Source organism: Phenylobacterium sp., from assembly GCF_035309685.1.
Taxonomy (GTDB): Bacteria; Pseudomonadota; Alphaproteobacteria; order Caulobacterales; family Caulobacteraceae; genus Phenylobacterium.
The window spans coordinates 56,452-103,093 of the sequence record NZ_DATGEX010000044.1; the positions used below are offsets into that span (position 1 = coordinate 56,452).

47 protein-coding genes (1 of these 47 cut by a window edge) are annotated in these 46,642 nt (G+C 69.4%); 31 read left to right on the plus strand and 16 right to left on the minus strand.

Translation table 11 applies throughout. From position 1 onward, the window contains the following. The 5 genes in view from trpC to VKQ35_RS14455 are tightly spaced (at most 28 nt apart) and all read right to left on the minus strand, a layout consistent with a single transcriptional unit that may run on beyond the window. Window positions 1-511: the 5' portion of an indole-3-glycerol phosphate synthase TrpC gene (gene trpC / locus VKQ35_RS14435; RefSeq protein ID WP_324362783.1), read on the minus strand. 281 nt of this gene lie to the left of the window's left edge; only the first 511 of its 792 coding nucleotides appear in the window; the start codon lies at window positions 509-511; the stop codon falls past the left edge of the window. Further along, window positions 508-1,521, minus strand: coding sequence for an anthranilate phosphoribosyltransferase (gene trpD, locus VKQ35_RS14440; RefSeq protein WP_324362784.1), 1,014 nt, complete (start codon window positions 1,519-1,521; stop codon window positions 508-510). The genes trpC and trpD overlap by 4 nt, the downstream gene beginning before the upstream one ends. 10 nt (window positions 1,522-1,531) lie before the next feature. Beyond that, complete coding sequence (locus VKQ35_RS14445; RefSeq protein WP_324362786.1) at window positions 1,532-2,122, minus strand: aminodeoxychorismate/anthranilate synthase component II; 591 nt, start codon at window positions 2,120-2,122, stop codon at window positions 1,532-1,534. A gap of 28 nt (window positions 2,123-2,150) precedes the next feature. Continuing rightward, the gene (locus VKQ35_RS14450) at window positions 2,151-2,936 is read right to left on the minus strand and encodes a 3-hydroxybutyrate dehydrogenase (protein ID WP_324362788.1); all 786 of its coding nucleotides are present in this window, start codon (window positions 2,934-2,936) and stop codon (window positions 2,151-2,153) included. A gap of 3 nt (window positions 2,937-2,939) precedes the next feature. After that, the gene (locus VKQ35_RS14455; protein ID WP_324362790.1) at window positions 2,940-4,082 is read right to left on the minus strand and encodes a patatin-like phospholipase family protein; all 1,143 of its coding nucleotides are present in this window, start codon (window positions 4,080-4,082) and stop codon (window positions 2,940-2,942) included. A gap of 109 nt (window positions 4,083-4,191) precedes the next feature. On the opposite strand from VKQ35_RS14455, the gene VKQ35_RS14460 reads away from it, so the two are divergent. Then, the gene (locus VKQ35_RS14460) at window positions 4,192-4,395 is read left to right on the plus strand and encodes a hypothetical protein (RefSeq protein WP_324362792.1); all 204 of its coding nucleotides are present in this window, start codon (window positions 4,192-4,194) and stop codon (window positions 4,393-4,395) included. Between the two features lie 10 nt (window positions 4,396-4,405). On the opposite strand, the gene trpE is transcribed toward VKQ35_RS14460, so the two are convergent. Together trpE and VKQ35_RS14470 are read right to left on the minus strand one after the other, a co-directional pair. Beyond that, entirely contained in the window at window positions 4,406-5,938 is a 1,533-nt protein-coding gene (trpE, locus tag VKQ35_RS14465) for an anthranilate synthase component I (RefSeq protein WP_324362794.1), read from the minus strand. Beyond that, window positions 5,935-7,893, minus strand: coding sequence for a peptidylprolyl isomerase (locus VKQ35_RS14470; RefSeq protein ID WP_324362796.1), 1,959 nt, complete (start codon window positions 7,891-7,893; stop codon window positions 5,935-5,937). The genes trpE and VKQ35_RS14470 overlap by 4 nt, the downstream gene beginning before the upstream one ends. Window positions 7,894-8,028: 135 nt before the next feature. On the opposite strand from VKQ35_RS14470, the gene tpiA reads away from it, so the two are divergent. Further along, window positions 8,029-8,772: a triose-phosphate isomerase gene (gene tpiA, locus VKQ35_RS14475; protein WP_324362798.1), complete on the plus strand. Its 744-nt coding sequence runs from the start codon at window positions 8,029-8,031 to the stop codon at window positions 8,770-8,772. On the opposite strand, the gene VKQ35_RS14480 is transcribed toward tpiA, so the two are convergent. Further along, window positions 8,769-9,308, minus strand: a complete 540-nt coding sequence (locus VKQ35_RS14480; protein WP_324362800.1) for a GNAT family N-acetyltransferase — start codon at window positions 9,306-9,308, stop codon at window positions 8,769-8,771. The genes tpiA and VKQ35_RS14480 overlap by 4 nt on opposite strands. A 149-nt stretch (window positions 9,309-9,457) precedes the next feature. Here VKQ35_RS14480 and secG point away from each other — a divergent pair, with 149 nt between their 5' ends. Together secG and VKQ35_RS14490 are read left to right on the plus strand one after the other, a co-directional pair. Next, entirely contained in the window at window positions 9,458-9,895 is a 438-nt protein-coding gene (gene secG, locus VKQ35_RS14485; RefSeq protein WP_324362802.1) for a preprotein translocase subunit SecG, read from the plus strand. Between the two features lie 77 nt (window positions 9,896-9,972). Then, a complete protein-coding gene (locus VKQ35_RS14490) occupies window positions 9,973-11,613 on the plus strand; it encodes a CTP synthase (protein WP_324362804.1) in 1,641 nt (546 codons plus the stop codon). On the opposite strand, the gene VKQ35_RS14495 is transcribed toward VKQ35_RS14490, so the two are convergent. Next, entirely contained in the window at window positions 11,614-12,447 is an 834-nt protein-coding gene (locus VKQ35_RS14495) for a helix-turn-helix domain-containing protein (protein ID WP_324362806.1), read from the minus strand. A gap of 58 nt (window positions 12,448-12,505) precedes the next feature. Here VKQ35_RS14495 and VKQ35_RS14500 point away from each other — a divergent pair, with 58 nt between their 5' ends. Both VKQ35_RS14500 and VKQ35_RS14505 read left to right on the plus strand, forming a co-directional pair. After that, entirely contained in the window at window positions 12,506-12,946 is a 441-nt protein-coding gene (locus VKQ35_RS14500) for a DUF2214 family protein (protein ID WP_324362808.1), read from the plus strand. Window positions 12,947-12,956: 10 nt separating this feature from the next. Continuing rightward, a complete protein-coding gene (locus tag VKQ35_RS14505) occupies window positions 12,957-13,313 on the plus strand; it encodes an MmcQ/YjbR family DNA-binding protein (RefSeq protein WP_324362810.1) in 357 nt (118 codons plus the stop codon). Here VKQ35_RS14505 and VKQ35_RS14510 read toward each other — a convergent pair. After that, window positions 13,310-13,720: an MAPEG family protein gene (locus VKQ35_RS14510; protein ID WP_324362812.1), complete on the minus strand. Its 411-nt coding sequence runs from the start codon at window positions 13,718-13,720 to the stop codon at window positions 13,310-13,312. The two genes, VKQ35_RS14505 and VKQ35_RS14510, sit on opposite strands and share 4 nt — an antisense overlap. Window positions 13,721-13,876: 156 nt before the next feature. Here VKQ35_RS14510 and rpmF point away from each other — a divergent pair, with 156 nt between their 5' ends. Then, window positions 13,877-14,059, plus strand: a complete 183-nt coding sequence (rpmF, locus tag VKQ35_RS14515) for a 50S ribosomal protein L32 (RefSeq protein ID WP_111515250.1) — start codon at window positions 13,877-13,879, stop codon at window positions 14,057-14,059. Window positions 14,060-14,149: 90 nt separating this feature from the next. After that, on the plus strand, window positions 14,150-14,659 hold the full coding sequence (locus VKQ35_RS14520) for a hypothetical protein (protein ID WP_324362816.1): 510 nt from the start codon (window positions 14,150-14,152) through the stop codon (window positions 14,657-14,659). Window positions 14,660-14,661: 2 nt separating this feature from the next. Here VKQ35_RS14520 and VKQ35_RS14525 read toward each other — a convergent pair whose 3' ends face one another. Continuing rightward, on the minus strand, window positions 14,662-15,432 hold the full coding sequence (locus VKQ35_RS14525) for an enoyl-CoA hydratase (RefSeq protein ID WP_324362817.1): 771 nt from the start codon (window positions 15,430-15,432) through the stop codon (window positions 14,662-14,664). A 135-nt stretch (window positions 15,433-15,567) separates the two neighbouring features. On the opposite strand from VKQ35_RS14525, the gene VKQ35_RS14530 reads away from it, so the two are divergent. From VKQ35_RS14530 to VKQ35_RS14590, 13 genes are all read left to right on the plus strand, one after another. Further along, window positions 15,568-16,197, plus strand: a complete 630-nt coding sequence (locus VKQ35_RS14530; RefSeq protein ID WP_324362819.1) for a lysozyme — start codon at window positions 15,568-15,570, stop codon at window positions 16,195-16,197. 68 nt (window positions 16,198-16,265) lie between these two features. Then, window positions 16,266-17,546 (plus strand): phosphopyruvate hydratase, encoded by a 1,281-nt coding sequence (eno, locus tag VKQ35_RS14535; protein WP_324362821.1) that lies wholly within the window; start codon window positions 16,266-16,268, stop codon window positions 17,544-17,546. Between the two features lie 45 nt (window positions 17,547-17,591). Further along, entirely contained in the window at window positions 17,592-18,821 is a 1,230-nt protein-coding gene (locus VKQ35_RS14540) for an MFS transporter (protein ID WP_324362823.1), read from the plus strand. Window positions 18,822-18,864: 43 nt separating this feature from the next. Next, complete coding sequence (locus tag VKQ35_RS14545) at window positions 18,865-19,161, plus strand: FtsB family cell division protein (RefSeq protein WP_324362825.1); 297 nt, start codon at window positions 18,865-18,867, stop codon at window positions 19,159-19,161. A 51-nt stretch (window positions 19,162-19,212) separates the two neighbouring features. Next, complete coding sequence (pdhA, locus tag VKQ35_RS14550; protein ID WP_324362827.1) at window positions 19,213-20,277, plus strand: pyruvate dehydrogenase (acetyl-transferring) E1 component subunit alpha; 1,065 nt, start codon at window positions 19,213-19,215, stop codon at window positions 20,275-20,277. Continuing rightward, window positions 20,274-21,674: a pyruvate dehydrogenase complex E1 component subunit beta gene (locus tag VKQ35_RS14555; protein ID WP_324362829.1), complete on the plus strand. Its 1,401-nt coding sequence runs from the start codon at window positions 20,274-20,276 to the stop codon at window positions 21,672-21,674. Before pdhA ends, VKQ35_RS14555 begins: the two co-directional genes overlap by 4 nt. Then, a complete protein-coding gene (locus tag VKQ35_RS14560) occupies window positions 21,671-22,108 on the plus strand; it encodes a GFA family protein (protein ID WP_324362831.1) in 438 nt (145 codons plus the stop codon). The genes VKQ35_RS14555 and VKQ35_RS14560 overlap by 4 nt, the downstream gene beginning before the upstream one ends. A 38-nt stretch (window positions 22,109-22,146) precedes the next feature. Continuing rightward, complete coding sequence (locus VKQ35_RS14565) at window positions 22,147-22,539, plus strand: aldehyde-activating protein (protein ID WP_324362833.1); 393 nt, start codon at window positions 22,147-22,149, stop codon at window positions 22,537-22,539. A gap of 3 nt (window positions 22,540-22,542) precedes the next feature. Further along, a complete protein-coding gene (locus VKQ35_RS14570; protein ID WP_324362835.1) occupies window positions 22,543-23,901 on the plus strand; it encodes a pyruvate dehydrogenase complex dihydrolipoamide acetyltransferase in 1,359 nt (452 codons plus the stop codon). Between the two features lie 7 nt (window positions 23,902-23,908). Then, window positions 23,909-24,385 (plus strand): glutathione peroxidase, encoded by a 477-nt coding sequence (locus tag VKQ35_RS14575; protein WP_324362837.1) that lies wholly within the window; start codon window positions 23,909-23,911, stop codon window positions 24,383-24,385. Next, a complete protein-coding gene (gene lpdA / locus VKQ35_RS14580) occupies window positions 24,385-25,791 on the plus strand; it encodes a dihydrolipoyl dehydrogenase (RefSeq protein ID WP_324362839.1) in 1,407 nt (468 codons plus the stop codon). Before VKQ35_RS14575 ends, lpdA begins: the two co-directional genes overlap by 1 nt. A gap of 143 nt (window positions 25,792-25,934) precedes the next feature. Then, window positions 25,935-27,725, plus strand: coding sequence for an ABC transporter ATP-binding protein (locus VKQ35_RS14585; RefSeq protein WP_324362841.1), 1,791 nt, complete (start codon window positions 25,935-25,937; stop codon window positions 27,723-27,725). Continuing rightward, window positions 27,722-29,521: an ABC transporter ATP-binding protein gene (locus VKQ35_RS14590; protein WP_324362843.1), complete on the plus strand. Its 1,800-nt coding sequence runs from the start codon at window positions 27,722-27,724 to the stop codon at window positions 29,519-29,521. The genes VKQ35_RS14585 and VKQ35_RS14590 overlap by 4 nt, the downstream gene beginning before the upstream one ends. Window positions 29,522-29,531: 10 nt before the next feature. Here VKQ35_RS14590 and VKQ35_RS14595 read toward each other — a convergent pair whose 3' ends face one another. The 3 genes from VKQ35_RS14595 to VKQ35_RS14605 form a co-directional block, all read right to left on the minus strand. After that, window positions 29,532-31,043 carry a hypothetical protein gene (locus VKQ35_RS14595; RefSeq protein WP_324362846.1) on the minus strand — a complete coding sequence of 504 codons (1,512 nt, stop codon included), beginning with the start codon at window positions 31,041-31,043 and terminating at the stop codon, window positions 29,532-29,534. A gap of 78 nt (window positions 31,044-31,121) precedes the next feature. After that, the gene (locus VKQ35_RS14600) at window positions 31,122-32,678 is read right to left on the minus strand and encodes an AMP-binding protein (RefSeq protein ID WP_324362847.1); all 1,557 of its coding nucleotides are present in this window, start codon (window positions 32,676-32,678) and stop codon (window positions 31,122-31,124) included. A 96-nt stretch (window positions 32,679-32,774) separates the two neighbouring features. Continuing rightward, a complete protein-coding gene (locus VKQ35_RS14605; RefSeq protein WP_324362849.1) occupies window positions 32,775-33,221 on the minus strand; it encodes a lysozyme inhibitor LprI family protein in 447 nt (148 codons plus the stop codon). A gap of 120 nt (window positions 33,222-33,341) precedes the next feature. On the opposite strand from VKQ35_RS14605, the gene lipA reads away from it, so the two are divergent. The 3 genes from lipA (at window position 33,342) to VKQ35_RS14620 (ending at window position 35,343) form a co-directional block, all read left to right on the plus strand. Beyond that, window positions 33,342-34,319: a lipoyl synthase gene (gene lipA, locus VKQ35_RS14610; protein WP_324362851.1), complete on the plus strand. Its 978-nt coding sequence runs from the start codon at window positions 33,342-33,344 to the stop codon at window positions 34,317-34,319. Then, on the plus strand, window positions 34,316-34,762 hold the full coding sequence (locus tag VKQ35_RS14615) for a type II toxin-antitoxin system RatA family toxin (protein ID WP_324362872.1): 447 nt from the start codon (window positions 34,316-34,318) through the stop codon (window positions 34,760-34,762). Before lipA ends, VKQ35_RS14615 begins: the two co-directional genes overlap by 4 nt. A 128-nt stretch (window positions 34,763-34,890) precedes the next feature. Further along, window positions 34,891-35,343: a hypothetical protein gene (locus VKQ35_RS14620; RefSeq protein WP_324362853.1), complete on the plus strand. Its 453-nt coding sequence runs from the start codon at window positions 34,891-34,893 to the stop codon at window positions 35,341-35,343. 1 nt (window position 35,344) lies between these two features. On the opposite strand, the gene VKQ35_RS14625 is transcribed toward VKQ35_RS14620, so the two are convergent. Further along, a complete protein-coding gene (locus tag VKQ35_RS14625; RefSeq protein WP_324362855.1) occupies window positions 35,345-35,836 on the minus strand; it encodes a CinA family protein in 492 nt (163 codons plus the stop codon). 98 nt (window positions 35,837-35,934) lie between these two features. Here VKQ35_RS14625 and VKQ35_RS14630 point away from each other — a divergent pair, with 98 nt between their 5' ends. After that, window positions 35,935-38,250: a fused MFS/spermidine synthase gene (locus VKQ35_RS14630; RefSeq protein WP_324362857.1), complete on the plus strand. Its 2,316-nt coding sequence runs from the start codon at window positions 35,935-35,937 to the stop codon at window positions 38,248-38,250. Between the two features lie 95 nt (window positions 38,251-38,345). Next, entirely contained in the window at window positions 38,346-38,894 is a 549-nt protein-coding gene (locus VKQ35_RS14635) for an ATP-binding protein (protein ID WP_324362859.1), read from the plus strand. Window positions 38,895-38,937: 43 nt separating this feature from the next. Here VKQ35_RS14635 and VKQ35_RS14640 read toward each other — a convergent pair whose 3' ends face one another. After that, a complete protein-coding gene (locus VKQ35_RS14640; protein WP_324362861.1) occupies window positions 38,938-40,083 on the minus strand; it encodes a bifunctional 2-C-methyl-D-erythritol 4-phosphate cytidylyltransferase/2-C-methyl-D-erythritol 2,4-cyclodiphosphate synthase in 1,146 nt (381 codons plus the stop codon). A gap of 100 nt (window positions 40,084-40,183) precedes the next feature. On the opposite strand from VKQ35_RS14640, the gene dusB reads away from it, so the two are divergent. From dusB to VKQ35_RS14665, 5 genes are all read left to right on the plus strand, one after another. After that, window positions 40,184-41,191 carry a tRNA dihydrouridine synthase DusB gene (dusB, locus tag VKQ35_RS14645; protein ID WP_324362863.1) on the plus strand — a complete coding sequence of 336 codons (1,008 nt, stop codon included), beginning with the start codon at window positions 40,184-40,186 and terminating at the stop codon, window positions 41,189-41,191. Further along, window positions 41,188-42,309 carry a two-component system sensor histidine kinase NtrB gene (locus VKQ35_RS14650; RefSeq protein ID WP_324362865.1) on the plus strand — a complete coding sequence of 374 codons (1,122 nt, stop codon included), beginning with the start codon at window positions 41,188-41,190 and terminating at the stop codon, window positions 42,307-42,309. The genes dusB and VKQ35_RS14650 overlap by 4 nt, the downstream gene beginning before the upstream one ends. Beyond that, on the plus strand, window positions 42,306-43,727 hold the full coding sequence (gene ntrC / locus VKQ35_RS14655; RefSeq protein ID WP_324362866.1) for a nitrogen regulation protein NR(I): 1,422 nt from the start codon (window positions 42,306-42,308) through the stop codon (window positions 43,725-43,727). Before VKQ35_RS14650 ends, ntrC begins: the two co-directional genes overlap by 4 nt. 91 nt (window positions 43,728-43,818) lie before the next feature. Further along, window positions 43,819-46,050 carry a sensor histidine kinase NtrY-like gene (locus VKQ35_RS14660; protein WP_414692349.1) on the plus strand — a complete coding sequence of 744 codons (2,232 nt, stop codon included), beginning with the start codon at window positions 43,819-43,821 and terminating at the stop codon, window positions 46,048-46,050. 10 nt (window positions 46,051-46,060) lie between these two features. Beyond that, window positions 46,061-46,642, plus strand: a 582-nt coding sequence (locus tag VKQ35_RS14665; RefSeq protein ID WP_324362868.1) for a sigma-54-dependent transcriptional regulator, incomplete at its 3' end; no start/stop codon positions are given.

The following is a 46,642-nucleotide window of genomic DNA, read 5'->3' on the forward strand; positions in this document are numbered from 1 at the left end:
TCTCGACCAGCACGTCCATGCCGTGCGCGTGGGCGGCCTCCATCAGGTCCGAGGCCAGGGTGTCGTCGACCATCGCCAGAATCACCAGCACAGCGTCGGCGCCCAGCGCGCGGCTTTCCGGCACCTGCCAGGGATCGACCAGGAACTCCTTGCGCAGGCAGGGTAGTCCCACGGCCATCCGGGCCACGATCAGATGGTCGTCAGCGCCCTGGAAGCTCGGAGTGTCGGTGAGCACTGAAAGGCAGGTCGCGCCGCCGTTTTCATAGGCGTGAGCCAGGGCCGAAGGATCGAAGTCCGCCCGGATCAGGCCTTTCGAGGGCGAGGCCTTCTTGATCTCGGCGATCAGCGCCAAACGTCCCGGACTGTGGGCGCGTTCCAGGGCGGCGCGGAACCCGCGTGGCTCGGAGGCGTCGCGGGCGGCCGCCTCGATCTCGCGCAGCGGCCGCACGGCCTTGCGCTGCGCGACCTCCTCGCGCTTGTAGGCCGCGATCCGGTCGAGGATGTCGCTCATGCGCCGGCGAGGCTCTTGAGCTTGTCGAGCGTCGCCTTGGCCCGGCCGTCGTCGACGACCTGGGCGGCCAACTCGACGCCTTCGCGCAGCGTCTCGACGCGCTCGGCGACCAGGAAGGCCGCCGCCGCGTTCAGGGTGACGATGTCACGGTAGGGGCCCTTTTCGCCTTCCAGCAGGCGCGAGAGCGCCGCGGCGTTGTCCTTGGGGCTCCCACCGGTCAGATCGGCCAGGGCTGCGCGCGGCAGGCCCACAGCCTCCGGCGTCACGGCGAACAGCCGCACCTGGCCGTCGCGCAGTTCCGCCACGCTGGTCTCGCCGGTCGTGGTCATCTCGTCCATGCCGGTCCCGTGCACCACCCAGGCGCGCTCCGAGCCCAGGACCTTCAGCGCTTCGGCGAGCGGAGCGACCCAGCGCTCGGCGAAGACGCCGACCACCTGGCGCTGGGCGCCGGCCGGATTGGTCAGTGGGCCTAGCAGGTTGAAGATCGTCCGAAAGCCCAGCTCCGCGCGGATCGGCGAGACATGCCGCATGGAGCCGTGGTGCGCCGGCGCGAACATGAAGCAGATGCCGGCCTCGTCCAGCGCCTTCAGCTGGCGGTCGACGGGCATGGCGATATCGACCCCGAGCTCGGTGAGCACGTCGGCGGTCCCGGACTTGGACGACAGCGCGCGGTTGCCGTGTTTGGAGACCTTCAGGCCGCCGCCCGCCACGACGAATCCCACCGCGGTCGAGATATTCAGCGTGTGCAGCCCGTCGCCGCCGGTGCCGCAGACGTCGATGGTCGGGTAGGGCGGTTCGATCTGCACGGCGGCTTTGCGCATGGCGCGCGCGCAGGCCACGATCTCGCCCAGGGTCTCGCCGCGCATCCGCATGGCGGTCAGCGCCGCGCCCACCTGGCTCGGCGTCGGCTCACCGCGCAGGCAGGCGGCGAAGAACTCGCCGGCGTTGTCTTCGGAGAGCGTGCCGCCATCGGCCAGCAGGTTGAGCAAGGGCTTGAAAGCGTCGGACATGGGCGCGGGATCAGGCGTCCACGGCGCGCTTGACGCCGGCGATGTCGAGGAAGTTGGCCAGCAGCTCGTAGCCGCATTCCGTAGCGATGGATTCCGGATGGAACTGCACGCCGTGCACCGGGCGCGTGCGGTGCTGCACGCCCATGATCTCGCCGTCCTCGGTCCAGGCGGTGATCTCCAGCTCGGCCGGCAGCACCTCCTTCTCGACCGACAGGCTGTGATAGCGCGTCGCCGTGAAGGGGTTCTTCAGGCCGGCGAAGACGCCCTTGCCCTCGTGGCGGATCAGGCTGATCTTGCCGTGCATCAGCGCCTTGGCGTGCACCACCTCGCCGCCATAGGCCTGACCGATCGCCTGGTGCCCAAGGCAGACCCCGAAGATCGGCAGATCCGCCGGCGCCGCCTCCAACAGGGCCAGGCAGATGCCGGCGTCGTTCGGCGTCTTGGGGCCCGGCGACAGCAGCACGCCCTGCGGCTTCATCCCCAGCGCCTCGCGCACCGTGATCGCGTCGTTGCGCACGACATGAGTCTCCGCCCCCAGCTCGTTCAGGTAGTGGACGAGGTTGTAGGTGAAGCTGTCGTAGTTATCGATCACCAGGATCATGGCGGCCCCGCTCCTTGAGCCCATCGCCTTATTCCGCCGTCCAGCCGCCGTCCACCGACAGATTGGCGCCGGTGATCTGCTTGGCCGCGTCGCCGCAGAGGAAGACCACGATGGCGGCGACCTCGTCGACGGTGACGAACTGCTTGGTGGGCTGGCTGTCCAAGAGGACGTCGTTGATCACCTGATCGCGGGTCAGGCCGCGCGCCTTCATGGTGTCGGGGATCTGGTTCTCCACCAGCGGCGTCCAGACGTAGCCGGGACTGATGCAGTTCACGGTCACGCCGTGGGTGGCGAGCTCGAGGGCGGCGGTCTTGGTCAGGCCGGCGATGCCGTGTTTGGCCGCGACGTAGGCCGATTTGAAGGGCGAGGCGACCAGGCTGTGGGCCGAGGCCGTGGAGATGATCCGGCCCCAGCCGCGCTGCTTCATACCCGGGATCGCCGCGCGCATGCAGTGGAAGGCCGAGGTGAGGTTGATGGCGATGATCTGGTCCCACTTCTCGATTGGGAATTCCTCGATCGGCGAGACGAACTGGATGCCGGCGTTGTTCATCAGCACGTCGACCGAGCCGAAGGTGGTTTCGGCGAGCGCGATCATGGCGGCGATCTCGTCGGGCTTGGTCATGTCGGCGGGCGAGTGGAGGCACTTCACGCCGAACTCGGCCTCGATGGCGGCGCGCTCCTTTTCGATGTCCTCGGGCTTGCCGAAGCCGTTGATCAGGACGTTGGCGCCTTCCTTGGCGAGCGCGCGGGCGATGGCCAGGCCGATGCCGCTGGTGGAGCCGGTGATCACGGCGGTCTTGGATTGCAGGATCATGGCTTAGGCGTCCTCATCTCTGGGGTTGGTGCGGTCGGGGTTGGCGTCGAGGCCGGGGTCGATGCTGAGCGCGCCGCCCGGCCCTGGCTTCGGCGGATTGTGCGTCCGGCGGCGGATGCTGCGCTCGCCGTCGACCAGGCCTGAGGCCCAGTGATCGACCATGGACTGGCGTGAGAACTCGACGTCCTTGAAGCTGCCCTCGTAGGCGCGGTCGCGGTAGATCAGCTGCACCACGATCACCGAAGGTTCTTTCGCGAAGTCTTTGAGAAGACTGAGGTCAGGGTCTTCGGCCATGTCCTGCGGCAGGGTCTTCAGCAGGTCGGCCAGGCTGGTCTTCAGACGGTGGATCTTCAACTGCTGATCGGTGTTGAGACGGGTGCGGCTGGAGTAGCGGATGTCCTTCTCCCGCTCGGCGGCTTCCTGCAGGGTCTTGGGCATCGGGCCGCGGGCGTTGAACAGGTCCACCTGATAGATCACCAGGTCATCGGTCTGATCCTGATCCAGGACGTATTCCAGCGGGGTGTTGGAGACGAGGCCGCCGTCCCAGTACCACTCGCCGTCGATCTCCACCGGCGGCAGGCCGGGCGGCAGCGCGCCCGAGGCCATGATGTGCTCCGGTCCGATGGTCTGATGGGCGTTGTCGAAATAGACGAAGTTGCCGGTGCGGATGTTGACCGCGCCGACGCTGAGGCGGGTCTCGCGCGCATTGATGCGGTCGAAGTCCACCAGCTTCTCCAGCGTGGATTTGAGCGGACTGGAATCATAGAAGCTGAGCGCGTCGGGCCCACCGGCGGAGAGCAGCAGCGGCGAGATCGCGCGGGGGGTGAAGAAGCCCGGCACGCCCGTGGTCATCGCCCAGCCGATGCTGGCGTCGCCCAGGAGGCCGCGGAAGACGTCGGCGCCGTCGGGCGGCCCGAAGGACCAGCCGGAGGTCACCAGCTCCCAGAATTGCTGCAACCGCTCCAGGCGCTTGTCCGGGGGATTGCCGGCGATGATCGCGGCGTTGATGGCGCCGATCGAGATGCCGGCGATCCAGCTGGGCTCCGGGCCCGCGCGGTTCAGCGCCTCATAGACGCCGGCCTGATAGGCGCCCAACGCGCCGCCGCCTTGCAGGACGAGGACGCGACGGGGCTGTTCTACGGTCACGGGGGCGTCCAGCGGGAAGGGGAGCGGTCGAAATCATATTGCGCCGCACAATGACCGCCATGTGGCGCCGCCGATTGCGCCCGGCAAGGCTCGGCGCGATCCTCTAGCCATGTCCGCCACCGATTCTGCCCTGGACGCCGAACAAATGGCCCGCGCGCGGCGCCTGCTCGAGCGGCCTAGGCGGGCGGAGCGGATGTGGCCGGTGCTGGCCGCCGCGGGCTTCCTCGCGGTCGCCGCGTTGACCTTCGCCACCGCCATGATCATGGCCCCGCCGCTGCACACCGAGCACGCCGCCAAGGGCGCGATAGAGTAGGCGGCCGCGCCTAGACGAACCGCCAGCTCTCCTCGGCCGCCTGGCGCAGCGCGCGGGCCTTTTGCAGGGTCTCTTCGTATTCGGCGTTGGGGTCGCTGTCGGCCACCACGCCGCCGCCCGCCTGGACGTACATCATCCCGTCCTTGAAGAGCGCGGTCCGCAGCACGATGCAGGTGTCCACCGAGCCGTCGCAGCCGAAATAGCCCGCGGCGCCCGCGTAGCCCACGCCGCGCTTTTCGATCTCCAGCTCGTCGATGATCTCCATGGCCCTGACCTTGGGCGCGCCCGACAGCGTGCCGGCGGGGAGCGCCGCCATCACCACGTCCACGGGATCGAGCCCCTCCGGGGCGTCGCCCTCGACGTTGGAGACCAGGTGCATCACGTGGCTGTAGCGCTCGACGAAGAAGCTCGCGGTCACCCGCACCCGCGGCGACGCGCGGGTCTGCGGCGGGGCGTTGGCGCCGCGGTCCTTCAGCATGGCCACCCGGCCCACGTCGTTGCGCCCCAGGTCCAGCAGCATCAGGTGCTCGGCGCGCTCCTTGGGGTCGGCGATCAGCTCGGCTTCGAGCGCGGCGTCCTCGGCCGGCGTCGCCCCGCGCCGCCTCGTGCCGGCGAGCGGGCGGATGGTGATCTTGCCGTCGCGCAGCCGAACCAGAATCTCGGGCGACGAGCCGGCCAGCTGGAAGTCGCCGAAGTTCAGGTAGAACAGGAACGGCGAGGGATTGGTGCGCCGAAGCGAGCGGTAGAGCGCGAACGGGTCGCGGTGGAAGGGCGCCCGGAACCGGTGGCTCGGCACCACCTGGAAGACGTCGCCGGCCCGGACATAGTCCTTGGCTTTCTCGACGATCTCGCAATAGCGCTCGCGGCTGATCGGGGAGGTGAAGGCGTCGGGCTCTGGGACGCCATCGCCCTTCAGCGGCGGCGCGGGTTTCTTCAGATCGGCCTTGATCGCGGCGATGCGCGCCTGGGCCGCGTCGTAGGCGTCCTGGGCGGAGCTCGCATCCGGCCGCACCGGCGTCACCAGGATGATCTCCTGGGCGATGGCGTCGAAGATGGCGACGATCGAAGGCCGGGTCATCACGCCGTCGGGCAGGCCCAGCGGATCGGGATTGATGTCCGGCAGGCGCTCGACCAGCCGGATCATGTCGTAGCCCATGGCCCCGAACAGACCTGCCGAGGGTGGCGGCAGGTGCTCCGGCCGCTCGATCCGCGAGGCGGCGACCAGATCGCGCAGGCTGTCGAGCGCGCCGCCCGGCTGCGGCGTGAACTTACCCGCCGCGATGTCCGCGCCTTGCGCCACCTCCGCCTTGTCGCCCCGGCAGCGCCAGACGAGGTCGGGATTCAGGGTGATGATCGAATAGCGGGCGCGGAAGGCGCCGCCCTCGACGCTTTCGAACAGGAAGGCGTAGGGCCGTCCGTGACCGATCTTCAGATAGGCGGAGACCGGCGTCTCCAGATCATCGATCAGCCGGGTCCAGACAAGCTGCGGACGGCCCGCCCGGTATGCCTGCTCGAAAGCCGGATACGCAGGCTCGATGGTCATTTGGCCAGCGGCGCCTTGCCGGGCTTGCCCGTCGCCGTCTTGCCGCCCGCCGCCTGAGCCTTGGGATCGATCGGCTCCAGGCCGATGGCCTCGCGGGCGCGGTTGGAGTCGATGGTCACCTTGATCTTCTGGCGGGCGTAGACGTGGGCGCTTTCGCCGATCTCCCGCAGGTAGCCGCTGGTCATCTGCGGGCGCAGCTGCTCGACCATCTGAGCGAGTTGGGTCGGGTCGCCGCCGTGCACGGCCTCCAGCTTGCCGACCACGAAGCCCTGGGCGTCCTGGGCCGCGAAGACGTCGCCGGGGCGAGAGGTGAACAGCTTGCCCAGCACGTCCTGGCCCAGGGCCTGGTTCTGGCTGGCGTTGCGCCGGTCGATGCCGGGGACTTCCGAGACCTTGGAGCCGGCCGAAGCGGCGACGGCCGCCAGGGTCTCGCCCTTCTTGATCCGCGCCACGTAGCCGTCGGCCTTGGCCTGCAGGGCCTTGCCGAGCTCGCGCTGGGTCCAGGCCTTGGCCAGCATCGGGCGGATTTCCTCCAGCGGCGGCATGGCCGGCGGGGTGATCTTCTCGACGCGCACGGCGAAGAACTCGCCGTTGCCGGCGTCCTCGACCTCGCTCTCGCCGCCGGCCGGCAGCGACCAGGCGGTTTCCATCAGCTTCTGGGTCAGGCCCTGCACCGGCTGGCCGGTCAGGTCGCGGCCGCCCTGGCTCACCGGGCCGATGCTGGTGGTCGGGACCCCGGCCTTGGCGGCGGCGGCGGCCAGCGTGGCGCCGCCCTGGTGGGCGTCGTCATAGGCCTGGGTCAGGGCGTAGACCTTCTCCGAGGCCTGGTCCTTGCGGATTTCGGCTTCGATGGCCGGACGCACCTCTTCAAGGGTCACGGCGCGGCCGGGGGTGACCGACATCACCTTCACAACCGCGACGCCGAGGTCGCCCTTCACCGTCGCCACCTGGCCGGACGGCGTGGCGAAGGCGGCGGCGGCCACCTTCTTGTCCGGGATCGCCGACTGCGGCTTGTTGGCATAGGTGATCGCCTCGACGCCGGCGGCCTTGGCCACGGCCTCGGCGTCCGTGCCCTTGGCCAGGCCCTGGGCGATCTGCACGGCGGCGGCCGGCGTCTTCGCGGGGATCTGGATCACGGTGCGCGTCTCGGGGCTCGACAGCGTGTCTTTGCGGAAATCGAAGCGCTTCTGCACCTCCTTCGGGTCGACCGGCGCGTTGGCCGCGACCTGGGTCGGCGAGAACTTCACGACGGTCAGCGTGCGGAATTCCGGCCGCGTCAGCTGGGCCGCGTTTTCCTTCATCAGCTCGGTGAGCTGGGCGTCGGTCGGCGCGGGCGGCTGCGGCACGCTGGCCGGCGCGATGGTGAAGTAGCCGAGGTCGCGGCTTTCCACGGTGTAGATCGCGCCCATGGCGGCGTAGGCGCGCGGCACCCGCAGGCCGGTGATCAGGCCGGTCGCGGCGTGCTGCTCGCTCAGCTGGTCGCGCATCTGGCTTTCGAAATTGGCGGCGGTCAGGTTGTTGTCGGCCAGCCGCCTCAGATAGGAATTGCGGTCGAAGCGGCCCGAGACCTGGTCGAAGAAGGCGGGGATTTTCTGGATCTCGCCGGCGATCAGCTTGTCGGACGGGCGGATCCCGATCTTGGTCAGATAGGCGGCGAAGGCTTCGCTGGTCGCCATGCCCTGGGCAACCCGCTGGTCGAGGCCGTTGTCGGCCGCCAGTTGCGGGGTGACCTCCTGGTGGACCTGCTGCTCGACCTGTTTGATGTAGTTGTCGAACGCGCGCTTGTACTCGGCCGGGCCGATGCTGCGCGGCCCGGCGGTGATCACCGCGTTGCTGATCTTCGGATGCAGCAGGTCGCGGTTGCCGATCCCGAACACCACGAAGCTGACGATAACCAAGCCGAGAATGACCTTCGCGGCCCAGGAATTCGTGAAGGCGCGGATGTTGGCGAGCATTGAATCTCTTTCAGGAGCGCGAAGCAGGGCGCAGGCGTGGGCGCCGGTATAGTGGAGGCCACTCCCGCCCGGCAAGCGCGTGACATGCAGCCCAGCTTGCCTTAACCGCCGCCGAAGCTCTTTTTGCGAGGCCCGATGACCGCTCCGACGCCCCTCATCGCCGGAAACTGGAAGATGAACGGTCTGTCCGCCGCGCTGACGGAGGCCGCCGCAGTGGCCGCCGGTCTGGGCGGGACGGCCGCCCGCGTCGCGATCTGTCCGCCGGCAACCCTGATCCAGCGCATGAGCGCAGCGCTGGCCGGCTCGGTAGTGCAGGTCGGCGGCCAGGACTGCCGCGCCGAAGCGTCGGGCGCCTACACCGGCGACGTCGCCGCCGAGATGCTGGCCGATGCGGGCGCGAGCCTGGTGATCCTCGGCCACTCCGAGCGCCGCGCGGGCTACGGCGAAACCGACGACTTGGTCGCGGCCAAGGTCGCCGCGGCCTTACGCGCCGGGCTCGAACCCATTGTCTGCGTCGGCGAGACCCTGCGGCAGCGCGAAGCCGGCGAGGCGTTGAGCGTCGTGACCGGGCAGGTGAGGGGCTCGCTCCCCAGCGCCCTGGCCGGCAAGGCCTTTTCGGTGGCCTATGAGCCGGTCTGGGCGATCGGCACGGGGCTCACGCCCACCACGCCGCAGATCGAGGAGATGCACCGGGCCATCCGCGCCACGCTGAGCGAGATGTTCGGCGCGGCCGCCGACAGCGCCGCGATCCTCTATGGCGGCTCGGTGAAGCCCTCCAACGCCGCCGAGATTCTCCACGCGGCCGAGGTCGGCGGCGCCCTGGTCGGCGGCGCGTCGCTGAAAGCCGAGGATTTCCTGGGGATTATTGGCGCGGCCTAAAGCAGCAGCCCGAACAGCCGACAGTCGCGCCGCTCGCCGTCGCGCAGGACGTGGCCGCGGAGCATGCCTTCCTCCTCGAACCCGAGCTTTTCCAGCAGGCTGTCCGAACGGCGGTTGCCGAGATGGGTTCGCGCCAGCAGGCGCCTCAGGCCCATGGTCGCCGCATAGGCCAGGACCGCCTGCATGGCCTCCAACGCATAGCCCTGGCCCCAGGCGTCGCGGCCCAGCATGAAGCCCACCTCCGCACGCCGATGGCGCCGGTCGATCTCCGAGAGGTCGCAGGTTCCGATAAAGCGGCCGTCCGCCAGCTCCCGCATCGCCCAATAGACGGCGCGGCCGGCGAGCATCTCCTCCACCTGGCCCTCAACGATCCGGGCGATCAGGTCGGGGTCGTCCATCTCGGGCATATCCCAGAAGGCCATGACCTCGGCGTCGCGCATCAGGGGGAAGATGTGCGGCGCGTCCTGCGCGACCAGCGGCGCCAGGCGCAGCCTCGCGGTCTCGAGGATCGGCAACAGGCTGAGGTCGACGCTCATGACGGACGTAACGCTTGTGTGGAGACTGCGACGCCCTAGCTATGGCCTTGGGGCGGGCTCGGTGATAGAGCCCGCGCTTCATTTCGGCGGCCGGCCCTTCGTTTCGATGAAGGTGTGACTGCCCGAACATACCGGACTAAAGAAGACCCATGCTGATCGGCCTCCTGCTCACCCTCCAGATCATCGTCAGCGTGACGCTGGTCGGCGTCGTCCTGCTGCAGCGCTCCGAAGGGGGCGGCTTTGTGGGCGGCGGCAGTTCGGCCGGCATGATGTCGGTGCGCGGCGCCGGCGACCTCCTGACCCGGACCACCTGGATCCTGGGGGCCAGCTTCTTCATCATCAGCCTGTTGCTGACCATCCTGGCCGGCCGCGAAAAGGGCGCGTCGTCGATCGTCGACCGCATGAAGATCGACTCCCTCGACCCGGCGCTGCTGCAACAACAGAAGGCCAAGCCGCCGGCCGGCACCGCTCAGCCCGGCGGTCCCGGCAGCGCGCCCACGCCGCTGCAGGCGCCCACGCCGACGATCAACAACCCCTTCCTCGGCCAGCCGCAACCGGTCCAGCCGGCGAGCCCGCCGCAAAAGTAGTGGCGCGGCTAAAAGCTCAGTCCCGCCGGCGCCGATTGCGGCCCCGGCTCCCCGAATCGCTGCTACTCTGAACGCCCATGGCCCGGTACATTTTCATCACCGGCGGCGTGGTCTCCTCATTGGGTAAGGGTCTCGCGTCCGCCGCTCTCGGCGCGCTTTTGCAGGCGCGCGGCTACGGCGTGCGGCTGCGCAAGCTCGACCCCTATCTGAACGTCGATCCGGGGACGATGAGCCCCTATCAGCACGGCGAGGTCTTCGTGACCGACGACGGCGCCGAGACCGACCTCGACCTTGGCCACTACGAGCGGTTCACCGGCGTCAACGCCACCAAGAACGACAACATCACCACCGGCCAGATCTACAAGACGATCATCGAGAAGGAGCGGCGCGGCGACTATCTGGGCGCGACGGTGCAGGTGATCCCGCACGTCACCGGCGAGATCAAGGACTTCGTCCTGGCCGATCCGGGCGAGGGCGTCGACTTCGTGCTGGTCGAGGTCGGCGGCACGGTCGGCGACATCGAGGGCCTGCCGTTCTTCGAGGCGATCCGCCAATTGGGGCAAGAGCTCCCAAGGGGCCACGCGTGCTTCATCCACCTGACGCTGCTGCCGTTCATCAAGACGGCGGGCGAGATGAAGACCAAGCCGACCCAGCACTCGGTCAAGGAGCTGCGGTCCATCGGCATCCAGCCGGACATCCTGCTCTGCCGCTGCGAGATGCCGATCCCCGAAGGCGAGCGCAAGAAGCTCGGCCTGTTCTGCAACGTGCGGCCAAGCGCCGTGATCCAGGCGATGGACAGCGCCAACATCTACCACGTGCCCCTCGACTATCACGAGCAGGGGCTGGATTCCGAAGTGCTGGACGTCTTCGGCATGAAGGACACGGCGCCCGCGCCGGACCTCAGCCGCTGGGAGTCGATCTCGCACACGCTCAGCCACCCGGACGGCGAGGTGAACATCGCCATCGTCGGCAAGTACACGGCGCTGACCGACGCCTACAAATCCCTGATCGAGGCCCTGACCCACGGCGGGGTCGCCAACAACGTCCGGGTCAAGTTCGACTGGATCGAGGGCGAGGCTTTCGAGAAGGACGACGGCCTGATCGGCGAGCGGCTGACCGGCGTCCACGGGGTGCTGGTGCCCGGGGCGTTCGGCGAGCGCGGTTCGGAAGGTATGATCCGCGCCGTCGGCTTCGCCCGCGAGCACGCCATTCCCTATTTCGGCATCTGCTTTGGCATGCAGATGGCGATGATCGAGGCGGCGCGGAACCTGGCCGGCATCCGCCAGGCCTCCTCCACCGAATTCGGCCCGACCTCGGAGCCCATCGTCGGTCTGATGACCGAATGGGTGCGCGGCAACGAGAAGGAATTGCGCGAGGAGGGCGGCGAACTCGGCGGCACCATGCGCTGCGGGGCCTATGAGGCGGTGCTGACGCCGGGCAGCCGGGTGGCGGATATCTACGGCGCGCCGACCATCTCCGAGCGCCACCGCCACCGCTACGAGGTCAACATCGCCTACCGCGAGGCCATCGAGGACGCCGGGCTGAAGTTCACCGGCCTGTCGCCGGACGGCGTGCTGCCGGAGCTCTGCGAGCGCACCGACCATCCCTGGTTCATCGGCGTCCAGTTCCACCCGGAGCTGAAGAGCCGGCCCTTCGACCCGCACCCGTTGTTCGCCAGCTTCATCGGCGCGGCGCGCAACCGCAGCCGTCTGGTCTGACTAGCCGGCCGCCAGCGCCTTTCGCGCCTCCGCGCCCGCGCTCATGAACGGGGATTTGCGGGCGAAGTAGACGCGCGGCGGCATGCCCATGAAATAGTTGAACTCACGGATGAACTGCGGCTGGTCGGCGTAGCGCTCGTCGATCGCCTGGCCCCAGCCGCCGAGCGGCTGTTCGCGCAGGCTGGCGGACGATCGCAGGAAGCGCTGGCGGCGCAGCAGGCGTTTGGGCGTGATCCCGATATGGTCGCGCACGACGCGCTCCAGCTGCCGCGTGGAGCAGCCGAGCCGGCGCGCCCATTCCGCCACCGAGGCGACGCCTTCGTCCATGAGGCCGACATGCACGCCCGCGACCAGCGGATCGGTCGGCGGCCTAAGCGCGCGCCGCTTCAGGAACCAAGCGTCGAGCGCGCGGCCATAACTCTCGTCATCCGCTGCGGCGTCGAGCGCCTCGACGATCTCGGACGCCGCGTCGCCGACCAGGTCCGAGAGCGGCTTCAGGTCATCGACATAGGCCGCCGCGCTCTGATCGGAGAGCAACGCCCAGCCCGGCGGCAACAGGCCGACGCTCACCATGATCCCGCCCGCGGGCCCGTGAACCGTCGCCGCCCGGCTCAGCGCACCGGTGATGACGGCGCTGGGACCTGACGCAGTAGCCTGAGCGCCGTCGGCGAAGGTGATCCGCCAGTCGCCCGCCAGGATCAGGCGGATATGGGCGCCTTCCGGATGCAGCAGGTCCTCGACGGGGTCCTCGCCGATCCGCACCACATAGTAGAAGACCATGGTGTCGCGCAGGGACGGTGTCGGCGGCAGAAACCGGACTGTCACCTCGTCCATGGCCGCGGCTCCCTCCTTCCGCTGTTAGTTGATAGCATAGCTGGCAGGAGGCTCATCCATGCTCGATCTGACCCTGGCGATCGCTCACCACATCCTGGTGTTCAGCCTGTTCGGCGTGCTGTTCGGCGAGCTGGTTCTGGTTCGCAAGGGCGTGGACCTGGCGACCGTGGCGCGGGTCGGCCGGATCGATCTGATGTACGGGGTGCTGGCCGGCCTGATCATCGGCGTGGGGTTCAGCCGGGCGATCTTCGCGGCCAAGGGCTGGGCCTACTATTCCCACAACCTGTTCTTCCACCTGAAGGTGGGGACCTTCCTGGTCATCGGCCTGCTGTCGATCCCGCCGACCGTGGCCTACATCCGCTGGCGGCGCTCGGGCGCGGCGCCGAGCGAGGCGCAGGTGGCGAACGTGCGGCGCTGGCTCTGGGCGGAAATGGCGCTCTTCGCGCTGCTGCCGGCCTTCGCGGCGGCCATGGCCCGAGGCTTTGGCGAGTTCACGTGACCGCCTTCTCATGACTGGCGACGACCTGCGGCGGATCGCGCTTAGCCTGCCTGAAGCCTACGAGGACCTGCACCGGCGCCGCCCGGCGTTCCGGGTGAACCAGAAGATCTTCGCCATGCTGGGGGTCACCGGAGACCGGAGCCTGTTCACCTCGCTCGGCTGGGACAATGTCGCCGTGGTCAAGCTCGACCGCGAGGATCAGCTGAACATGGCCGCGGGGCATCCGGGCGCGATCCAGCCCACCGAGACCTATGGCCACCACGGCTGGACCTATCTGCGGCTGGAGACGATCGACGAAGCGACGCTTCGCACCGTCCTGCGCCTCGCCTGGACGCATGTGGCGCCCAAGCGCCTGTCGAAGGCCTAGCGAAGGAAGAAGATCAGCCAGTAGGCCATCAGCACGACATTGCTGAGCGCGAAGGGCGCCAGCCGGTGCATGACCTTGTTGTAGGTCAGGTGGATGATCGAGTGCACGATCCGCAGGCCCACGTAGAGCCAGGCGATCCCCAGCACCAGGCCATCGACCTTGCTGGTCACGTAGAACATCAGGCTGCCCACGTAGAACAGCATCGGCAGTTCGAGCAGGTTCATGTAGTTGCGGTTCGGGATCGCGACGTGGCCCGGCACATTGGCCGACTCGCCGAACTTGAAATCGTCACTGACGATCTCGCCCGCCGCGCCCGCGCGGAACCGCCGCAGCGGGATCAGCAGCAGCACGCCGAAGGTGAGGAACGCCAGCGAGCCCATGGGCGTGAAGATCAGGCGTTGGTCCATGATAAGCCTCCCCCAAGTTCTGGTAGCGGGTCTGATTGGCCGGGAGAGTGGATCAGTCGGCCTTGATCGGCGAGGGGGTTTCATGCATAAGCCCCCGCTCACGTCGGCGGCCCCTTTTGCCTCCGGCCTCCTACTCACGCCCGCGAGACCGATCCGATGGCTGTTCCCAAACGCAAAACTTCGCCCTCGCGGCGGAACATGCGCCGTTCGCACCACGCGCTTGGCGCCAATTCCTTCGTCGAAGACAAGGAAACCGGCGAGCTGAAGCGCCCGCACCACGTCGACCTGAAGACCGGCATGTACAAGGGCCGCCAGGTCCTGACGCCGAAGGAAGACTAGGCGCTTCCACGCCGTATGAGATTCTGAGACGCCGGCTGCGGATCGCGGCCGGCGTTTCTGATTCTGCGGTTCTCCCCTAGGCTCGGCGCCATGCCGATCCGACGCGTGACGCTCATCGCCATCGCCCTTGCCGCCGTCGCGACCGCCGCTTTCGCCGCGCCGCCGCTCACCGCGCAGGGCTGGGGAAAGCTGCGCGTCGGCATGCGCGAGCGGGACGCCGTGCGCCTGTTCCATCTTCGCGTGCCTCGGGGCCCCGGCCCGGACAGCTTCGAATGCCGTCAGGACGAGTTGCCGAGCCAGGAGGGCCTCTATGTGATGGCCGAGCGGGGAATCGTCACGCGCATCACGATCGAGGCGCCCAGCCGCCTGGTCACCGACCGCGGCCTCGGCATCGGGGCCAGCGAGGCCGAGGTCAGGCGGGCCTATGGGCCACGCCTGAAGGTCGAGACGACGCCCTACGAGGAAGAGCCGGCCCACGAGATGATCTGGTGGACGGCGCACGGGAAGCGGGGCGTGCGCTACGACAGCAACATCGCCGGCGCCGTGGAGGCGATCTACGTCGGCAGCCGCTCGATCACCCTCATCGAAGGGTGCTCCTGACGCTACTGCGTCCGGCCACGGGCCTGCACCGCCGCGCGCCGGGCCTCGACCATCTCGGGCGTCACCATGGCGTTGTGGACGATCGAGCGTTCGTGCTCCAGGGCCAGGCCGTCGCCCATCGAGAGCGCATAGCCGTCGTCGATCATCGCCTTGTAGGTCACCAGCATATCGGCCTCGATGGAGGCCATCTCATGCGCCAGCTTGAGCGCCGCGGGCATCAGCTCGGCGGGTTCGACCACCCGGTTCACCAGGCCCCAGTCGTAGGCCTGCTGGGCCGACAGGAAGTTGCCGGTCAGCGACAGCTCCTTGGCGCGGTAGGGGCCGATGGCGCGGGAAAGCTTCTGCGACAGGCCCCAGCCCGGCGTGATGCCGACACGGGCATGGGTGTCGGCGAAGCGGGCGTTGGTCGAGCAGATCAGGACGTCGCAGGCCAGCGCCACCTCGAAGCCGCCGGTGATCGCCACCCCGTTGATGGCGCCGACGATCGGCTTGGAGCAGGCCAGCACCGCCCGCGCCGGGTTCTCCGCCGGATCGGTCGCATTGGCGGCGCCCATGCCCAGCGGATCGGTGGAGAGCTCCTTCAGGTCCAGGCCCGCCGTGAACGCCCGCTCGCCCGCGCCGGTCAGCACCACGACCTTCACCGATGGGTCGGCGTCCAATTCGGTGAGCGCCTGGCGCAGCGCCGCCCGCAGCGCCTTGGAGAGCGCGTTCATCGCCTCCGGGCGATTGAGCGTGACGATGGCGACGGCGTCCTGGCGTTCGACGAGCAGCATGCGGATTCTCCTAGCGGCCCCTCGCATGGCGGCAGGCGCCTGGCCGTGTCAACGACCTCCAACCCAGCTCTGAGATGTATTGCCGAGAGATGCAATTTGGGGTCGAAATGACTTGGCCATGGGGAGGGACGGGGAATGCCGGTCAGCGCGAACTGCGGCGTGTTCATCAGCGCCTGGGAGGGGATCAAGGACGGCGATCCCAGCACCCTGAACTACGATCCCTATATGGACCTCGTCGGCATCTGGACGATCGGCTACGGCCACGCCCTGACCGACCCGGCGACCGGCCAGCAGCTCAGCGGCGCCAGCAATCGCGCCAAGGCCATGGCGCAGTACCCGGGCGGCATCACCAAGGCGAGCGCGGTCGCCCTGCTGACGGCCGACATGGCGCGGTTCGAGCCGGCGGTGGACGCGGTGGTCCTGCCCGGCGCGACGCAAGACCAGTACGACGCGCTGGTGTCGTTCGACTTCAACACCGGCCATCTGGCCGGATCGACCCTGGCGACGCTGCATCGTCAGGGGCTGGCCGCCGGACCGCTGCCGGCCGACGCCGACATCCGGACGCTGGCGGGCCAGGTCCGCGCCAAGGCGATCAAGGCGCCGGCCTCGATCCGCGACGCCTTCGCCGTCTGGTCCTTCGCCAAGGGCGCCTTCGTGGGCGGCCTGTTCTGCCGGCGGCTGGCGGAGTTCGCCTTCTACAGCGGCCTGGCCCCGGCAGACGCCAACGCCTTCGGCAATCGGGTGCGCGGGCTGATCGCCCAATAGGGCTGGCGCGGTTGCAGATTTCGGACGGGTCAGGGTAAAGCCGCGGGCGGCCTTGCCAGGAGAGCCCCATGACCGAAATCGTCGACATCACCGCCCGCGAGATCCTCGACAGCCGCGGCAATCCGACGGTGGAGGTCGACGTGGTGCTGGAGGATGGCTCCATGGGCCGCGCGGCCGTCCCCTCCGGCGCCTCGACCGGGGCGCACGAGGCGGTGGAGAAGCGCGACGGGGACAAGACGCGCTACGGCGGCAAGGGCGTGCTGCAGGCGGTCGACGCGGTGAACGGCGAGATCTACGACGCGCTGGCCGGCGCCGACGCCGAAGACCAACGCCGCCTGGACCGGATGCTGATCGAGCTCGACGGCACGCCGAACAAGTCGCGCCTAGGCGCCAACGCCATCCTGGGCGTCAGCCTGGCGGCGGCGAAGGCGGCGGCGGGTTCGGCGGCGCTGCCGCTCTACAAGTACGTCGGCGGGGTCTCGGCCCGCGTGCTCCCGACCCCGATGATGAACATCATCAACGGCGGCGCCCACGCCGACAATCCGATCGACATCCAGGAGTTCATGATCCTGCCGACCGGGGCCGACACCTTCGCCGAGGCGCTGCGCATGGGCGCCGAGATCTTCCACGCGCTGAAGGGCAAGCTGCAGGCCGCCGGCCACAACACCAACGTCGGCGACGAGGGAGGTTTCGCCCCCAACCTCAGCTCGGCGGAGGAGGCCTTGGCCTTCATCATGAGCGCGGGCGAGGGGGCCGGCTACAAGCCCGGCAAGGACTTCGTGCTCGGCCTCGACGCAGCCTCCAGCGAGTTCTTCAAGGGCGGCAAATACGTCATGACCGGCGAGGGCAAGACGCTCGATCCGGCCGGCATGGTCGACTACCTGGCGGGCCTGGTGGCCAAGTTCCCGATCGTCACCATCGAGGACGGCTGCGCCGAGGACGACCTCGCCGGCTGGAAGCTGCTCACCGACAAGCTGGGCGGCAAGATCCAGCTGGTCGGCGACGACGTCTTCGTGACCAACCCCAAGCGCCTGGCCATGGGCATCGAGAAGGGCCTGGCCAACTCCATCCTGGTGAAGGTCAACCAGATCGGCACCCTCTCGGAGACCCTGGACGCGGTCGATATGGCCCACCGCGCCGCCTACACCGCGGTGATGAGCCACCGCTCCGGCGAGACCGAGGATTCGACCATCGCCGACCTCGCCGTCGCCACCAACTGCGGGCAGATCAAGACCGGCTCGCTGTCGCGCTCCGACCGCACGGCCAAATACAACCAGCTGCTGCGCATCGAGGAAGAACTGGGCGACCAGGCGGTCTACGCCGGGCGCGCGGCGATCAAGCACGGCTGAGCTTGGCCTTGACCGGCGCCTGAGCCCCACCCAAGCTCGCCGCCGATGACCGCCTCCGCCCTGCCACGACCCGAGGCGGCCCGTCCGGTGGGCCTGATCATCGCCCTGTGCCTGGCCGCGGCGCTGTGCGAAGGCTTCGATATCCAGATCGCCGGCGTCTCGGCGGCCGGCATCGGCCGTGAGTTCCATCCCAGCCCCGGCGCGCTCGGCTGGTTCTTCAGCGCCGCCAATATCGGCCTCCTGATCGGCGCGGTGATCGGCGGGCGGCTCTCGGACCGGATCGGGCGCAAGCCCGTGCTGGTCGCATCCCTGGCGGTGTTCGGCCTGTTCTCGCTTTCGACGACGCTGGTCCATGACATGCAGACGCTCACGGCTGTGCGCCTGCTGACCGGGCTTGGGCTCGGCGGCTGCATGCCCAACCTCATCGCCGCGGCGGCGGGCGCGCGGGGCGCGACGCCGCGGGGCGGCGACATCGGCACGAGCTACATCGGCATGCCGTTGGGCGGCGCCATCGCCAGCCTGATCGCCGTCGTGCTGCCCGCCGATCACTGGCGTCAGCTCTTCATCGTCGGCGGGCTCACGCCGCTGGCCGCCGCCGCGGCCATGGCGGCCTTCATGCCGTCCATCGTGGGCCGCGAACCAGCGCAGGCCGCCGCCGCGTCCCGCGACACGATGCGCGACCTTCGCGAACTGTTCGGCGGCCGGCTCGCTCAGACCGCGACCCTGTGGATCGGCCTTTTCCTCGCGGTGCTCACCCTGCACCTGATGCTGAACTGGCTGCCGCTGCTGCTGGTGGCCCAGGGGCTGACCAAGAGCCAGGCGGCGCTGGCCCAGGTCGGCTTCAATGTCGCGGGTTCGGCCGGCGCTCTGCTGGTCGGCCGGCTGCTGGACACCCGGGCCCGCCGCCCCGCCGTTGTACTCTGCGTCAGCGCCCTGCCGCTCATCCTGCTGTCGCTGGCCGCGATCCACGGGCCGGCGACGGCGGGGCTGGCGATGGTGCTGGGCGCCTCGCTGCTCGCCTTGCAGGTCATCCTGTTCAGCGTGGCCGGCTCGATCTACGCGGAGAGGATCCGGGGCACGGGCCTGGGCGCCGCTGTCGGCGTCGGCCGCGTCGGCTCGATCACCGGGCCGGCCTTCGCCGCGGTCCTGCTCGCCTCCGGCGGCAACTCGGCGCAGGTGCTGATGGGCCTGCTGCCGATCGCCGTCGTCGCCGGAATCTGCGCCGCCGCGCTCACCTGGCGCACCCCCGAAGGGCAAGTGTTAGCGACCCATTAAGCATGTCCGGGCGATGGCTATTCCTCTGTCGCAGGGATTCGCTTTGCTCGCTCGCCTCCGCCCCTATCTGCCGACCGCGGTGCTGGTGCTGCTCATCGTCTATTTCGCCCTGAACGCCTTTTCCGGCGACCGCGGCCTGCTGCGCTCCAACCAGCGTGACGAGACCCTGATCGCCAAGACCCGCGAGCTCGCCCAGGTGGAGCGCCAGCGCCAGGACCTGGAGACCCGCGCCCGGCTTTTGCGCGACACCAGCCTTTCCGCCGATCTCCTGGAGGAAAGGGCGCGCTCCCTGCTAGGCTTCGCCGATCCGAGGGACTATGTGATCCACATGAAGCCTTGAGGCCCGTTCGCGGGTTCTTTGAGGACTTACCGACGGATCACGGAGATACGCATGGCGCGTGAGCAGACCGGCGCGGCCGGTCGGCGGAAAGCCAACGGCGCCGATACGCCCAAAGCTGCGGGCGGCGGCGGCAAAGACGAACTGCTGAAGTACTATCGCGACATGCTGCTGATCCGCCGCTTCGAGGAGCGCGCGGGCCAGCTTTACGGCATGGGGCTGATCGGCGGCTTCTGCCACCTCTACATCGGGCAGGAAGCCATCGCGGTCGGCGTGCAGGCGGCGCAGAAGCCCGGCGACCAGGTGATCACCGGCTACCGCGAGCACGGCCACATGCTGGCCTGCGGCATGGACCCCAAGGAGGTGATGGCCGAGCTGACCGGCCGCGCCACGGGGTCGTCGCACGGCAAGGGCGGCTCGATGCACATGTTCTCGACCAAGGCGGCCTTCTATGGCGGCCATGGCATCGTCGGCGCGCAGGTCAGCCTGGGCACCGGCCTGGCGCTCGCCAACCGCTACCGCGACGACAAGAAGGTTTCTTTCACCTACTTCGGCGACGGCGCGGCGAACCAGGGCCAGGTCTACGAGAGCTTCAACATGGCCCAGCTCTGGGACCTGCCGGTGGTCTACATCATCGAGAACAACCAGTACGCCATGGGCACCTCCATCGACCGCTCGTCGTCGGAGACCCATCTCTACAAGCGCGGGACCTCGTTCCGCATCCCGGGCGAAGAGGTCGACGGCATGGACGTGCTGGCCGTGAAGGCCGCCGCCGAGAAGGCCGCCGAGCACGCCCGCTCCGGCAAGGGGCCCTACATCCTGGAGATGAAGACCTACCGCTACCGCGGTCACTCGATGAGCGATCCGGCCAAGTACCGCACCCGCGACGAGGTCGACGAGATCCGCAAGACGCGCGACCCGATCGACCACATCGAGGAGCTGCTGGAAAAGAAGGGCTTCGCCGACGAGGCGACGCTCAAGGCGATCGATGCCGAGGTGAAGCGCATCGTCGCCGACGCCGCGGAGTTCGCCCGCACCAGCCCTGAGCCCGATCCCTCCGAACTCTACACCGACGTCTACACCAACATTGTGCAGGAACCCTCGGAGGTCCCGGCATGACCGACGTCCTGATGCCGGCGCTCTCCCCGACCATGGAGGAGGGCACGCTCGCCAAGTGGCACGTGAAGGTCGGCGACAAGGTGCGCTCCGGCGACGTGATCGCCGAGATCGAGACCGACAAGGCGACCATGGAGGTCGAGGCGGTCGACGAGGGAACCGTCGAGGCCCTGCTCGTCGCGGAAGGCGCCGAGGAGGTGAAGGTCAACACGCCGATCGCGCGGCTCTCCGGCGAGGATGGCGCGGCGTCCGCCCCGCCCGCGCCCAAGGCCGAAGCTCCCAAGGCCGAGGCGCCGATGGAGGACCCGCAGCCGGCGTCCCGCGCCGAAGCCAAGGGCGATCCCGTGCGCGCGGCGGCCCCGGCTGCGGCGGCGCCGGCGACCACGCTGAAGGACCCCGACCTGCCGGACGGCGTGAAGCTGGTGAAGGTCACGGTGCGCGACGCGCTGCGCGACGCCATGGCCGAGGAGATGCGCCGCGATCCGGACGTCTTCCTGATGGGCGAGGAAGTCGCCCAGTACCAGGGCGCCTACAAGGTCAGCCGCGACCTGTTGCAGGAGTTCGGCGACAAGCGCGTGGTCGACACCCCGATCACCGAATACGGCTTCGCGGGCCTGGGCGTCGGCGCGGCCATGGCGGGCCTGAAGCCGATCGTCGAATTCATGACCTTCAACTTCGCCATGCAGGCCATTGATCACATTATCAATTCGGCGGCCAAGACGCTCTATATGTCCGGCGGCCAGATCAAGACCTCCATCGTCTTCCGCGGCCCCAATGGCGCGGCGGCCCGGGTCGGGGCGCAGCACAGCCAGGACTACGCGGGCTGGTACGGGCACGTGCCGGGCCTCAAGGTGCTGGCCCCCTACGACGCGGCCGACGCAAAGGGCCTGCTGAAGGCGGCGATCCGCGACCCGAACCCGGTGGTCTTCCTCGAAAACGAGATGCTCTACGGGACCGAGTTCGACGTGCCCGAGGGCGTCGATTGGGTGGTTCCCATCGGCAAGGCCAAGGTCAGGCGCGAAGGCGCCGGCGTCACGCTCGTTTCCTATTCGCGGATGGTCGGCTTCTGCCTGCAGGCCGCCGAGGAACTGGCCAAAGAAGGCATCGAGGCCGAGGTCGTCGACCTGCGCACGATCCGCCCGATGGACATCGACACCGTGGTCGACAGCGTCAAGAAGACCAACCGCCTGGTGACCGTCGAGGAGGGCTGGGGCCCGATGGGCGTCGGCGCCGAGGTCTGCGCCAGGGTCACCGAGCTCGCCTTCGACTACCTCGACGCCCCGCCGGCCCGCGTTCACCAGGAAGACGTGCCGCTGCCCTACGCCGCCAACCTGGAGGCGCTGTCGCTGCCCTCGGTCGACAAGATCGTGCAGGCGGCCAAGGCGGTCAGCTACAAATGAGCGCCTCCTTTTCGTCTTCCGGCGAAGGCCGGGAAAGCCCGCTCACCTGGCGCGCCGGCGGCTGCCATTGCGGCGGCGTGCGCTTCGAAGCCGCCTTGCCGCAGGTGGTCGAGGCGCAAAGCTGCAACTGCTCCATGTGCGCCAAGACCGGCTTCGTGCATATCATCGTGCCGGAGAGCCGCTTCCGGATCACCAAGGGCGCGGAACGGCTGGCCGAGTACACCTTCAACACCCGGGTGGCGAAGCACCTGTTCTGCGCCGACTGCGGGATCAAGAGCTTCTACCGGCCGCGCTCCAACCCCGACGGCTGGAGCGTCAACGCCCGCTGTCTGGATACGACCGAAGGCCTGGATCTGCGGATCGAGGCCTTCGACGGCCAGAACTGGGAAGCCAACGCCCACGGCCTGGCCCATCTCTCCAAGGAGCCCGCATGACGGAGTTGGCCGGGCGCTGCCATTGCGGGGCTATCCGCGTGGAACTGACGACCGCGCTGCGGGCCGAAGACCTGCCGCTGCGGGCCTGCCAATGCAGCTTCTGCCGCCGGCATGGGGCGCTGACCACCAGCGATCCGCAAGGCCTGCTGCACATCGAGGCCGCGCCGGGCTCGGCCAACCGCTATCGGTTCGGCCTGGGGATTACAGACTTCCTGCTCTGTGCGGAATGCGGGGTCTATGTCGCCGCGACCATGGAGGCCGAAGGGCGGCTCACCGCGGTCCTGAACGTCGCCGGCGTCGACCTGCCGGGCTTCCAGGGCCGCACGCCCACGCCGATGATCTACGATGACGAGACACCCGGCGAGCGCGTTGCGCGGCGGGCCGACCGCTGGATGCCCGCGGTCTTTGTCGAAACCCAGCCGAGCGCCTGACGCATGCCGATCGACATCCTCATGCCCGCCCTGTCGCCCACCATGGAGGAGGGCACCCTCGCGAAATGGCACGTGAAGAAGGGCGACACGGTGAAGTCCGGCGACGTGATCGCCGAGATCGAGACCGACAAGGCCACCATGGAGGTCGAAGCCGTCGACGAGGGCCAGATCGAGGAGATTCTGGTTCCGGAGGGGACGGAAGGCGTGAAGGTCAACGCGCCCATCGCCAGGCTCTCGGGCGACGACGCAGGTAGCGCCGCGCCGGCGCCTAAAACCTCCACCGAAGCGAAGACTTCGGGGGAGGGGGACCGCGAAGCGGTGGAGGGGGCGCTGCCGCCCGCTCAGAGCACGGCCCCAACGCCCCCTCCGTCACCTCCGGTGACACCTCCCCCGCAGGCGGGTGAGGTTTCGAAACCGCAAGCCCCGGCTTCCAAGACTGACGGCGGCCGTATCTTCGCCTCGCCTCTGGCCCGGCGGATCGCTGAGCAAAAGGGCCTGGACCTTTCGAGCCTGAAGGGCACCGGCCCGCACGGCCGGATCGTGAAGGCTGACGTGGAGAACGCCGAACCCGGCCAGGCCAAGGCTCCGGCCGCAGCGCCCGGCGGCCAACCGTCAGCAGCGCCCGCAGCGCCCCGCCAGGTCCAGTCGCTGGAGCAGCAGGGCATCCCGGCCGGCAGCTACGACCTCATCCCGCTGGACGGCATGCGCAAGACCGTCGCCCGGCGGATGACCGAGAGCTTCCGCGACGTGCCGCACTTCCCGCTGACCGTCGACATCGAGCTCGATGCGCTGCTGGCGGCGCGGGCGAAGATCAACACCATGCTGGAGAAGTCCGGCGGCAAGGTCAGCGTCAACGACATGGTGATCAAGGCCGCCGCCGTGGCCCTTATGCAGGTCAAGGAGGCCAACGCCTCCTACACGCCCGACGGCATCGCCATGCACCACCACGCCGACATCGCCATGGCGGTTGCCGTGCCCGGCGGCCTGATCACGCCGATCATCCGCGCCGCCGAGACCAAGGGCCTGGCCCAGATCGCCGCCGAGGCCAAGGACCTGGCCGAACGCGCGCGGACCAAGAAGCTGAAGCCCGAGGAGTTCCAGGGCGGCACCTTCTCGATCTCGAACCTCGGGATGTTCGGCATCAAGTCCTTCGCCTCGATCATCAACGAGCCGCAGGGCGCGATCCTGTCGGTGGGCGCGGGCGAGAAGCGGGCGATCGTGCGCGGCGACCAGCTGGCGGTGGCCACGGTGATGACCGTCACGCTCACCTGCGATCACCGCGTGGTCGACGGGGCGATCGGCGCGCGCTGGCTCGCCGCCTTCAAGCCGCTGATCGAAGACCCGATCACGATGATTGTTTGAGGGCGCGATGAGCATCTACGACTTCACCGCCGAGACCCTGGACGGCCAGCCGGCGCCGCTTTCCCAGTGGAAGGACAAGGTCGTCCTGATCGTCAACACGGCCAGCAAGTGCGGCTTCACCCCGCAGTACGCGGGCCTGGAGGCGCTCTACACCAAGTACAGGGATCGGGGGCTGGTGGTGCTGGGTTTCCCCTGCAATCAGTTCGGGGCGCAGGAGCCCGGCGACGCCGAAGAGATCGCCAGCTTCTGCTCGCTGACCTTCGACGTCGACTTCCCGATGATGCGGAAGGTCGACGTCAATGGCCCCACCGCGCACCCGCTCTACGCCTATCTGAAGAAGGCCAGGAAGGGTCTGCTGGGCTCCGAAGGGATCAAGTGGAACTTCACCAAGTTCCTGGTCGACCGGAAGGGCGAGGTCGTGGGCCGCTACGCCCCGACCGACACGCCGCAGTCGCTGGAAGGCGCCATCGAGGCGCTGCTGTAATGGCTGACAGCTTCGACCTGATCATCATCGGCTCGGGCCCCGGCGGCTACGTGACCGCCATCCGCGCCAGCCAGCTCGGCATGAAGGTGGCCATCGTGGAGCGCGAGCTGCTGGGCGGCATCTGCCTGAACTGGGGCTGCATCCCCACCAAGGCGCTCTTGAAGTCCGGCGAGGTCTACGAACAGCTCGATCACCTGGCCGACTACGGCCTGAAGATCGAAAAGCGCGGCTTCGACTTCGACGCGGTCGTGAAGCGTTCGCGCAAGGTCAGCGCCCAGCTCAACGCCGGCGTCGCCTTCCTGATGAAGAAGCACAAGGTCGAGGTGGTCGAGGGGACCGCCAAGCTCGCCAAGGGTAGCCCCGCGCCGAGCGTCGTCGTCGCCTTGAAGGCCGGCGGCTCGCGGACCCTGACCGCCAAGAACGTCATCCTGGCCACCGGTGCGCGGGCCCGCACGATTCCCGCCGTCGGGCTGGAGCCGGACGGCGAACGGGTCTGGACCTACCGCGAGGCCCTGGTTCCCAAGTCCGCGCCCAAGAGCCTGATCGTCATCGGCTCCGGCGCCATCGGCATCGAATTCGCCAGCTTCTTCCGGGCCTTGGGCTCGGATGTTACGGTGATCGAGGCCCTGCCGCGCATCCTGCCGGTGGAGGACGAGGAGGTCTCCAAGGCCGCCCACAAGGCCTTCGAGAAGCGCGGCCTGAAGTTCCGGGTTCCAGCCAACGTCAAGAAGCTCTCCAAGACCAAGTCCGGCGTCGCCGTCGAGATCGAGGCCGGTGGCAAGACCGAGACCCTGGAGGCCGACGTGGCCATCGTCGCGGTCGGAATCGTCGGCAACGTCGAGGACCTGGGCCTGGAAGCGCTCGGCGTGAAGGTCGAGAAGACCCACATCGTCACCGACAAGCATGGCGCGACCGGCGTGCCCGGCCTCTACGCCATCGGCGACGTGGCCGGCCCGCCCTGGCTCGCCCACAAGGCCAGCCACGAGGGCGTCCACTGCGTCGAGCACATCGCGGGGTTGAAGCCGACCAACATCGAGAGCCCGATCCCCGGCTGCACCTACTCGACGCCGCAGATCGCTTCGGTGGGCCTGACCGAAGCCCAGGCCAAGGAACAGGGGCTCGACCCCAAGGTCGGGCGCTTCCCGTTCCGGGTGAACGGCAAGGCGATCGCGTCCGGCGAACTCGACGGCTTCGTGAAGACGGTGTTCGACGGCAAGACCGGAGCCCTGATCGGCGCCCACATGATCGGCGCCGAGGTCACCGAGATGATCCAGGGCTACGTCATCGCCATGACCTGCGAGGCCACCGAGGCCGAGCTGCAGGGCGCGGTCTTCCCGCACCCGACCATGAGCGAGGCCATGCACGAGGCCTCGTTGGACGCCTACGGGATGGTCCTGCACATCTGATGTGAGTTCCGGGCGTTTGCGGCGACGGGCCGGCGCGAGCTAGGCTCGCAGCCCAAGTTCGCGCGCCGGGGAGGGCCGTTCTGAAATCTCCGCTGAACCGGCTCCGCCAGGGTTGGAACGGGTCTGTCGTCCGTTGCGCCGGCATGGCGATCGCGGCCGGCGGCTGGCGCTCGCCGATCGCCGGAGTCCTGCTGATCGTCGGCGCGGGCCTGCCGGCGCTGGAGATCGTGGCGCTGGGGGCCCTGGTGGGGTCGCTGCCGGCGACGATCCATGCCGGGTTCGGCTCGCCCGCGGGACACCGCACGGTGCAGACGCTGGCGGCCTGGGGCGGACTGATGCTGCTGTTGCAGATCGTGCCGCGGATCCGCGCCGCGATCGTCACCGCCATGGGGTGGCGGCTGGACTCCCGGCTGCGCCAGCGGACCATGGCGGCGGTCAACCGGCCCTGGGGCATCGCGCACCTGGAAGACCCCGCCATCGCCAACCTGATCTCCCAGACCGGCGGCATCGGCGTCGCCGGCTATACGCCCGGCGTGGCGTTCAACCAGCTGATCAGCGTGCGGGTCGCCACCACGCTCAGCGCGCTCGCCTCCGGCGCCCTGATCATCGGCTATCACTGGTGGGCCGCAGTTCTGTTGGTCGGCGTGCTGCTGGTGTTCGGCGTGGTCCGGGCGCGGACCTTCACCCGGATGACCAGCGCCGTGGTCGGGCAAACGACCGCGGTGCGGCGCGCCGAATATTTCCGCAACCTGGCCCTTTCGGCGAGCTCGGCGAAGGATGTGCGGCTGCTTGGCATCGGGGACTGGATCGTCGGGCGGTTGCGCGCGGAGTGGCAGTCGGGCCTGGCCGAGCGCCAGACCGCGGAGGGTTGGGCCTTTCCGCTGACCCTGGCCGGGACCGTACTGGTGACCGTGGCGAACGGGCTGGTGCTGGTCCTGCTCGCCCACGACGCCGCGACGGGCGTGATCAGCCTGGGCGCGATGGTGGTCTATCTCCGGGCGGCGACAGGACTGGGTGCGCTGGCCCAGAGCGGGCAGGCGGACTCCATCATCGCCCATGGCGCGGCCTCGATCCCCGCGATCCTCGAACTGGAACGGCTTACGGCTCCGCCGCAAGGACCCCCGCTCGCGGCCCTGCCGGCGGACGCGCCGGCGCGGGACATCTGTTTCGACAAGGTGAGCTTCACCTACGCCGGCGCCGCGACGCCGGTGCTGAAGGACCTCGATCTGACCATCCCGGCGGGCCAGTCCATGGCGCTGGTGGGCGTGAACGGCGCGGGCAAGACCACCCTCGTCAAACTGCTCGCCCGGCTCTACGACCCCACCAGCGGCGCGGTGCGGGTGGATGGGGCCGACCTGCGCGACGTCGACCCGAAGGATTGGCAGCGGCGCATCGCGGCGATCTTCCAGGACTTCCTGAAGTACGGCCTGCCGGCCCGCGACAACATCGGCTTCGGCGGCCTGGCCATGGCCGGCGACCAGGCGGCCCTGGAGCGCGCCGCGGCCAAGGCCGGGGTGCTGGAGCGCATCCAGGCGCTGCCGGCCGGCTGGGACACGCCGCTGTCGCGCCATTTCACCGGCGGCGCGGACCTGTCGGGCGGGGAGTGGCAGAGGATCGGTCTCGCCCGCGCCCTCTTCGCCGTGGAGGCCGGCGCCACGGTGCTGATCCTCGACGAGCCCACCGCCAACCTCGACATCCGCGCTGAGGCCGAGCTCTACGACCGCTTCCTGGACATGACCCGCGGGCTCACGACGCTGCTGATCTCGCACCGGTTCTCGACCGTGCGCCGCGCCGACCGGATCTGCGTGCTGGAGGATGGCGCGGTCCTGGAGCTGGGGAGCCATGACGAGCTGATGGCCAGGGGCGGCCGCTACGCCGAGATGTTCACCCTGCAGTCGCAGCGCTTCCTCGAGGCGGCGGAGGCGCCGGCATGAAAGGCCTAAAAACCCTGCGCGAGATGGTCCGCGCCGCCGGCGCCTTCACCCGGCTGGCCTTTGCCGCCGCGCCCGGACGCGCCACGACCGCCATGGGGTTCGAGTTCCTGGGCGCGGCCTTTGCCCTGGTCAGTTCCTACCAGATCAAGGGCGTGGTGCAGGCCGTCTCCAGCGGCCCGCCGCAGCATGCGGTGGCCGCCGCCCTGGTGCTCGCCGCCACCAGCGGCGCCGGCTCGTTGTGCTTCGTGATCTATGGCCAGATCTCGCCGCGGATGGTCGAGGCGATCACGGTCCACCTGGACGGCGAGCTGGTGCGGCTGACCGCGCGCATCCCGACCATCGAGTTCGCTGACCGGCCGATCCACGCCGACAAGATCAGCCTGATCCGCAATTCCCGGCAGCAGTTAGCCCAGGGCCTGCAGGTCGTGGCGGTCAATTTCCGCCTGATCATCACGCTGGTCGGCACCTTCGTGATCCTGATCGGCGTCGATCCGTGGCTGGCGCTCCTGCCGCTGTTCGCCATTCCTCGCGCCCTGGCGGGACAGGAGGCACGGCGCCTGACCGTGCGCGCCCAGGAGGCCACCGCCGAGCCCATGCGGCTGCGGGGTCACATCTTCAACCATGCCACCTCGCCGGTGGCGGGCAAGGAGCTGCGGATCTTCGGCCTCGGCGAGGAACTGGCCCAACGCTACCGCCGCATCAGCGAGACCACGCGGCATCTGAATGTCCGGTCCAACTGGGGCGGGGCGCTTTGGTCGGCGCTCGGCGACACGATCTTCACCGTCGGCTGCATCGCCGCCGTGGCCTGGCTCGTCGTGCAGGCGGCCGCGGGCCACGTCAGCCCGGGCGGCGTGGTCATGGCCGCGACCCTGGTCACCGGCCTGATCCTGCAGATGAACGCCGCCCTGCAGATGACCCAGTACCTGCAGTCGTTGTCCACCACGGCCGAGCGCTATCTCTGGCTGGAGGACTTCTCCAACGCCGCGGCGAAGGCGGCGCTCGGCGAGACGCCCAGTCCGGCCGTCCTGCGCCGCGGCATCACCCTGGACAGCGTCTCCTTCGCCTATCCGGACCGCGACAAGCCGGTGTTGGCCGACGTCACCCTGGAGATCCCCGCCGGCAAGGTGATCGCGCTGGTCGGCGAAAACGGCTCGGGCAAGTCGACGCTGGTGAAGCTGCTCTGCGGGTTCTACCGCCCGTCAGCGGGTCGCATCCTGATCGACGACACCGATCTCGCCGACATCGCGCCGGCCGACTGGCGCGGGCGGATCGGCGGCGCCTTCCAGGACTTCACCAACTTCGAGACCCCGATGCACGAGAGCGTCGGCCTGGGCGACCTGCCGCACCTGGGCGACCGCGCGCGGGCCGCCGCCGCCATGGACCGCGCGGGCGGCGCCGACCTCGCCAGACTGAACGCCCAGGGGCTGGATGTCATGCTGGGCAAGAAGTGGGGCGGCATCGACCTCTCCGGCGGCCAGTGGCAGAAGCTGGCGCTGGGCCGCGCCCTGATGCGCGACGCGCCGCTCCTGGTGGTGTTCGACGAGCCGGCCGCGGCGCTCGACGCCAGCGCCGAGCACGACCTCTTCGAGCGCTTCGCGGCCGAGGCGCGATCGGGCCAGTCGGCGGGCCGCGCGACCCTGCTCATTTCGCACCGCTTCTCGACCGTCCGCATGGCCGACGCGATCGCGGTGCTGGACGCCGGCCGGATCGCCGAATTCGGCAGCCACGAGGCGTTGATGAGGGCCAGCGGCAAATACGCCGAGCTGTTCGAGATCCAGGCCAGCGCCTACCGCTAGGTCCGCCCCGTCAGGCGATCGAGTCTAGCGGAACAAGATCGAAGCGATTGATCCGGCCCCACTTCCCGACCGCCGCGCTCACCTGAGGCATGGCGGCTAGCGCATGCCATCGCGCCTCAATGGTCGCCAGGTAGGGCAGGGAGCCAGAATCCGCCGGCAAGTCCTGGATCGCACTCAGCGCGGCCAAACGGCTTTGCGGATCGGCAATGCGCCGGGCGAGGACAGTGTCTGCCTCCTGGAGTTCGCCGGCGCAGAGCAAGGCGCCGACCAGGACGGCGGGCTCCCAAGCCTCATGGGCGCGCAGGAAAGCGAGCTGGGTCTCGGCCGCAGCGCGGTCGCCGAGTTGCGCCGCCACGCAGGCACGTGTTTGGGCCAGCTTCATTCGCTGCGGTCGGTCAAAATCGGCTTCGTCGATTCCATCGAGCCATGACTTCGCCTCCTGGGCGCGTCCAGCCCGCATCAGGGCGTTTCCCGCTTGCAGGCTGGCCGTCACCGAGCAGCGGCACGAGGCGGCGGTTGTGAGGCTGCTAACGCCCTGGTCGAGGTGACCAGCCCCTACGAGAGCCGAGGCCCGCCACGCATCGAAGGCTTCGACGTTTCCCATGTCATCGAAGGGCGGCTCGGAGCGCCGCGCGCGCAGGATGGATTGCAGGGTGGCGTCCGCGACGGCGAGAGCATCGGCAGGGCGATCCAGGATCATCAGCGCCCGAATCTGGGCGATGCGCGCGCCGAGCAGTCGCGGATTTGCCTCGACATAGCTGCGAACGCGATCGAGCTGGCGTTCGGCGACCGCCCTTGGGTCTCTCGCGGCGGCAGCCGCCGGCATGATGGCGTCGAAGCGGCGGTCCGCCAGCAAGGCGACCAAAACACCGGGTTGGGTGATCTTGGCGGCGGCCCTTCGCGCCCCGGCGACGTCTCCGATATTCTGCAGGGCCTCGGCCTCATGCAGCCAGATAGGGCTTAGATCGTCGGTGGCGAAGACGGGCTGCCAGCCTTCTCGTTCAATCTCTCGCCCCAGGGCGACGCGGGCTGCATCCCGGTTCGGTAGGTCACCGAGTAGGGCGTCGAACGCCAGCAGCCGCGCGCCGAAGAACGTCGAGAAGATTGGCTTGCCCTGGGTCCGGAGGTGCTGAAAGACCGCAAAGGCGTCTCCGCTTTGGCCTGTGATAATCGCGCCGTGCAGCCGGCTATCCCAGTCTTCCGCGCTCGCCTGCTCGCTCTGGGTCGCGCGGACAAATGCTGGATAGGCTTCATCCCATCGACCGCGATCCCTCGCAGCAGCGGCGTAGAGCGCAGCGACTTCGTACTGCGTGGGCTTCGAGAGTTGGTTGAACACCTCATCCTGCATGGCCGGTTGGAGCGAGATAAGGACACGCTCCGCGTCCCCGTCCTGTGCAGCCACAAGCGCCGTGTCGAGGATCGCGGCGATCATCCGGTCGCCAGCGGCTTGTGGCGCTTTGACCGCCGCTGAGCTGCTCGTCGAAAGAAACGCCGCCATCATCACGGCGAGAATGACCTTCATGGAAGCCTCACGCGCTTACTCAGACGCTTACCGTGAGGCCGCAGCCTTAAGTTGCGGTTCGTCGAGATGGTGAACGCGCTAGGCGGCGCGCATCAGCTCCGCGTCGACGATGCGCTGCAGGGCCACATAGTCGGTCTTGCCGGTGCCGAGCACCGGGATCTCGGCCACCCGGATGATCTTGCGCGGCACCGCGATCTCCGGGGCGCCGATGGATTGGGCGTGGGCGATCAGCGGGCCGGAGTCGGCGTCGCGGCGGTCGGTGACCAGGATCAGCCGCTCGCCCTTCTTGGGGTCGGGGAGGGCGACCACGGCGTGGCGGTCGTCGGGCCAGACGGCGCAGGCCAGGTCCTCCGCGGCGGTGAGCGAGACCATCTCGCCGCCGACCTTGGCGAAACGCTTCACCCGCCCCTTGATCTTCACCCAGCCGTCGTCGCCGATCGAGACCACGTCGCCGGTGTCGTGCCAGCCGTCCACCGGAGGCTGGATGGACCCATCGGCGGCCAGATAGCCCGCCATGACATTGGGGCCCCGTACATAGAGCTTGCCGCCACCGGGGATGCCTTCCACCGGCTCCAGGCGCGTCTCCATGCCGGGCAGCAGGCCGCCGACCGTGCCGCGGCGGTTGTCCAGCGGCTTGTTGACCGCGATCACCGGCGAGGCCTCCGTCGCCCCATAGCCTTCCAGCAGCGGCACATCGCCAAACTTCTCGTGGATCAGGTTGTGGGTCTCGTCGCGCACCCGCTCGGCGCCGCAGACCACGAACCGCAGACCCGACAGCTCGTCGGGCTCGGCCGAGCGGGCGTACTGATTGACGAAGGTGTCGGTGGCCAGCAGCACCGAGGCCTTGGTGTCCTTGATCAGCGGCGGGATCTGCTTGATGTGCAGCGGCGAAGGGTACTGGAACGCCTTCATCCCGCGCAGGATCGGCAGCAGCACCCCGGCGGTGAGGCCGAAGCAGTGGAAGGTGGGCAGGGGGTTGAAGAACACCCAGTCCGGGTCCAGCGGGATGTGGGCGGCGACCTGCAGCACATTGGCCACCAGGTTCTCCTGGCTCAGCACCACACCCTTGGGGGCGCCGAAGCTGCCGGAGGTGAAGAGCACGACACCCGGGTCGGAGGGCTTGCTGGCCGCCCGGAACTGCTTGGGGAAGGCGCCCGCGGCGGCGGCGAACAGCTTGTCCGGCAGGCCGATGGTGGCGCGCACGTCTTCCAGGTAGGTGACGGTGGTCAGCGTCTCCAGCGCGTCGACCAGGTCGTGCAGCTTGCCCTGCTCGATGAACCGGTGCGAGGTCAGCACCCGCTTGATCCCGGCCAGCTCGCAGGCGGCCTTCAGGTTGCGGATGCCGGCGGTGAAGTTGAGCATGGCCGGCGTGCGGCCGAAGGCGTGCAGGGCGAAGAAGGTCACCACCGAGGCCGAACTGGCCGGCAGCATGACGCCGACCCGCTCGCCCGGCTTGGTCATGGCGGCGATCTTGCGGCCGAGCGCGAAGGCCGCCCGGATCAGGTCGGTGTAGCTCAAGGGGTTTCGCTCCTGGTCCTCCAGGATCGGCTTCTTGGCGCCGTAGGTCTGGCGCGCCTCCACCAGGGCGTCGAACACCGAGGTCTTCGCCTGGCGGGCGTCAAAAGAAACCGACAAAACCCAGCGCCTCCCATTGTTATCGTTGGGATGAGCCTATCGGCTGGGTCCGCCAATGAAAAGATTGGTTACAGGGCGTGATCGCGACCCCGCCACCTACTCCGGGGGCACGGCGGGCTCCGGCAGGACCGGCGGGGTGCTGTCCATATAGGTCAGCCAGTTCTCCCAGACGGTGTGGGTGCGCAGCCGGGTCAGGCCGATGCGGCAGGCCAGGTCTTCGACGGTGCGGATGGTTCCGGCGGACCAGTTGTCGTAGACCGCGCCGCACTCGGCGTCGCGATAGGCCGACCAGGCCCTCTCCGAGGCTTGGAAGCCGCCCAGCGCCTTGGCCGCGCTGGTGTCGCCCGGCGGGGCCGTGGCGGCCTCGCGTTTCAGGCGGCTGCGCGCCGCGGCGGCGTAGCGCGCCAGTTCGGCGTCCGCCCGCTGCAGCCGCTCGCCGAAACAGGCGTTGATCTCCAGGGTGGTCTCCCCGGGACAGCCCGGCGGCGCATGCGCGCCACGGGTCGCGAGCGTCGAGGCGAGCGCCAGGGCAAGTACGAACATTGTGCTTAGGCTCCAAAGACTGCGCGGAGGATGTTGCCGCGGACCGTCAAACGCCAGCCTTCTCGGTCGCGGCGGGAAGAACGGCTTGATCCGGAGCCCTCGACCGCCGATCTAGGGCGCATGGCCGTGGTCATCGACAATCTGAAGGGCGCGATCCGCCCCAGGCATCCGGAAAAGCAGGCGAACCCGGAGACGCCGTTGCTGCGCAAGCCGGACTGGCTGCGCGTCCGCGCGCCGGGCTCGACGGGCTACAACGCCACCCGCGACATCGTGAAGGCCCACGGCCTGGTCACCGTCTGCGAGGAGGCGGCGTGCCCCAACATCGGCGAATGCTGGTCGAAGAGCCACGCCACCATGATGATCATGGGCGAGGTCTGCACGCGGGCCTGCGCCTTCTGCAACGTCGCCACCGGCAAGCCCAATCCGCTCGATCCCACCGAACCGGCCCGCGTCGCCGACGCCGTCGCCAAGATGGGTCTGAAGCATGTGGTCATCACGTCTGTTGACCGCGACGACCTAGCCGACGGCGGGGCCGGGCATTTCGCCGCCGTGGTCCGCGCCATCCGCGCCGCCGCACCCGGCACGACGGTCGAGATCCTGACGCCAGACTTCCTGAGGAAGCCGGTGGAAGCGGCCTACGAAGTGATCGACAGCCGGCCCGACGTCTTCAACCACAACCTTGAGACCGTGCCGCGCCTCTATCTCTCGATCCGGCCGGGCGCGCGCTACTTCCATTCCCTGCGCCTGCTGGAGCGGGTGAAGGAGCGCGATCCGGCCCAGTTCACCAAGTCGGGCGTGATGGTCGGCCTGGGCGAAAGCAAGGAAGAGGTCATGCAGGTGATGGACGACATGCGCTCGGCCGGCGTCGACTTCATCACCATCGGCCAGTACCTGCAGCCGACCCGCAAGCACGCGCCCATCGACCGCTTCGTCCATCCCGACGAGTTCCGCGCCTATGAGGAGATCGCCCGCGCCAAGGGCTTCCTGATGGTGGCGTCCAGCCCGCTCACCCGCTCCTCGCACCATGCCGGCGAGGACTTCGCGCGCCTCCAGGCGGCGCGGGCTGCGCAGGACTCCTCGAGGAATCTGGGCGCCTGAAGCACCACGTCACCAAAGTCCTGCCCTATGCGCCGGACCAGCTGTTCGCCCTGGTCGGCGACGTCATGGCCTATCCCGAGTTTGTGCCATGGATCACCGCCATGCGGACCTGGAACGCGCGGACGCTCCCCGATGGGGCCGAAACCGTCGACGCCGAGGCCGGCGTCGGCTTCTCGTTCCTGAAGGAGCGCTTCTCCACCCGCGTGCGCCGCGACGCCGCCCAACGGCAGATCGAGGTCAACCTGCTGTCCGGTCCCTTCAAGCGTCTCGCCAACCGCTGGCGGTTCTTCGAGGCGGGCGAGGGCCAGACCCGCGTGGAGTTCGATATCGACTTCCAGTTCAAGTCACGCCTGCTGGAAGCCCTGCTCAGCGCCAACTTCGCCCATGCGGTCGAGCGGCTGATGAGCTGCTTCGAGGACCGCGCCAAGGCGCTCTACGGCTAACCGCCATTAAGATAACGGCGGTCTTGGTGAACGCCGCGGTTACGACGCTTGTTAGTCTGTCTGCAACGCCCACGGAGGATTCTGTCGTGCGGTCCGGGCCTTATCGGCCTCGGCAGAGGAAGTTTCTGATGTTCTGGCGTATCTACTTCTGGACCTTCGTGGCGCTCTCCATCCTCAACGCGCTGTCGGCCGCGCTGCGTCCCGAGGCGCTGGCGATCACCGACTGGGTCGACCTGGCGGTGTTCACGCCGATGGCGCTGTTCGCCGTCTGGTCGCAGGCCTTCGACAAATGGCTGGTGCATCCCAACGTCTGGCGCGGCGTCCTGTTCGGCGCGGTGTTCTGGAAATCGATCTCGCTGGGCATCAGCGTGCCGACGCTGATCGCCAGGGTCATAGAGCTCAACGCCAAGTCGGGGATTTCGGCGGCGGAGAGCGCCATCGTGGTGGCCGGCGGCATGGCGATCATCCTGACCGTTCCGCCGCTGGTGGCCGTCTATTGCCGCGCCTATCCGGGCGGCGACCGTCCGCGCATCCGACTGCCCGGGCCCAACGCGCGCCGCCGCGCCGAGGCCAACGCCTAGCTCAGGTCATCCGCTCGCGCAGCATCTCCAGCGCCGACTGAACGGCGGCCAGCTGGATATCGATGCGCTCGTCCAGCTCGAAGAATTCCTGGCGGTGCGTCAGCCCGTGGTTGGTGCGGGCGGTGGCGATGTGGACCGTGCCCACCGGCTTCATCGGCGTGCCGCCGCCGGGGCCGGCGACCCCGGTGATCGCCACGGCCACGTGGGCGTTGGAATTCTCCAGCGCGCCCTCGGCCATCATCCGCGCCACCGGCTCCGACACCGCGCCCAGGTCGGCGATCAGGTCGCCCGGGATGCCCAGCAGCTCCTGCTTGGCGCGGTTGGAATAGGTGACGAAGCCCCGCTCGAAGACGTCGGACGCGCCGGCCACCTGACAGATCGCGCCCGCCACCAGCCCGCCGGTGCAGCTTTCCGCCGTGACGATCCGGAGCGACCGTTCCCGGGCCTCGTCGACGAGCAGGCGCGCCAGGGTCACGATCTCAAGCGAAAACATCTGTGGGGCCTCTCAGGGACGCAGGGCAGGGCGCGCCCCGACCAGAGCATCGGATAGGCTGCACGTTCAAGGCGATTCGCAGCCCCCGGTCCGGCTCCATGACGACGCTCACATCCGACGCCACCGGGCGCCCCAAGGCGCCGCCGGCCCTGTTCGCCGTCACCGTCTTCGCCAGCGCCGCCCTGGTGTTCCTGGTCGAGCCGATGATCGCCAAGCTGGTGCTGCCAAGGCTGGGCGGCAGCCCGTCGGTCTGGAACACCAGCCTGGCCTTCTTCCAGGTCGCGCTGCTGGCCGGCTACGGCTACGCGCACGCCCTGCAGCGGCTGCGGTCGCTGCGCGCCCAGGCCCTGACACACGGCGCGGCCCTGTTGCTGGCCGCCATCGCGCTCCCGCTGCGCATCAATGAGCTGATCGGGCCGCCGTCGTCGAACCATCCGACGCTCTGGCTGCTGGGCGTGCTCACCGTCTCCGTCGGCGCGCCGTTCGCGGTCCTCTCGGCCACGGCGCCCCTGGTGCAGGCCTGGCATGCGCGCGTGTTCGGACCGGATGGCGCGGACGGGCAGGGGAGCGAACCCTACGTCCTCTACGCCGCCAGCAATCTCGGCAGCCTGCTGGCGCTGCTGGCCTATCCGCTGATCGTCGAGCCGACGCTCACCCTGCATGCCCAGCGCTACGGCTGGAGCGGCGGCTACCTGGTGTTCGGCCTGCTGATCGCGGGCCTCGCCATCGCGGTGATCCGCAGCGCCGGCGCCGGCCTAGCCGCCAGGCAAGCCGCCGCGGAGGCCGCGCCGGTCGGCTGGCGCGACCGGCTGGTCTGGGTGGGGCTGGCGGCGATCCCGTCCAGCCTGATGCTGGGGACGACGACCTACATCACCACCGACGTCGCCTCGGCGCCGTTCCTCTGGGTGCTGCCGCTGGCGCTCTACCTGCTGACCTTCATCGTCGCCTTCCAGGCCAGGCCGGCGATCCCCAAGGACGTGACCCTGCTGCTGCAGGCCGCCTTCGTGGCGATCTGCGCGGCCCTGCTGCCGTTCGAGGCGAGCCCGTTTGCGCTGCTGCTGCCGGTGAACCTGGGCGCCTTCTTCTTCACCGCGCTGATGTGCCACCAGGCGCTGGTGGCGCGCCGGCCCGATCCCTCGCGGCTGACCGAATTCTATTTCTGGATGTCGCTGGGCGGCGTGGTCGGCGGCGGCTTCAACGCCTTCCTGGCCCCGGTGATCTTCGACAACGTCTGGGAATATCCCCTGGTGCTGATCCTGGCCTGCCTGGTGCGGCCGCAGGGCGACGGGAAGATCGAACCCTTCACCTGGACCATGCTGGTCCTGGGCGTCGGCTGCGGCCTCGCCATGCCGGTGCTCAACACCTTCGTCGCGCCGCACGTCTATGTGACGCCGGTCTTCGGCGGCCTCACCCAGGCCGAGCTGTTCGATCTGGGCGTGAAGGCCTGCCTGGGCGCCGGCGTGATCGCGGCCTACATGATCCGCCGCCACGGACTGCTCTACTTCGCGGTGATCGCGGTCCTGTCGATCGGCGCGGCGGCGGCGGCGGACCGCACCACGCCGATCCACACCTGGCGCAGCTTCTTCGGGGTCTTACGGGAGTCCGGCACCCAGGTCCCGGCGCTCGGCGGGCCGGTCAGGATGCTGTCGCACGGGACGACCCTGCATGGGGCGGAGGCGGTGACGCCGCGCTGGCAGTGCAATCCCTTGGTCTACTACGCGAACTCGACGCCGATCGGGCAGGTGTTCCTGGGCGAGGCGCGCGCCAAGCCGGCGCTCCGCATCGGCGCGGTGGGCCTCGGCGCCGGCACGGTGTCGGCCTACGTCCGCAGGAGCGACCACCTGACCTTCTTCGAGATCGACCCGCTGGTCATCCGCATCTCGACCGATCCAAAGCACTTCGCCTACACCAGCCGCTGCGCCAAGGGCCCGGTGGACTTCGTGCTGGGCGACGCGCGCCTGACGGTGGCCAGGCAGCCGGCCGAGGTCTTCGACGTCATGCTGCTGGACGCCTTCTCCTCGGATTCCGTTCCGACCCATCTGCTGACCGTCCAGGCCGTGCGCGGCTACCTGACCCACCTGAAGCCGGACGGGGTGCTGATCCTGCACCTCTCCAACCGCAACCTCGATCTGGACGGGCCGGCGGAGGCCGTCGCCAAGGCCGCCGGCGGCGTGGCGCTTATCCAGCACTACCGCAACAAGCCGGGCGAGGATGTCGCCGGCTGGCCATCGCCCGAGGAGGCGGTGATCGTCGCCCGTTCGCCGGCGGGTCTCGCGCCCTTCGCCCACGATCCGCGCTGGGAGCCGACAGACCCCGACCGCGTGCGCCCCTGGACCGACGACTACACCAACCTGTTCGGCGCGCTCTGGCGGCGGCTGCTGCAGAAGATGGATCCGGACAATCCGGCGAACTAGGCCGTCCGGGAACCAAGATCAAGCTGCGCCGTTACCCGGGCCAAGGGGAGCATGAACGCCACCTGGCTCCCGGCTGCAACGGAGAAAGTGGGCGCATGCCAGCCACTCTCAACGTGATCTTCGGACCCTGCGCGGCAGGCAAGACCACCTACGCCCATGCCCTGGCCCGCCGCGAACGCGCGGCGCCTTTCGTCCTGGACGAATGGGGTGCGCGCCTGTTCGGCCCCGACCTCCAGGGTCCCATCGAGTTCCCGTGGATGCTGGAGCGCCTCGCCCGCTGCAATGCGCTGATCTGGTCCACCGCCGAGGGCGTGCTCGCCGCCGGGGCCTCGGTGGTGCTCGACGTCGGCGCCATGCGGCGGGCTGACCGCGATCGCATCCGCCAGATTGCGGAGGCCAAGGGCCTGTCGGTGCAGTGGCACTTTGTCGACGCGCCGCAGGAGGTCCGCCGCTCCCGCGTCGCCGACCGGAACACCGCCAAGGGCGAGACCTTCGTCATGGAGGTGACGCCGGAGATGTTCGAAATGCTCGAGGCCATCTACGAGCCGCCCGCGCCGGCCGAGCTAGAGGGCGCGGTGCTGAGCGTCAGCAATGACGCCAGGGTCGCCGCGCCAGCCGCGGCGCAGCCTGATGCCGTGGACTAGGTCGCCCGTGGTCCGTCTCCCGGACGATTCACGAGCCCGCGACCTAGAGCGGCGTCTCCACGCTGACCACCGCCTGGGCCATCAGCCCTTCCTCGCGGCCGGTGAAGCCCATGCCCTCGGTCGTCGTCGCCTTGACGCTCACCCGGTCGATAGAAAGGCCGAGCAGTTGCGCGATCCGCGCCCGCATGGCGTCACGGTGCGGCCCGATCTTCGGGCGTTCGCAGATCAGCGTCAGGTCGGCGTTGAGGATCTTGCCCCCCTTGGCCTGCGCCAGCTTCACCGCATGCAGCAGGAACTGGTCCGATGAGGCGCCCTTCCATTTCGGATTGGACGGCGGGAAGTGCTGGCCGATGTCGCCCTCGGCGATGGCGCCCAGCACCGCGTCGGTGAGCGCGTGCAGGCCCGCATCGGCGTCGGAATGGCCGACCAGCCCCAGGTCGTGCTCGATGCGGATACCGCCCAGCCAGACCACCGCGCCCGGCCCGAACCGGTGCGCGTCGACCCCAAAGCCGGTGCGCACGATCCGCCGCGACGCCGCCAGCTGCTCGGCCATCAGGAAGTCTTCCGGATAGGTCAGCTTCATCAGCATCGGGTCGCCCGGGACCATGGCCACGTGGCCGCCGGCGCGCTCGACCACGCGGGCGTCGTCGGTGGGCTCCTCGTTGGCCGGCCAGCGGCGGTAGGCCGCCTTCAGCTTGCCGAAGCGGAAGGCCTGCGGGGTCTGGGCGCGCCACAGGCCCTCGCGGCTCACCGTCTCGTCGATCAGGCCGTCACCGCGCTTGAGCGTGTCCGGGACGGGCAGGGCGGGCACCGCGCCATCGGCCAGCTCCAGGGCCGCCAGCAGCCGGTCGACGTGGGCGCGGGTCACGAAGGGCCGCGCGGCGTCATGCACCAGCACCGCCTGGTTGCGCCCGCAGGTGAGCGCCGCCAGCCCGGCCTGCACGCTGTCGGCGCGGGTCTTGCCGCCGGTGACCGCGCGCCAGCCCTCCAGGCCGGCGAGCGCCTCGTCCACCGCGGCCAGCCGGTCGCGGGCCACCACGACGACGACCTCGCGCGCGCCGGCCGACAGCAGGCCTTCCACCGACCAGCGGACCAGGGCCCGCGAGCCCAGCAGGCGCCACGCCTTGGGTTCGCCCGGCCCCGCGCGCAGGCCCTCGCCCGCCGCCACAACCACGCCTGAGAAGCTCATCAGCGTGTGTTTAGGGACACAGCGGCGCTTGTCCAGTTCACGCGGGCTTTACCGCACCGCACAAATTGCCTAAAAACCCAGCGATGGGGATGATTATTAAATGAGCAGTTCGCTCAAGCTTGGCGGCGTGACCATCGCCGGTCGGGTCTGGATCGCGCCGATGACCGGGGTTTCCGACCTGCCGTTCCGCCGCGCCGCCAGCCGGCTGGGCGCGCCTTACGTGGCGACCGAGATGGTCGCCTGCGCCGAATTCTCCAAGGGCCGCCCCGACGTGGTGCGCCGCGCCGCTGTGGGCGAGGGCCTGCCGCTGATGGTGGTCCAGCTGGTCGGGCGCGACCCGGAACACATCGCTCAAGGCGCGCGCCTGGCCGCCGCGGCCGGCGCCCAGGTCATCGATCTCAACTTCGGCTGCCCGGCCCGCGAGGTCACTGGCGCGCAATGCGGTTCGGCGCTGATGCGCGAGCCGGAGCTCGCCGAGCGCCTGATCGCCGCGGCCATCGCCGCGGTCGAGGCGCCGGTCACCGTCAAGATGCGGCTGGGCTGGGACGACGCCTCGAAGAACGCCCCGGACCTGGCGGTGCGCGCCGAGGCGCTGGGAGTCGCCGCCGTCACCGTGCATGGCCGCACCCGCTGCCAGTTCTACAAGGGCGCCGCCGACTGGGCCGCGATCCGCGCCGTGAAGGACGCCGTCGGCATTCCGGTCATCGCCAACGGCGACATCGTCGATGGGCCGAGCGCGCGCGCTGCGCTGCAGGAGTCCGGCGCCGACGGGGTGATGGTGGGCCGCGGCGTCTACGGCCGGCCCTGGATCGCCGCGCAGCTTGAGGCGGAGCTCGACGGGCGGGCGTTTGACGAACCCGACGCCGAGACGCGGCTCACGATCGCGCTCGACCATTTCCACGACGCGCTCAGCTTCTATGGCGACCGCCTCGGCCTGCGGGTCTTCCGCAAGCATCTGGCCTCCTACATCGAACAGGCCCCGTGGCCGACCAGCCCCGAGCAGCGCCGCGAAGCCCGCAGCCTCCTTTGCCGCCTGGAAGACGCTGCGGAGGTGGAGGCGGGCCTGACCGCGCTCTGGACCGGCCCTGAGCGGAGGATGGCCGCATGAGCTGGCGCACACTGCCGCAATCGCTGGGCGTCGACGTGCTGGCGCTGAAGGCCGCGGCCTTCGAGCTCAGCCCCGACCCGGCCATGGTGGTCGACGCGACCGGCGCGCTGGTCGCGGTCAACGAGGCCGCCGAGGCGCTGTTCGGCCAGGGCCTAGGCCTGTTGGCCCGCGGCCGCTTCAGCGCCGCCCTGCCGCCGGGCTCGGCGCTCGTCTCCCTGCTGAACCGCGCCATCGCGGAGGACGCCAAGGTCCGCGAGCGGGGCGTCCAGATCACGCTCTTCGGTCTGGCGCCCTTCGAGGCCGACGGGGCCGCCGCGCCGCTCGGCGATGGCTCGGTGCTGCTGACCCTGACGGTCAAACAGGGCCTGGGCGCCGAGCGCCACGGCGCCGAGGCGGCCGGCGGCCTGCGCTCGGTCGTGGGCCTGGGCCGCATGCTGGCGCATGAGATCAAGAACCCGCTGGCCGGCATCCGCGGCGCCGCCCAGCTCTTGAAGTCCGGCGCCAAGGCCGAGGACGCGCCGCTCGCCCAGCTGATCGTCGACGAGACCGACCGGGTGCGCCGGCTGGTCGACCGGATGGAAGCCTTCTCCGACGACGCGCTCCCCTCCACGACGCCGTTGAACATCCACCAGGTGCTGGATCGGGTGAGGGCGCTGGCCGCCAACGGCGTCGCCGACGGCCTGCAGCTTCGCGAGCAGTACGATCCGTCGCTGCCGCCGGTGCTGGGCGACGAGGACCAGCTGATCCAGATCTTCCTGAACCTGGTGAAGAACGCCGCCGAGGCGGCGCATTCCCGAGGCGACGGCCGCGGCGCCATCGGCATCTACACCGCCTACCGCCACGGCGTCCGGGTCCGCGCCGCCAAGGGCCAGACCCTGCGCGGCGCGCCGCTGGAAGTCCGCATCGTCGACAACGGCCCGGGCGTCCCCGACCACCTGCGCGAGCATCTGTTCCAGCCCTTCGTCACCACCAAGCCGAATGGCGTCGGCCTTGGCCTGGCGCTGGTCAGCAAGCTGGTGAACGCCCACGGCGGCCTGCTCGACTTCGAATCCGAACCCGGCCGGACGGTTTTCCGGGTGCTGTTGCCTATCGCTTCCGACGAGGACGTCCCGGCATGAACGCTGCCAGCAAGAAGATCCTGATCGCCGACGACGACGCCTCGATCCGTCTGGTCCTGAGCCAGGCCTTCACCCGGCTGGGCTATCAGGTCCGCGCCACCGGCAACGCCGCGACGCTGTTGAAATGGGTGACCGACGGCGAGGGCGACCTGGTGGTCACCGACGTGGTCATGCCCGACGAGAACGTCTTCGACGTGCTGCCGCGCATCCGCAAGGAACGGCCCAAGCTGCCGATCATCGTGATGAGCGCGCAGAACAACCTGATCACCGCCGTCAACGCCGCCGAGCTCGGGGCCTTCGACTACATCCCCAAGCCCTTCGACCTCGACGACATGACGGCCTGTGCGCGCCGCGCGCTCTCGCGGCCCGCCGACCCGGAGGCCGCCCGCGCCCAGGCCCGCGCGGTGCGCGACGACCGCCTGCCGCTGATCGGCCGCTCCGGGCCCATGCAGGAGGTCTACCGCACCATCGCGCGCCTGGTGGGCGCGGACCTGACCGTGCTGGTCACCGGCGAGAGCGGGTCCGGCAAGGAGCTGGTCGCCCGCGCCCTGCACGACATGGGCCGCCGCCGCGACGGCAAGTTCGTCACCATCAACCTGGCGGCCGTGCCGCGCGAGCGGGTCGAGGCGGAGCTGTTCGGCCGGGAGGACGGCGACGCGGGCAAGCTGATCGAGGCCGACGGGGGCACGCTGTTCCTCGACGAGATCGGCGATATGCCGCTGGACGCCCAGACGCGCCTGCTGCGGGTGATCGACGGCTCGGAGCCGGCGCTGAACCCGAAGACCGGACGGCGGCCCAATGTGCGGATCATCGCGGCCACCAACCGCGACCTGCGCGGCCTGATCCGCGAGGGCTTGTTCCGCGAGGACCTGTTCTTCCGCCTGAACGTCGCGCCGCTGCGCCTGCCGCCGCTGCGCGACCGGCCGGACGACATCCCGGACCTGGCCCGCGCCTTCCTGCTGCGCGCCAACCGCGAGGGGCTGCCCTCCAAGACCATCGACGCCGCGGCGCTGGACCGGCTGAAGCAGCACCCGTGGCCCGGCAATGTCCGCGAGCTGGAAAACCTCATCCGCCGCATCTGCGCGCTCTATGGCGAGGACCTGATCACCGCGCGGATCATCGAACGCGAACTGGCCGATCAGCAGCCGGCGGCGCAGGGCGAAGAGGGGCCCGCGACGCTGTCGCAGCTCGTCGAGCGCAAGCTCTCCAGCTACTTCGCCGACCAGCCCGACGGCCTGCCGCCGGCCGGCCTCTACGACCGGGTGCTGGAGGAGGTCGAGCGGCCGCTGATCCAGCTCACGCTCTCGGCGACGCGGGGCAATCAGGTCCGTGCGGCCGAGATCCTGGGTCTCAACCGCAACACCCTGCGCAAGAAGATTTCCGACCTCGGCGTCGAGATGCAGCGCGGGCGCCGATAGGCGATCTGTAGGCAGCGCGGCCGGCTGACGCATCCTTGCAACAAGACTGTTGCGTTTGGGGCACGCTCGCTTAGGCTCCCCGGCGATGGCTTTGGATATTCGACAGGGGTTCGCCGCCACCGGGCTAGGCCGCGTCTGGCCCCGGATCTGGCAAGCGGTTCAGTCGCGAGGCGTGCTGGGCGTGGGCTACGGCCTGGCGGCGCTCTTGACCGGCGTGGCCATCCTGCTCGCCGCCTCGCCGCCGTCGACGGGGCCGCTGGGCCCGGCCAGCCAGCACATCCTGACGGTGCTGGGCTTCAACCTGATCCTCATCCTGGCGCTGACGCTGATCGTGTTCCTGCGCTTCTTCGCCCTGGTGAACGCCCGCGAGCGTGACGCCGGCGCGCGGCTTCAGGTGCGATTCGTCACCCTGTTCGCCATGGCCGCCCTGGTGCCGGCCGTGGTCGTGGCCCTGTTTTACGGCGTTCTGGTCAGCCGGGGCGTCGACAACTGGTTCAGCCTGCGGGTGAAGACCGTGGTCGAGAACTCCGCCGCGCTGGCCCGCTCCTACGTCGAGGAGCAGAGCAACTACATCCAAAGCCACATGATCCCGATGGGCCAGGACCTCAACCGCGCCGCGCCCGGTCTGGAGGCCAGCCCGATCACCTTCGGCCAGTACCTGGCGACCCTGGCCACCTATCACGGCTTCTCGGCCGCCTATCTGATCGACCGCGACGGTCGCGTGCTCGCCCGCTTCGCCGCCGCCGACGCGCCGCCGTTCGCCATGCCGCCGGCCACCAGCTTCAAGGCCGCCGACGACGGCATCATCTCGGTCTGCAACACCACCTGCGGCGACAGCATGCGCGCGGTCTACCGGCTGCGCAGCTATCCCGACGCCTACCTCTACATCGTGCGCCCGATCGAGAAGGGCATCATCAACACCCAGTTCGAGGCGCAGGCCAGCCTGATGGCCTACCGCGACGCCGCGCAGAACCGGCAGAAGATCCAGATCATCTTCGCGCTCAGCTATTTTGAGACGGCGCTCCTGGTGCTGGTGGGCGCGGTCTGGCTGGGCCTGGGCGCCGCGGACGCCATTTCGGGCCCGGTGGCGCGGCTGGTGCAGGCGGCCGGCAAGGTGGCCGGCGGTGACCTCAGCGCCCGCGTCGACGCCGACAACGACCCTGAAGAGATCGCTGTCTTATCCCGTGCCTTCAACAGCATGACGCACGATCTTAAGGCGCAGCAGGAGGCCTTGCGAACGGCGCACGAGGACGCTGAGCGGCGGCGTCAGTTCATCGAAACCGTGCTGGCCGAGGTCAGCGCCGGCGTTATCGGCCTCGACGCCAAGGGCCGCATCTCGGCGGCCAACCGCCAGGCGGAGCTGCTGCTGGGCCTGCGCGACAAGCCGGGGAGGGGCCGCAGGCTCGCCGACGTGGCGCCGGAGATCGCCGCCGTGGCCGCCCAGGTGAGCGGCGGGACCGGCCGCGGCGAGGCCGAGGAAGAGGTCGACCTGGAGCGCGGCCGCGAAACCCTGCGCCTGCGGGTGCGGGCCAGCCGCATCGAGGACGGCCTGGTGCTGACCTTCGACGACATCACCCGCCTGGTCACCGCCCAGCGCAACGCCGCCTGGCGCGACGTGGCCCGCCGCATCGCGCATGAGATCAAGAACCCGCTGACCCCGATCCAGCTGTCGGCCGAGCGCCTGCGCAAGAAGTACCGCAAGGACATCGCGCCCGCCGAACTGGAGACCTTCGACCGCTGCAACGACACCATCATCCGGCAGGTGGACGCCATCCGGCAGATGGTCGACGAATTCTCCTCCTTCGCCCGCATGCCGGCCCCGAAGTTCGCCGAGCAGGACGCCTCCGAGCTGATCCGCGCGGCGGTCTTCGCCCAGCGGGTGGCCAGCCCGGACATCGAGGTCGAACTGCTGGAGCCGATCCCCGAGGTGCGGGTGCTGGCTGACGAGCGCATGCTCACCCAGGCGCTCACCAACATCCTGAAGAACGCGGCGGAAGCGATCAGCGCCCGACGCACCGCCAAGCCGAAAGGCCGCATCCGCGCGCGCCTGGTGTCCGATGACGCCGGCGTCGCCTTCGAGGTCGAGGACAATGGCGTGGGCCTGCCCGCCAAGGACCGCGACCGGCTGACCGAACCCTATGTGACGACCCGCGAGAAGGGCACCGGCCTTGGCCTCGCGATCGTCAAACGCATTCTGGAAGACCACGGCGGCGAGCTGGAGCTGACCGACGCCCGCGAGGGTGTCGGCGCGCTGGCGACCTTGCGTCTTCCGTCCTCGGCCCGGGCCCGGCCCGCGCCGAAACCTGCAACCGTGACGGCTTGAGGACCTGATAATGGCGTCTGACGTTCTGGTGGTCGACGACGAGGCGGACATCCGCGACCTGGTGGCCGGGATCCTCTCCGACGAGGGCTATGCCGTGCGCACGGCCAATGACTCCGAGTCCGCGCTGGCGGCGATCCGGGCGCGCAAGCCCGCGATCCTGATCCTCGACATCTGGATGGCCGGCGGCGGCATGGACGGGCTGGAGCTGCTCGACCACATCAAGGCGCTCGACGCCGACCTGCCGGTGATCATGATCAGCGGCCACGGCAACATCGAGACCGCCGTCAGCGCCATCAAGCGCGGCGCCTATGAGTTCCTGGAAAAGCCCTTCAAGTCCGACCGCCTGGTGCTGATCGTCGAGCGTGCGCTGGAGGCCGCCGGCCTGCGCCGCGAGAACCGCCGCCTGCGCACCCAGGCGATCACGCCCGAAGGCATGACCGGCAAGTCGATGGCCGCCCAGCAGCTGCGCCAGATGATCGCCAAGCTGGCGGGCGCCAATTCGCGGGTGCTGATCTCGGGTCCGACCGGCTCGGGCAAGGAGACCGTGGCGCGGCTCATCCACGCCGCCTCGCCGCGTTCGCGCAACGAATTC

What these genes read in the sequence shown, in the direction of transcription:
- ntrC (WP_324362866.1), top strand. Translation starts at nt 42,306, where the DNA reads ATGAACGCTGCCAGCAAGAAGATCCTGATCGCCGACGACGACGCCTCG.
- VKQ35_RS14495 (WP_324362806.1), bottom strand. Translation starts at nt 12,447, where the DNA reads ATGGACGAGGTGACAGTCCGGTTTCTGCCGCCGACACCGTCCCTGCGC.
- VKQ35_RS14620 (WP_324362853.1), top strand. Translation starts at nt 34,891, where the DNA reads ATGTTCTGGCGTATCTACTTCTGGACCTTCGTGGCGCTCTCCATCCTC.
- VKQ35_RS14640 (WP_324362861.1), bottom strand. Translation starts at nt 40,083, where the DNA reads ATGAGCTTCTCAGGCGTGGTTGTGGCGGCGGGCGAGGGCCTGCGCGCG.
- VKQ35_RS14595 (WP_324362846.1), bottom strand. Translation starts at nt 31,043, where the DNA reads ATGAAGGTCATTCTCGCCGTGATGATGGCGGCGTTTCTTTCGACGAGC.
- VKQ35_RS14560 (WP_324362831.1), top strand. Translation starts at nt 21,671, where the DNA reads ATGAGCGCCTCCTTTTCGTCTTCCGGCGAAGGCCGGGAAAGCCCGCTC.
- VKQ35_RS14630 (WP_324362857.1), top strand. Translation starts at nt 35,935, where the DNA reads ATGACGACGCTCACATCCGACGCCACCGGGCGCCCCAAGGCGCCGCCG.
- VKQ35_RS14625 (WP_324362855.1), bottom strand. Translation starts at nt 35,836, where the DNA reads ATGTTTTCGCTTGAGATCGTGACCCTGGCGCGCCTGCTCGTCGACGAG.
- VKQ35_RS14470 (WP_324362796.1), bottom strand. Translation starts at nt 7,893, where the DNA reads ATGCTCGCCAACATCCGCGCCTTCACGAATTCCTGGGCCGCGAAGGTC.
- VKQ35_RS14555 (WP_324362829.1), top strand. Translation starts at nt 20,274, where the DNA reads ATGACCGACGTCCTGATGCCGGCGCTCTCCCCGACCATGGAGGAGGGC.
- VKQ35_RS14650 (WP_324362865.1), top strand. Translation starts at nt 41,188, where the DNA reads ATGAGCTGGCGCACACTGCCGCAATCGCTGGGCGTCGACGTGCTGGCG.
- VKQ35_RS14500 (WP_324362808.1), top strand. Translation starts at nt 12,506, where the DNA reads ATGCTCGATCTGACCCTGGCGATCGCTCACCACATCCTGGTGTTCAGC.
- VKQ35_RS14540 (WP_324362823.1), top strand. Translation starts at nt 17,592, where the DNA reads ATGACCGCCTCCGCCCTGCCACGACCCGAGGCGGCCCGTCCGGTGGGC.
- tpiA (WP_324362798.1), top strand. Translation starts at nt 8,029, where the DNA reads ATGACCGCTCCGACGCCCCTCATCGCCGGAAACTGGAAGATGAACGGT.
- VKQ35_RS14505 (WP_324362810.1), top strand. Translation starts at nt 12,957, where the DNA reads ATGACTGGCGACGACCTGCGGCGGATCGCGCTTAGCCTGCCTGAAGCC.
- trpE (WP_324362794.1), bottom strand. Translation starts at nt 5,938, where the DNA reads ATGACCATCGAGCCTGCGTATCCGGCTTTCGAGCAGGCATACCGGGCG.
- VKQ35_RS14445 (WP_324362786.1), bottom strand. Translation starts at nt 2,122, where the DNA reads ATGATCCTGGTGATCGATAACTACGACAGCTTCACCTACAACCTCGTC.
- VKQ35_RS14490 (WP_324362804.1), top strand. Translation starts at nt 9,973, where the DNA reads ATGGCCCGGTACATTTTCATCACCGGCGGCGTGGTCTCCTCATTGGGT.
- dusB (WP_324362863.1), top strand. Translation starts at nt 40,184, where the DNA reads ATGAGCAGTTCGCTCAAGCTTGGCGGCGTGACCATCGCCGGTCGGGTC.
- VKQ35_RS14525 (WP_324362817.1), bottom strand. Translation starts at nt 15,432, where the DNA reads ATGCTGCTCGTCGAACGCCAGGACGCCGTCGCCATCGTCACGCTCAAT.
- VKQ35_RS14460 (WP_324362792.1), top strand. Translation starts at nt 4,192, where the DNA reads ATGTCCGCCACCGATTCTGCCCTGGACGCCGAACAAATGGCCCGCGCG.
- lpdA (WP_324362839.1), top strand. Translation starts at nt 24,385, where the DNA reads ATGGCTGACAGCTTCGACCTGATCATCATCGGCTCGGGCCCCGGCGGC.
- eno (WP_324362821.1), top strand. Translation starts at nt 16,266, where the DNA reads ATGACCGAAATCGTCGACATCACCGCCCGCGAGATCCTCGACAGCCGC.
- VKQ35_RS14585 (WP_324362841.1), top strand. Translation starts at nt 25,935, where the DNA reads ATGGCGATCGCGGCCGGCGGCTGGCGCTCGCCGATCGCCGGAGTCCTG.
- VKQ35_RS14590 (WP_324362843.1), top strand. Translation starts at nt 27,722, where the DNA reads ATGAAAGGCCTAAAAACCCTGCGCGAGATGGTCCGCGCCGCCGGCGCC.
- pdhA (WP_324362827.1), top strand. Translation starts at nt 19,213, where the DNA reads ATGGCGCGTGAGCAGACCGGCGCGGCCGGTCGGCGGAAAGCCAACGGC.
- VKQ35_RS14480 (WP_324362800.1), bottom strand. Translation starts at nt 9,308, where the DNA reads ATGAGCGTCGACCTCAGCCTGTTGCCGATCCTCGAGACCGCGAGGCTG.
- lipA (WP_324362851.1), top strand. Translation starts at nt 33,342, where the DNA reads ATGGCCGTGGTCATCGACAATCTGAAGGGCGCGATCCGCCCCAGGCAT.
- VKQ35_RS14530 (WP_324362819.1), top strand. Translation starts at nt 15,568, where the DNA reads ATGCCGGTCAGCGCGAACTGCGGCGTGTTCATCAGCGCCTGGGAGGGG.
- rpmF (WP_111515250.1), top strand. Translation starts at nt 13,877, where the DNA reads ATGGCTGTTCCCAAACGCAAAACTTCGCCCTCGCGGCGGAACATGCGC.
- trpD (WP_324362784.1), bottom strand. Translation starts at nt 1,521, where the DNA reads ATGTCCGACGCTTTCAAGCCCTTGCTCAACCTGCTGGCCGATGGCGGC.
- VKQ35_RS14570 (WP_324362835.1), top strand. Translation starts at nt 22,543, where the DNA reads ATGCCGATCGACATCCTCATGCCCGCCCTGTCGCCCACCATGGAGGAG.
- VKQ35_RS14605 (WP_324362849.1), bottom strand. Translation starts at nt 33,221, where the DNA reads ATGTTCGTACTTGCCCTGGCGCTCGCCTCGACGCTCGCGACCCGTGGC.
- VKQ35_RS14450 (WP_324362788.1), bottom strand. Translation starts at nt 2,936, where the DNA reads ATGATCCTGCAATCCAAGACCGCCGTGATCACCGGCTCCACCAGCGGC.
- VKQ35_RS14520 (WP_324362816.1), top strand. Translation starts at nt 14,150, where the DNA reads ATGCCGATCCGACGCGTGACGCTCATCGCCATCGCCCTTGCCGCCGTC.
- VKQ35_RS14575 (WP_324362837.1), top strand. Translation starts at nt 23,909, where the DNA reads ATGAGCATCTACGACTTCACCGCCGAGACCCTGGACGGCCAGCCGGCG.
- VKQ35_RS14635 (WP_324362859.1), top strand. Translation starts at nt 38,346, where the DNA reads ATGCCAGCCACTCTCAACGTGATCTTCGGACCCTGCGCGGCAGGCAAG.
- VKQ35_RS14510 (WP_324362812.1), bottom strand. Translation starts at nt 13,720, where the DNA reads ATGGACCAACGCCTGATCTTCACGCCCATGGGCTCGCTGGCGTTCCTC.
- secG (WP_324362802.1), top strand. Translation starts at nt 9,458, where the DNA reads ATGCTGATCGGCCTCCTGCTCACCCTCCAGATCATCGTCAGCGTGACG.